This is a genomic window from Pseudomonas vancouverensis (assembly GCF_004348895.1).
Lineage (GTDB): Bacteria > Pseudomonadota > Gammaproteobacteria > Pseudomonadales > Pseudomonadaceae > Aquipseudomonas > Aquipseudomonas vancouverensis.
Genome location: NZ_RRZK01000027.1, coordinates 1 through 55,434, shown reverse-complemented (window position 1 = coordinate 55,434; position 55,434 = coordinate 1). Strand labels below are relative to the sequence as shown.

Genomic DNA, 55,434 nt, shown 5'->3' with positions numbered 1-55,434 from the left:
GATCGGCGCGGGCCGTGGGGCGCTCGACCACGGCGGTCAAGCCGCAGCGATATTGCAGGAGGGTCCGGTCGTTTTCCGCCGCCACTTGCTCTGGGGTAAACCCGGACAAATGCAGCGTGCGCCAGAAGCGGTTGCTGTGCCCGGCAAAGTGGTGGCCCTGGGCGGCGGCCATCAAGCCGGGATTGATCCCGCAAAAGATCACCGCCAGCCGCTCACCCAGAATGTCTTCCAGTCCCGCACTCATCTGAACCTCACTGATTGCAGATCACCTTGACCGCATTGCCGGCCAGGGTGGTCAACTCATCTCGGGATTTGCCCGCTCGTGCTCGAATCGAAATGCTGTGCAGCAGCGAGGAGGCGAGCACCGCCAGGGCGGCAGCGTCGGCGTCGTTGCTCAGTTCTCCAGCGTCAATGGCCACTTGCAGGCGCGTTTGCAGGTCGGCATCGAGCCGGCTCAGGCGATCCGACAACACTTCACGAATCTCAGCGTCTTCCACCGCTTCGGTGGTCGCCGTGCCAATGGCGAAGCAGCCGCGTGGCTGGCCGTCGCCGGAAAAATAGATCGACAACTGTCCCTCGTAGAAACGCATCAGCGCGTCGTTGAGCGGCAGCTGCAGATTTGTCAGCGCCTCGTGCATGGAGGCCGCAGCAACCTCCCAATACTGCTCCAGCGCCTTGATGTAGAGCGCGTGCTTGTCACCGAATGCCGCGTAGAGGCTGGGGCGATTCATGCCGGCCGCGCTGGCGATGCTGTCCAGTGATGCGCCGGAGTAGCCGGTGCTCCAGAACACCCCGAGTGCTTGCTGCAGCGCTGTTTGCGGGTCGTAGGCGCGCGGACGGCCGCGTCCTTTACCCTCTGTCGGTTTATTTTGTGCCATGTCGTACAAAATCCTTGAGCAGGGAGGGGTTGATGGATATTCTTACATCATCGCACAAAAATACGCAGCCCCCAATTTTCGCGCTGAAGGTGTTCTCGATCATGACCAGACCGTTCGATATTCCCGCTTCGCCGGCCCTTGAGCATCCAGGGCCAAACCACCCCGATGCGCCGGTTAAAAAGCCCCTGCGGGAAACCCTGCGGCCGTGGTTGATGGTCGCTGTGCCGCTGCTGGCGGCCATTGCCGGTTACGGCTATCACGTCGCGGGCCAGGCGTTTGTCTCGACCGACAACGCCTACGCGCGGGTGGCGAAAGCTTCGATCAATGCGCGAATTTCCGGGCAGGTGGTGGAGATTGCCGTCCAGGACAATCAGCCAGTGCGCAAGGGGCAGGTGTTGTTCCGCATCGACCCCAGGCCCTTGCAGATCGCCGTCGACCGCGCAGAAGCCCAGCTCAGTGTGACGCGGTTGCGCATCGACGGGCTCAAGGCCGGCTACCACCAGCAGCAGGCTGAATTGCAATCGGCCAGGGAGTCGGCTGATTTTGATCAGAAGGACTTCGCCCGCAAGAAAGCGCTGGTGGCCTCGGAATTCGTTTCGCGCTCCTTGTTCGAACGCGCCGACACTGACCTCAAAGTGTCCCGGCAACGGATCGCAGGCATAGAGCAACAGATCGCCAGCACCGTGGTCGCCCTCAACGGCAACCCGAGCATTGATGTCGACAGCCATCCGGCGGTGCGCGAGGCGCGGGCGCAGCTCGACGAAGCCCGGCTGTATCTGTCCTATGCGACCGTGTATGCGCCGGCCGACGGCATCGTCGCCAGGGTCGATGACCTGCAGGTCGGCAACTACGTGAACAATGGTGCGCCGGCTTTTGCGTTGCTCTCCGATCGCGAGATCTGGATCGAGGCCAATTTCCGCGAAACCGAGGTCACGCACATGCGCGCGGGCCAAACCGCGACCATTCGCATCGACACCTACCCGGACCGGGTGTTCAAGGCTCACATCACCAGCATGAGCCCGGGTTCCGGTTCGGACTTCGCCCTTTTGCCACCGGAGAACGCGACCGGCAATTGGGTCAAGGTGACCCAGCGCGTACCGGTGCGCCTGGAGCTGGATGAACTCGATCCGGCGCTGCCGCTGTACTCCGGCACCAGCGTCACGGTTCGCGTCGATACCCAGTTCAAGACGCCGTGGTGGCATCCGCTCAAAGCTTTGTTGACCGCAGGTAATTTCTGATGAGCACCCCGGCGGATACAGGCCCAGATTGTGCGGGTTCACTGCGCTTTGCCGCCTTGCTGGCGACCTACATGCAGTCGGCCAACCTGCCGTTGCCCAACGCGGTGCTGCGGCATATTCAGGGCAGCCTGTCGATGAGTGACGACCAGGCTGGCTGGATCTTCACTGCCTACCTGGCCGCCAGTGCGATCACCTTGCCGATCGCCCAGTGGTTGGCCGCTCGTTATGGCTTGAAGCGGGTGTACCAGATATCGCTCGCAGTATTTGCCCTCGGTCTGCTGCTGGCCACGGTGGCAACGACGCCGCTGGAATTTGTGGGTGCACGCCTCCTGCAAGGGGCGGCGAGCGGCGTATTGGCGCCGCTGTCGATGGCCATTGCCATGGACACCTTGCCGCTGCAACGCCGCGTGAAGTTCGGTGCAACCTGGACCGCCATCGTGCTGTTCGGCATTGTCAGCGGTCCGGGCATTGGCGGCTTGATCGCCGAGCATTTCGACTGGCGGACCATCTTCTACAGCAGCATTCCACTGACGGCTTACATCTTCCTCGTCATCACGTTGCTGCTTGAACGCAAAAAACCCGGACCCGCTCCAGGGTTTGATTTCTTCGGTTTTGCGACCTTCACGCTGGGCCTGATCGGCCTGCAAATGCTGCTTGATCGTGGGCCGCGGCTGGACTGGTTCGCCTCAAGGGAAATCTGCATCGAGGCACTGGCCAGTGCGCTGGGCCTGTACCTGTTCGGCGTGCATGTGCTGACGAGCAAAGTGCATTTCCTCAGCAAGGCTTTGCTCAGGGATCGCAACTTCGTGTTGTCCTCCCTGATGTTTTTCGCTCTCGGTTTTGTGTTGCTGTCGACCATGGCGCTGACCTCGCCGATGCTCGACGAAATTCTCGGTTATCCACCGGACACCACAGGGGCGTTGACCATTCCACGCGGCGTGGGCCTGGTCGGTGCTTTCCTGCTGATGGGCCGCGTGCCGGAACGCTTCGATCGTCGGCTGTTCGTGGCGGGCGGTGTCGCATGGGTGATTTATGCCAACTGGCTGATGCTCGGCTACTCACCGCTGATGGATGCCTGGCCTGTCGCCGTGGCTGGCGCCATTCAAGGCGCCGGGCTCGGCATCCTGATGCCCGCGCTGAGCAAGACCGCGTTCAGCACCCTCGACCCTGCGCTGCGCGTGGAAGGCACCGGGCTGTTCAACCTGGCGCGTGTCTACGGCAGCACCCTGGGCGTGGCGATTGTGCAGTGGTGGTTCTTCAACAACACCCAGGCGATGCACACGGCTCTGGCCGGCAACCTGACGGCGTATCGCGAGGCGAGCCGGTCACTGACCAGTGCGCCCACGCAAGTGCTGGCTGGCCTCAACGAAATGATCACCGGCCAGGCCGCTTTTATCGGGGTGATCGGCCAGTTCAAGATTTTGCTGATGGTGATGCTGGTGGTCAGTCCGCTGGTGCTGTTCCTTCGCAAGCCCGTTGCGACCAACTGATGTTCGTGGAGTCTGCCCAATGAAACCTGATGCACTCGTCATCAACACTGCTGCTCGTCTGCAGAAATCCGTCTGGCTGTCGACGTTGATGCTGCTGTCGGCCTGCACCGTCGGTCCCGACTTTCAAGCGCCCGGGCGAGGCCACTCGCAGCACTACGACCCGCAGGCCGAGCAGCGTCTGGGGCAGGGGGATGCTTCGCCCATCCTGATGGGTAAAAAGCTCAGCGGTGATTGGTGGACGGCGTTCCATTCGCCCCGGCTGGATCAGGTCGTGCGTCGCGCCATTGCGGGCAACCTTGAGCTGACAGCAGCGGACGCGACGATTCGCCAGGCGGCGTCCTCCGTCGCGGCGGCCGAGGGGGCTTTGTATCCGCAAGTGGATTTCGCCGCTGTGGCCGGTCGAGAAAAAGTACACAACGCCAAGGCACCGAGCATCGTCAATGTCTATGCGATCGGCCCACGGGTCGGCTTCGATCTGGATGTATTCGGTGGCAACAAGCGGCTGGTGGAACAGCAGCAGGCCCTTACCGAGTTGCAGCAGCATCGTTACGAAGCGGCGTACCTGACGCTGACCGGCAATGTGGCCAGTCAGGCGCTGCTGGTGGCCTCCGCCAGTGCGCAGATGCAGGCCGTGGAAGCCTTGCTGGCCGATGACGCGCAGAACCTCGAACTGGTGCGCATGGCCCATCTCAACGGCAGCACCACGCAGATTGACGTATCGCTGGCCGAATCGCGCCTGGCTCAGGACCGCACCTTGTTGCCACCGCTGGCGCAGCAGCGTGATGCCGCGCGTCATGCCCTGTCGATTCTGACCGGTAACGGCCCGGCGGACTGGGTCGCACCGGCCTTCGAAATGAACGAATTCTTCCTGCCGAGCCAGATCCCCGTGAGCCTGCCCTCGGGGATGGCCCACGACCGCCCGGACGTGCTGCAAGCCGAAGCGCAACTGCACATGGCCAGCGCCGCCGTGGGCGTGGCGACGGCCAATCTCTATCCCCATGTCAGCTTGTCCGCGTCACTGGCGCAGGCGGCTTCCGGCAATGGCGGCGCGACGCTTTGGGGATTCGCCGCGGGGATCGCCGGGCCAGTGTTTGACGGCGGCAAACTCAGGGCTGAGCAGCAGGGGGCGCAGGACGGCTACGACGCCACGCTCGCGCTGTATCGGCAAACCGTCATCAGCGCGTTCGGGCAGGTCGCGGACAGTTTGCAGGCACTCAATCACGACGCGGAACAAAGCCAGGCGCAGGCAGATGCCTTGCACTCGGCCGACATCAGTTTGCAACTGAACCGGCAAGCCTACGCCCAGGGCGAGAACAGCCTGCTGCAGGTCCTGGAGGCGCAGCGTGCCTACCAGCAGGCGCTGCTGGGGCACATCCGCGCCAGGACTGCGCAGTACCTCGACACCGTGCAGTTGTATCTCGCCCTGGGCGGAAATTCCGTCGGGGTTGCCGAGCAAAGACTGGTCTCACGCGTTGCACAGAACCCTTCGTTTCAATAGCCCGCACTGGAGTAGAAAACATGTCCTATGAAGCGTTTCACGATGCCCTGCGCGACAGCCGATTCGCGCTCAACCATGGAACGGGGCGGATGCCGGCGGCGGGATTCGGCACCTTGTTCCGCGACCTTGATCTCACCACTCAGGCGGTCGGGCACGCGCTGCAGGCGGGCTTTCGTCACTTCGATTGCGCCGAGCGTTATCGCAATGAGGACAAGGTCGGAGTGGCCATCGCGGAGGCGATCGCGTCCGGCAAGGTTCGCCGCGAAGAACTGTTCATCACCACCAAACTGTGGAACACCAACCACCGTCCTGAACGTGTCGCTCCGGCATTCGAAGCCAGTTGCCGGCGCCTGCAAACGGACTACATCGATTGCTACCTGATCCACACGCCTTTCGCCTTTGAACCCGGTGACAATCAGGACCCGCGCAACGCCCAGGGTGAAGTACTCTACGATGCCGGCGTGACCCTGATCGAGACCTGGCGGGCGCTTGAACGTCTGGTGGATGAAGGCCGGGCGCGTTCGATCGGCCTGTCGGACATCACCTTGCCGGCGTTGCAGGAATTAGTCGCCGAGGCACGGATAAAACCGGCCGTGGTGCAGGTAGAATCCCACCCTTATCTGCCCGAATGGGAGCTGCTGGAGTTCTGCAGGGCCCATGGCATTATCCTCCTGGCCTTCGCCCCGCTCGGGCATGGCATGACGCCGAATGTGCTGGAGGATGCGGTGCTCTCCGGTATTGCCCAGCGTGTGCAGAAAACCCCGGCGCAGGTGGCGCTGGCCTGGTCGGTGCAGCGTGGTGCGGCGTTCCTGACCACCTCGACTTCAGTGGGGCATATCCGCGAGAACTTCGATATTTCGACCTTGCCGGTTCGGGCCATGGTGGAAATTCGCGAGGAGATCACCACCCGCGTGCGCTTCAATTCGGTGGTGGAAACCGGTGTGCCGGGGTTCATTGCACGCAAACCGTAAGCCGCTTTCACGAAGGCGATCCTGTGCAGGGTCGCCTTTTTATCGATCCCTTGAGGCAACATCGATGGATGTTCTACAGACCCTGCGTTATTTCTCCGCCGTTGCCCAAAGCGGAAGTTTCACGGCCGCAGCTGCGCTGCTCAACACCACGACCACCAACGTTTCCAAGGCAGTGACCAGCCTCGAGGCGCGCTTGCAAACCCGCCTGATCAATCGCACCACGCGCCGCCTGGCCCTGACCGAAGCGGGCACGCGCTATTTGCAACGCTGCGAACGCATCCTCGAAGAAATACGCGAGGCCGATGAGGAAGCGGGAACGGCCCAGGTCATGCCGGCGGGGCGATTGAAAATTCATGCGATGTCGGCCATCGGCAATCATTACGTGATCGATGCCATCGCCCGTTACCGGGAGATTCACCCTACGGTGATGTTCGACCTGACCGTGACCAACCGCCTGCCGGATCTGCTGGAGGAGGGCTATGACATGTCGATCGTGCTGGCGCGGGACCTGCCCGATTCAGGTTTTGTCGCCCAGCGCCTGGGCATCACCTACAGCATCCTGTGTGCCTCGCCGACCTACGTGGCCAGACGCGGGATGCCGATTTCTCCGGCCGCGCTGCTGGAGCATGACTGCCTGAAAATCGTCAACACGGTGATGCCGGTCGAGCATTGGGTATTCGAAGGGCCCAGCGGCATAGAAGCAGTCGAGACGCCGTTGTCGCCTTTTCACGTCAATACCGCGGACGCGATGACCGTGGCGATCAGGAACGGGATGGGGATCGGTATCCAGCCGATTGCATCGGCGGTGGAAGGCCTGAGGGCGGGGACACTGGTGCGGGTGTTGCCGGATTATCGTCTGGAGGCCTTGAACATGTTTGCGATCTATCCGTCGCGCAAGTTCGTCGATGCGAAAATAAAGACCTGGGTGGAGTTTTTGAAAACGGCCATTCCGGGTGTGCTGGAAGCGGACGAGAAAGTCGTCGGTGCCTCGATAAAAAACTGACTCGCCAGGGCAGCGCGCATGGAGTGTCGACCCTCCATCGTCTGCACGGTCATCAACCGTTGGAGCAACCGCTGCCCATCACCTGATATTGAAGAATGTGGCGTTGGCCATGGGAGTCTTCATAGGTCATTTGCGCCGGGACCGGGCCGCATTCATCGGCAATGTCCGAGACCGCGATGACCTTGGCAATATCGAGTGTCGAGTCGTAGGTGTAGGTCTCTACGACTGTTGCGTCGCTGCCCTGTGCGAATGCCTGTGTGCCCAGGGTGCCGAACGCCAGCAAGAGTGTTATGCCTGCAAGTTTCATGATGTTCACCGTGTGGTCTGAACGTGGTGCTTCAAGGAGGTTGCCCGCAGGAGCCGGGTGTTGCGTTGGCTTTTTGCTCATCGGGTAGAGGCGATGTTAGGCGCATCGGCAGTCGGCAAAAATCGGCCAAATCGACAAACACTGTTGCCGGATTACGCAGGAATGCGGCGTTGCAGACGCTATTTCGTCATGTCTTGCTGACAGGCTCGGTGGCCGACAAAACTCTCTGGAAGGCTCGATGCAATGATCACGATCCGTGTCATGACGATGGACGATTACCCGGCAGTGATTGACCTGATGCAGCGCACACCGGGCATCTCGCTGCGCGATGCCGACTCCCGCGAAGCGACGGCACGGTACCTGGCGCGCAATCCCGACATGAGTTTTGTGGCTGAAGATAACGAGGTGCTGTGCGCTTGCGTGATGTGCGGGCACGACGGGCGCCGCGGCTATCTGCAGCACCTGATTGTGCTGCCTGACTATCGTCGGCAGGGCATTGCCGGGGCGTTGGTTGAGCGCTGCCTGTCGAGCCTGGAAGCCCAGGGCATCTTCAAGTGCCATCTCGATGTGTTCAAGACCAATGCGGCGGCTGCCCGTTACTGGCAAGGGCAGGGCTGGCAACTCAGGGAGGACATCGACCGCTATTCGTTGACCCGTTCTGGCCATCCGAATGCCTGAAGGAGCAGGGCTTCCAGAGCCGTTTTCTCGATAAACCTTGTTCGTACACGAATTTCCATTCTCTGAAATATATTGACTTAAAAGTCAGCTTCCAGAAATATGCGCGCCGACCAACCTGTTTCGAGCGGGTGTGCAGGGTGCTGCATATCCAGTTTTCGTTTCGCCCATCGCTATATAAAAAAATATACAGCGATGGGGCCGAACACGGCGTCACAGGGGATCCAGGTCCAAGGACACAAAAAAAACAAAAGCCCCCGCAATGGAGTCAACACAATGAAGCTGCAACCTCTGGCCTTGGCCATCACCCTCGGTGGCCTGGCCCACCAGGCCATCGCCGCCGGTTTTATCGAAGACAGCAAGGCCACGCTGAACCTGCGCAATTTCTATTTCAATTCCGACAACCGCGAGAGCCAGGACCGCGTCGGCAATGCTGCCTACACCAGCCAGGCCAAGGAGTGGGGGCAAGGGCTGCAACTCAACGTGGTGTCCGGTTTCACCCAGGGCACTGTCGGTTTTGGTCTGGACGCCATTGCCATGACGGGTTTGAACCTGGACAGCGGTGGCCGGGTCGGCAAGGCCGGTATCGACCGCACGCCCGGGGCGCTGTTTCCGGTGGACAGCGACGGGCATGCCGTCGATGAGTACTCAAAGGGTGGCGTGACCGGCAAGGTGCGCATCTCCAAGACCGAAGCGCGTTTGGGCACCCTGCAGCCCAAGTTGCCGGTGGTCAATTTCAACGACGGGCGCCTGTTGCCACAAACCTTTGAAGGTGGCCAGATCACCTCGAACGAGATCGACGGCCTGACCCTGATCGGCGGTCAGTTGGAAAGCACCAAGACCCGCAGCTCCACCGACGATATCGACCTGCGCATCGCCGGTGCGACTCGACCCAACGGCACCCCGGCGAGCACGCCGCTGGCCGATTCCGACAAGTTTGTCTTCGCCGGTGGTGACTACAAGATCAGCAAAGACCTCACCGCGCAGTACTACTACGGCAGCCTCGAAGACTTTTACCAACAGCACTTCCTTGGCCTGATCCATACCCTGGCCATCGGCCCCGGCAACCTGAAAACCGACCTGCGCTATTTCAACAGCCGCTCCGATGGCAAGAACGGCAGCACCGCCGGCCGCGCCGAAGGCTACAAGAGCAGCGGTTTCTGGCGCGCGGGCGACAGCCATGCCGGCGAAGTCGACAACAACACCTGGAGCGCCATGTTCACCTACAGCTTGAGCGGTCACGCCCTCAGCGCGGGTTATCAGCAGGTGTCGGGCGATAGCGCATTTCCGTTCCTCAATCAGGGCGACGGCGCGACCGCGTATCTGATCACCGACCGCCAGATCGGCAAGTTCCTCGCCGCCGGCGAACGCACCTGGCTGGCCGAGTACGCTTATGACTTCGTGGCAATGGGGGTACCGGGCCTGAAAACCGTGGTCACCTACCTCAGCGGCGACAACATCGACTCGGCTGCCGGTGATCGCAAGGAGTGGGAGCGCGACCTGCGCATCGACTATGCGCTGCAAAGCGGCCCGCTCAAGGGCCTGGGGTTTTCCTGGCGTAACGCAAGCTTGCGCGGCAATGCCAGCAGCGATCTGGATGAAAACCGCTTGATCGTCAGCTACAGCCTGCCGTTGCTGTAAGCTCGGCATATCGGTCGTTGACTGCTTTGCGCGGTCAACGCCCCAAGTTGATCGGCCAACACGACAGGAGTTTCGCCATGGGTTCTCTCAGCCTTCATCGACACCCCACCGTCGAACGGGTGTTGGCCGACCAGTGCTGGCCCCCCGAATTCGAAGTGGCGCTTCAGGACCTGCTGGAGCAGATGGCAAGCGCCGGTCACGACATCACCCTGCACAACCTCGGGCTGTTTCTCGGCGACTTCGTGCCGCGTTACACCCTGGACCGCGCCGAGGAATGGCAGGAGTGGGCCACTCGGCGCTGGGTCTCGCACACCAAGCCGGCGCTGGTGGATCGCCTGGCAGATGTCTTTCTCTGCACCCCGTAACAGGCGTTGGCTTGCGCGTATTCTGGTGAACACGGGGAAACTGGACTAAACCGGGATATCCAACAACGGGAGTGGCGCGGGTGGCAGGTTTTCGATGGATTCGATGATCGCGGCGGCAGCGCAGGCATTGGCGGTGGGTGATCCGCTGGGGGCACTCAACCGCGTGGCCCTGCGTAATGACGCACCGGCGCTGGCCCTGCGTGGCATCGCCATGGCGCAACTGGGTGATCTGGTACGCGCCAGGACGCTGGTGAAAAGTGCACAACGTGCCTTTGGCACAAGAGAAGCGTTATCCCGTGCCCGTTGTGTGGTGGCCGAGGCAGAAATCGCCCTGGCCTCTCGAGAACTTGGCTGGCCGATCAAGGCCCTTGAAGCGGCGCGCATCACCCTTGAGGCTCATGGTGACCGACTCAATGCCGCCCATGGGCGGTATCTGCAAATCCGTCGATTGCTGCTGCTCGGGCAACTCGACCAGGCCCAGCAGATCCTCGCGGCACTCGATCCCGAACCGCTACCGCCGGCTTTGCGTGCCACCCACGAACTGCTGCTCGCCGGCATCGCCATTCGACAATTGCAATCGAGCGCTGCGCGAGCGGCGTTGAACCGGGCGACACAGGCTGCGAATCAGGCGCGGATACCGGCTCTGATGGCCGAAGTCGAACACGCCACCCGGCTGCTCGATGCCCCGGCGGCGCGCTTGATTGGGGGAGGCGAAGAGCGACCCTTGCGGCTGGAGGACGTCGAGGCCTTGCTGGATTCGACCTCCCTGGTGGTGGATGGTTGTCGCTACGTGGTGCGTGGTTGCGGTATGTCGATTTCGCTAGCCTCGCGTCCGGTCCTGTTCACTTTGGCGATGGTGTTGGCCGAAGCCTGGCCGGCGGACGTTGCCCGAGAGTCGCTGATCGCCCGGGCATTCCGCCTGAAGCTCAGCGATGAATCCCATCGCGCCCGACTCCGCGTTGAAATCGGCCGACTGCGTGCGGCACTCAAACCCTTGGCGAGCGTCACCGCCACGGCGCGTGGATTTGCCTTGCAAACTCAAGCGTGCCCGGACGTGGTGGCACTGGCGCAACCGGTCGAAGAAAAATTCGCCGCCCTGTTCGCCTGCCTCGCCGACGGCGAAGCCTGGTCGAGCTCGGCCCTGGCCCTGGCGCTGGGTATTCATCAGCGCACGGTGCAGCGGGCACTTGATGCGCTGGCGGCACAGGGCAAGGTGCAATCGCTGGGAAGTGGCCGCGCTCGCCGCTGGATCACGCCACCGGTGCCCGGTTTCGCGACGACCTTGTTACTCCCGATGCCGCTGCCGGGTGATTAGGATGGCTCCACCAACCCCTAGTTGAGGAATGCCAGGATGAAACACGCAACTGCTGAAATCATTCGTGAATACGGCCCGTTTGCCGACCACGTGTGCGGTGTCACATGGGACGGTGAAAAGGTCTGGTTTGCCACCAACGCCCAGCTCAGCGCCCTGGACCCGGACAGCGGCAAGGTCCTGCAATCGTTCGATGTCGCCGCCAATGCCGGCACCGCGTTCGACGGCCGGTACCTGTTCCAGATCGCCGAGGACCGCATCCACAAGATCGACCCACGGACCGGCGCCATTCTCTCGTCGATCCCGGCCCCGGGTGGCGGTGCCGATTCAGGCATGAGCTGGGCCGAAGGCTCGTTATGGGTGGGGCAATACCGCGAACGCAAGATCCACCAGATCGACCCCGAGAACGGCAAGATTTTGCGCACCCTGGAGTCCAACCGCTTCGTCACGGGCGTGACCTGGGTCGACGGTGCACTGTGGCATGGCACCTGGGAGGGCGACGAAAGCGAGCTGCGACGCATCGACCCGCAATCCGGTGAAGTGCTGCAAAGCCTGACGATGCCTGAAGGTGTCGGCGTCTCGGGGCTGGAGTCCGACGGCGGCGAACGTTTCTTCTGCGGCGGTGGCGGCAGCGGTAAGGTGAGGTTGGTGCGCCGGCCTGCATAAGCTCAAACACGATAAAACCTGTAGGAGCGAGCTCGCTCCTACAGGGGATTCGGGGGGGATAAACACATGGGCCCCAATAGCGGCAAAACGCTTTAGTTTTTTCCCTTCCAGCCCGCGTTTCTGCTGGTCCCAATCGGTCTAACCGCACGGTTGGCAAAGCGCTCCGTTTTGCTATCCTCAAACCTGTAGGTGAAGACGCAGACTGATGCGCAAAAGGATAGCAAGGAGACGTGGGGCGCGTTCCGAAGGGTACACGGTTAGAAAGATCTCCGCGCTGAGATCCAGCCCTTATGCCGTGTGAAGCACGAGAGCACCATTACAAGTTTCATGCTCTGGTGTGGGAGGCCTGATAAACCTTGTAAGCCGGAGACCAGCACCGGCCACCTACTAACATTCACTCGCTAAGCCCGCCTTGTGCGGGCTTTTAATTGCCTGGGTTTTTTCCCGTCACGGTGCGCCGAACAGCATGGTCCAGTAAACGCCCTCGTCGCTGCGGGCATCGGTGGCGTAGGCGGCGCCGACCTGGGTGAACATCGGGTTCATCAGGTTGGCGCAGTGTCCGGGACTGGCGAGCCAGCCGGCCATGGCTTTGCTCGGCGAGCCTTGCCCGGCGGCGATGTTTTCGCCGATTTGCCGGCCACGGTAGCCGGCAGCCCGGGCACGGTCGGCAGGCATTTCGCCGTCAGGGTCCTGGTGGGCAAAGTAATTGCCGTAAGCCATGTCCTTGCTATGGCCTTGCGCCGCCGCACTCAGCGCGGTACTCCAGCTCAAGGGCCGTGCGGCAGCGAAGCGCTGGTGACCGCACATCCGCGATTTGGCCCGTGCGGCATTGACCTGTGCCAGCAGCGCCTGGCCGCTGCTGCGGGGATCGCTCAGTTGTCTGTCGAGCAGCGGCCGCGCCAGCACCACTTGCCATTGATCCCCGGCGCGACTGACGCCGATATCAGCGTATTGCGCGTCGAGCAAGGCGCTGCAATGTTCGTCCTGAAGCAGATCGAAGGCGTCCTCGGCATCCCGCGCACCCACCACGCGAATGGAGCGCACCGCCACGGCCTGATAACCGGATGCCTTCAAACGGTCCCGCAACCCGCCACCGTAGCCGACCGGCAAGGCCAGGCTGGATTTCAGCATCAGTGGCGACAGGCGTTGCGTCGGGCGTGGTGTACAGCCTTGTGGGTGGGCGCGAAATTCATTGATCGCCACCACCAGTTGCCGTTGTGCGTCGGCATGGGCAGAGGTGGCGGCAAAGGGGAGCAGGGAGAACAGGCACAGCGAAGTGAAACGCAAGGCAACGGCGATTTTGCGCATGGAACGGGTAACCCGAACAAGAGGACGGAGACAGGAGAGTGGAAAAACGCTCGGGTATGACTGGCGTCTGCAAACAAGGTTCACGACGCCGGTGAGCCAGTTGTGGGTCGGAACGCGGGTGTCCGACGAAGGGTAGGGTGGTGCCTGTCAGGAGCGCAGTTTGAAGCGACAAACCTGACCGCCACGGACCATGCATTCACCGTGCTCGACTTCAGCACCGCCCAATTCGCCGATCAACGCCAGGTCCAGTTCGCAGACCACCGGGTGGGCGGCGGCGAGTCGGTGAAACACGCAGTTGTGCGCGACGATTTCCGGCTCGCCACTGGATCGGAAGAACACTTCGGCCTCGTAGCCGGCCTGGTTCATGTGCTGCACGATGCGCGCTTCGTCGACGCTGTGTTGTTCGCGATCTTTGGCCAGTTTCCGTCCCATGCTGCGCATCAGCGTTTGCAATGCCTCGGGTCCGATGATCCCCGCCACTTCGTCGATCAGTACGCTGGCCAGCAATTGATAGTGCCGAGGAAACTGTTCCCTGGCGTGGTCGGTGAGCCGATACAACTGCTCCGGCCGACGCCCCGTCGGCCGGGTCTCGCCGCGCAGTACCAGGCCGTCCCGCTCCAGCGCCGCCAGGTGTTGGCGAACGGCAGTACGCGTGACCGCCAGATGGTCAGCCAACTCGTCAATGCTCATGCCGCCCGCGTGGTGCAGCAATGCATTGAGCAGGTCCTGCTGTGTTCGGCCCAATCCTTCCAGCATGGTGTGCCCTCGGGTGACGTCAGAACTTGTCCGGGAATTGCTTGACCAGCGCCGCGGTCAGGGCATCGGCCAACGCCAGGATGTGCGTGCGCATCATCGCCCAGGTGCGCGCTTCACCGGCGTAGTCGTGGGCGGCAAACTCATCGATCTGCGCGACGTGATGACCGCCGTGGGCGGCGAGCAGATTGACCAGGGTCGCTTCCGGCAGATTAGGGTTGGCAGCGGCCAGGAACGCCGCAATCGCCTTGGCGTTGCTGGTCAGTTCCGCGACGGCAGCCTGCTTGCCCTTCGCGTCTTTGGCGACCGTGGCGTCGCTGTAGTGTTTCACCGCGCCCCAGTGACCGGCAAGCAGCTTGAGCAACTGGTCGGCTGCCGGCTGACCATAGAGCGGGGCGATGCTGTTGGCGATTTTTGTGGCGTTGTCGACCACCTGGTCGGCGGCAACCTTGGCTTGCTGCGGGTTGGCGGATTGATTGGCGAACGCGTAAGTCCTGATCCAGAAAACGTGCTCGACCCACAGGTCGCGCAGGGCGAGGCGAGTGGTGAATGCAGGACTGTCGACGGCGGCGGGTGAGGCGGGGGGAGTCTGGCTCCAGGCCGGTTGCGCACATAGCGCGAAGAGGATCAAAGCCCAGGTTTTGATATTCATGACGGCACCCTCAATCAGTGGGAACGGTGACAATATCAATATAGGCATAAAAATATGTTTTTATTGGGCACAGGAAAAGATCCTGACTAATGGTCATCGCCAATACGGTTCACGGGGTAAGCAAAGGCAAGGGGCCGAATACGACCCCCGGTCGATTCAATCGATGCAGGCGTAGACCACCAGTTCCACCAGCATCTCTTCCCGAGCCAGCCCGGCGACAACCACCGCTGCGCGGTTGGGGTAGGGGGCCTGAAAATACTCGGTGTAAAGCGCGTTTACGATCGCCAGGTAACTGCGATCGGTGACGTAGATCAGCACCTGTGTGACTGCGTCCAGTGAACTGTTGGCGGCCTCAAGGGTATGGCGCAGGTTGTCGAGGGTTTGTCGGGCTTGCGCCTCGATCCCGCCGCTGACCACCTGACCCTGGCGGTCGATGGGGATCTGCGCGGTGTACAGCGTACCGTTTCCCACCACCGCCCATTCCAGGGGCGCGCGCGAGGCAAAAAGGTCAGTCTTGATGGCGTGTTTCATCGAAGGTTCCTGAAGCGGGTAAGAAGGGATGATCAGGCGTCGCTGCTTTCGCCGGCACCTCGGCGGCGTGATTCCTCGGTGCTCTCCACCAGCACTTGCTCGCCGAGTTTTTTCAGCCGCGCCCAGGCTTCATCGTCAACCTGCAACTCGCTGACCACTGAGGATGGGTGCACGAGAGCTGCCGTGGCGTCCTCGGCGGTCAGGCGCGGCAGCAGCGCGAAGTGCTGCGAGATCAGCACGTTGACGCTTTGCTCATCGCCTTGCGCCGGTTGAGGCAGGTCATACACCCGCAACGACGGGCCGGCTTGTCCGGCACTTAACGTGGCTACCAGTTCCTGACGTGCATCGCGCCAGTACACGCAAAAATTCAGGCCTTGCCCGGCACAGCGAGCCAGGTAACCCAGCAACAGAATCCGGTTGTGGCAATGCCGGATGCGGATCAGCGCACTGCCGCCGCGCAAGGCTTTGCTGACACCCAGTTCCACCGCTTGGGCGGCGCAGCGCAAGACGCTTTGGCCATGGGCATCGAGGGTCAACTGCGTGGCATCTTCGTAGCAGGTGTCGATGGGCCGATCGATTTCGTCGTGGAGGAAGGCCAGGGCTTTTTTCAGTGCACCGATGCCGTCGAGTCCTTGCCGTTGCAGGCGGGCAATCATTTCGGCGGCATCGTCGCAGTCACCGGCGGCAAAACCCAGACCTTCGAACGCCTTTCGGCAGATCACCTGGATTTCATTGAACGAAACGCGCATATCAGAGCTCTCCAGCAGCGGTGGCCAGGGTGGGCATGACCGCGAAATTCCAGTCATCGGTGAAAGGCTGGCCGATCTCGCGAACCAGCGGTGCGCCCTGGAACAGGGTGATGCGCACCCAGCGGCTGGACTTCGGATCGAACTTGCCGGCACCGAAGAACGCCAGTTTGCAGCGCAGCAGATGGATCGGCAGCATGCCGCGGTCCATCAGGTTGGCGCGGATTTCCCCAAAGGCGCAGCGGGCCATGCCCTGCAAGCGGCAAACGCTGCCCTTGAATGACGGCTGGGCGAGCAGGAAATGCGCTGTCAGTTGTTGGGGGTGCTGTTCGCGATAGGCGAGCAGGGCGCGGTAGCAACGCTGGATGTTGTGCGCGATCCCCAGCTGCATCTCTTTTTCGGCACCCGGCTCGATGGCGCGTTCACCCAGGCGTGGCTCTTCCTTTTCCGCCGAGCGATACCAGAAAAAATGGTTGGCTTCGGTATCCTGCAGGTCGTAGTCGAGCGCCCAGCGGTACTCGGTCTCGATCAGCTTGCACAGGTCCTCCAGCGGCATCTCGGCGTTGAGCCGAAAGCCCTCGTTGACCGACATCTGCCCCGCCAGCGGGTCGACCTGCTCGGGGTACAACTCCAGCAGCAGACTGACCAGCAACTCCTGACAGCCCGTGCCGCTGTTCGATGCAGTCCAGGCTTGCAGGCGCGTCCACAGGTCCGCGCTGATCGATTGTGTAGCGAACCAGTCGGTCAACAGATCGAGATCCCTCAAGGTCTGTTGATCGACTGCACTTTGCCGTTGATCTTCGGTGCTGGTTTGCTGCAGATGCACGAGGGCCCGTTGCAGCAATGCCTGGAAGCGCTGTGCATGGGGCAGGTCTGCCGCTTGTGCGAGGACGGTCGCCAGTGCCGTTTCCCTCGCCCATACCCACTGGTTGACCAGTTGCGGATGGTTGATCAGGAACGGCGCCATGCCCAGTCCCGTTGAGTTACCGACCCCCAGGTAACGTTGCAATTCGACGTCCAGGCCGACCGCCCGTTGCGGGTTGCGTGCCCGGGCCATGTGTTCGATCTGCTCGATGCTGAAATGGCGCAGCAGGTACACGGTGAACATCTGCGCGCTGAACGGCTGGCTGAAATCACTGTTGCCTTGCAGGCAATCGAAATCGGCGATGCCGAACTTGCCGTTGCCATACACCGCGGTGGTGCGATACAGGTAGCCAACCTCGGCGAGTTGCCGAGGGTCCGGTTGACAGCCTTCAGCCAACGCGCCGAGGAAACGTTCGAAGTTGCGCAGGCTGCGGTTGGCCCGCGACAGCACCAGCACCCGCGCATCGAAACGCCCGGCTTCCTGCAAGGGCACATTGCGCTTGAGGTCGGTCAGTTGCGCCTCATCAACATCGCCGGCCAGCAGGACGAAACTGACGTCCCATTGATCGGCAATCACCCGGTCGCTGCGCTTTTCCGGCGGCAGGTACATCGAGAAAATCACGCAGTGATAATGGGCATTGGCGGTGTCGATGCGATAGATCGCGGTGCCGAAACCTTCGCCATCCAGATCGAACACCGTGCGCTGAATGCGCCACTGCTCATTCATCATGCGGCGCATGCTGCTGCGCACGAAACTCAAGCGGCTCTGGAAGTGACTGCCCAACCGTTCCAGGTCCATGACTGTGCCGGCTGGGCGCAAGGCCGATAGCGTGTCTGTGTCGGTGTACGACATCGTTGTGATTCCTGAAGTGTTCATCATCAAACTGCCTGCTCGCGTGCCATCTGCCGGGCGATGCGCCAGGCATCCCAGAGCGACGGCAGGATCAACAGTGACACCGGCACGGCGGTGATCACGATAAAGGATTGCAGCGCAGTCACACCGCCTGAACCAATGGTGATCAGCACGACGGCGGCCAGGCCCATGCCGATGGCCCAGAACGCGCGCAACCAGTGTTTCGGCTTGTCGTTGCTGGACATGGCCATCGCCACGGTGAACGCCATGGCGTCACCATTGGTGGCCACCGAGATAAAGCTGAGGAACAGGAACAGCGCCGAAATCAGCCCGCCCCACGGCAGGTTTTGCGTCACGCCCAGCAGCAGGTCTTCAGGTTGGGTGCCGTGGGCGGTGACGATACCTGGCGTTTGCAGTTCCATGCCGATGCCGGCCCCGCCGACGATGGTGAACCAGAACATGGTCACCAGCGGGGCAATGATCGACAAGGTCATGATCACTTCACGGATGGTCCGGCCGCGGGAGATCTTCGCCACGTACAGCGCCACCATCGGCGCGTAACCGATGAACCAACCCCAGTAGAACACCGTCCACCAATCGAGCCATTTCGGATCGGCGCGGAACAGGGTCATCGGGATGAACTGCTCGATGTGCAAGGCAAACGCCGTGGGGAATCCACCGAGAATGAATGCAGTCGGCCCGAGCAGGACCATGAACACCGCGAGGCCGATCATCAGCCAGACGTTGATGCCGCTGACAAAGCGAATCCCTTCGAGCCCGACCAGGCAGGAAACGGTGTACATCACCGTGACCAGAACGATGGTGATGGACTGCACCATAAGGTCATTGGGAATGCCCCACACCGAATGCAATGCACTGCTGATCTGCAGGCCGAGAAAACCGATGGGGCCGATGGTGCCGGCGACCACGGCGATGATCGAGGTGGCGTCCGCCAGGGTCCCGATCGGGCCTTTGAGCGCGCGCTCGCCGAACAGTGGATAGAGCAGGGTGCGCGGTGCCAGCGGCAGGCCTTTGTCGTAATGCAGGTGCATCAACACGATGGCCAGCAGGCTGCCCAGCACCGCCCAGGCAAGGAAGCCCCAGTGGATGAAGGATTGCGCCAGGGCAATGTGAGCGGCCGCTTCCGTGTGCGCTTGCACACCAGCAAACAGTGGCGGTGGGCTGGCGAAATGCATCATCGGTTCCGCCGCCGCCCAGAAGGCGCCACCGCCAGCGAGCAGGGCACACATGATCACGGCGATCCAGTTGAAGGTGCTGGTGTCGGGTCGTTGCTCGACACCGCCCAGGCGAACGCGTCCGCACTTGCTGAAGCAGATGATCAGGCTCACGGCAAAGGTCGCGAGCATCAGGATCTGCCAGTAGAACCCGAAGAAGCGGGTCGACCACGCGAACAGTGTGTTGACCAGTGACGATACGCCATCGATGTCGACCAGCGCGGCAATCAGGAAGACGGCGAGAAAGCCGCCGCTGATCAGGAACAACGGCCAGTCAATGTCTTTTCTCGGCGGTGAAAGCTCCAGCGTCTGGAGGTCGGCTTGCAGGGTATCGGATGTTTTCATGATGCCTCCAAAATACGCGCCTGGGGCTGTGCATCGCCGGTTGGGGAGATGAACGGGAGGCTATTGTTTTTATTTTTCATGCTGTCCTCACGGTGTCGAGCAAAGGTCAGTGTTGTGCGCTGGTCGCGCGTTCCAGCAGGCGCAGCCAGTTGAGTCCCATGATGTTGCGTACCTCGTCCTCGGCGAAGCCGCGCGCGCGCAGGCCTTGGGCGATGACCGGGAAATCCCGGCTGTCGCGGAACCATTGCAGCGGTGATGGCCAGTTGGCGTTGTCCCTGGAGCCTTCGCCGTAATCCTTGTCCTTGCTCCAGCGCCCGTTGCGCATCCATTCGAGCACTTGCAGCGGTTGCTGCTGGCACAGGTCGGTGCCAATGCCGATGTGTTCGACGCCCATCAATTCCGCAGTGTTGGCAACCATGTCGCAGAACGATTCCAGGGTGCAGTCCGACGCGCCCTTGAGATGGAACGGGTAGGTGCTGAAACCGAGCAGCCCGCCGGATTCGGCGATGCCACGCAGCACGGCATTGGATTTGTTGCGTTTGGCTGCGTGGAAACTTGACGGGTTGGCGTGGGATACGATCACCGGCCGGCTCGATAATTCGATGGCTTCCAGGGTGCTGCGCTCGGCACTGTGGGACATGTCGATCAGCATGCCGACGCGGTTCATCTCGCGGATCACCTGGCGCCCGAAGCGGCTGATGCCGTTGTCTTCGGTCTCGTAGCAACCGCTGGCGAGCAGGCTCTGGTTGTTGTAGGTGAGCTGCATGATCAGCACGCCGAGTTGGCGGAAGACCTCGACCAGGCTGATGTCGTCTTCGATGGGCGAGCAGTTCTGGAAGCCGAAGAAGATTCCCACACGGCCTTCTTCATGGGCGCGGCGAATGTCCGAGGCCTGGTGAACCGGGCGAATGAGTTCGGGCCAGGTTTCGAAGCGACGGTTCCATTCGCCGATTCGCGACAGGGTTTCCCGGGCGTTTTCGTGGTAGGCGATAGTGGCGTGAACGGCGCTCAGGCCACCTTCCTGCATCTGGCGAAAGATCTCTTCGCTCCAGTTGGAATATTGCAGGCCATCGATCATCAATAAGTCGTGCATGGCAATCTCTCGCTCAAGGACGCACGTAGGTGGTCTTGACCACGGTGTAGAACTCGCGGGCGTACTGGCCTTGCTCGCGGGGACCGAAACTGGAAGCTTTGCGTCCGCCGAAGGGCACGTGGTAATCGGTGCCGGCGGTGGGCAGGTTGACCATCACGCAACCGGTGCGGGCGCGGCGCTTGAAGTCGCTGGCATGACGCAGCGATTGGGTGATGATTCCGGCGGTCAGGCCATATTCGGTGTCGTTGAGCATGCTCAACGCTTGCTCGTAGTCGCTGACACGGATGACGCAGGCAATTGGCCCGAACACTTCTTCGCGGTTGATGCGCATGGCGTTGTGCGTGTTGATGAACAGGGCGGGGCGCATGTAGTGCCCGGACGGTACCAGGTCGAGCAACTCACCGCCCTCGACCAGGGTCGCGCCTTCGGCCTTGGCCAGGTTCAGGTATTCAAGGTTCTGTTCCAATTGGCGGGCTTCGGCCACCGGGCCGATCTGCGTGCCTTCGGCAAGGGCATGGCCCACTTTCAGCTGACGCATGCGCGCCACCAGTGCCTCGACAAAACGGTCATGAATGCCGTCGCTGACGATCAGTCGCGAGGAGGCCGTGCATTTTTGCCCGGTGCCGAAAAACGCCCCGTTCAGCGCACATTCGACGGCAGTCTCGAGGTCGGCGTCATCGAGCACCACCAGGGCATTCTTGCTGCCCATTTCCAACTGGCAGCGCACCAGGTTGCCGGCGGTGGCGACGGCCACGCGACGTCCGGTTTGCAGGGAACCGGTGAAGGTCAGCGCGTCGATGTCGGCTGACTGGATCAGGCTTTCGCCGACCTCCGCGCCGCTGCCCATCACCAGGTTGAAGGTGCCAGCTGGCAGAGCCTGGCGACTGATGATCTCAGTCAGGGCCCAGGCACTGGCTGGTACCAGGTTGGCCGGCTTGAACACCACGGCGTTGCCGAAGGCCAGGGCCGGGGCGATCTTCCACGCGGCGGTGGCCATCGGGAAGTTCCACGGGGTGATGATGCCGACCACGCCGACCGGTTCACGATGGACTTCGATGTCGATTCCCGGGCGCACCGAGGCGGCCGTTTCGCCCATCTGGCGCAGCACTTCGGCGGCGTAGTAATGGAAGAACTGGGCGGAACGAGCGACTTCGCCGATGCCTTCGGCCAGTGGCTTGCCTTCCTCGCGGGAGAGCAGTTTGCCGAGCTCCTCCTTGCGCGCTATCAACTCGTTGCCGATGGCCATCAGCACGTGCTGGCGTTGCTCCAGGCCTGTGGCGGCCCACTGCGGCTGCGCTTCACGGGCAGCGGCGATAGCGTCAAGGGTCTGTTCGGTGCCGGCCTGCTGGTAATGGCCAATAAGGTCTTCAACGTCCGAAGGGCTGTGGTTGGCGATGACGCCTTGACCGTCGCACCAGTTGCCGCCGATGTAGTTTTTGTAGGGTTGCAGTGACATGGGAACCTCCGATTGCGTTGGCCCCATCTTGAGAGTATTAGTCTGCAAATAAAAATTAATAATAAATATGAAATGATAAGGAAAACTTACCGTGCTTCCAGAGCTGAAGATCACCCAACTGCGTTACTTCGTGCTGGTCGCTCAGCTGAAGAGCTTTCATGGTGCGGCCAGACAGGCCTATCGCACGCAACCGGCGGTGTCCCTGGCGGTGCGCGAACTGGAACAGAAACTCGGCCAGCCTCTTTTCGAAAAGGGCGGTAAAACCGAGTTGACGCCGTTTGGCGAGCATTGCCTGCCGCTGTTCCAGGATCTGCTGGCGCACCACGACCGTATCGCCCGCGAGGTCAGTTTGCTGGCTCGCCATGAAATCGGTCAGGTGAGCATTGCTACCGTGCCGTCGGTGGCCAGTCGATTGTTGCCGCACCTGCTCGCGCGTTTTGTCGCAGACCATCCGAAAATGCAGATCAGCATGCAGGACGGCAATGCCGACAGCGTTCAGCAATTGCTGGTGCAGGGACAGGTGGATTTCGCCATCAGCAGCGTCTGGGTGGCGGATGACAACATCGAGTTCACGCCGATCCTGAGTGATCAGGTGGGCGTGGTCTGTCGTCATGACCATCCGCTGGTCAAGCAGGGTGGGGCGCTGCACTGGTCCAGCCTGCAAGACTACCCATTGGTGCGCAACGGTACGTCGCGGCTGCTCGTGGGCACCGAGGCCGAGGGCTTGCTCGAGCGCAGCCTGTTGTTTGTGTCCAACATGATTTCCTTGATCGCCATGCTGGAAGAAGGCATTGGCATCACCACTTTGCCGTCGCTGGCATTTCCCCAGGGCAACGAGCAACTGGCGTTCCTGCCGCTGTCGGAGCCTCGGGTCGAGCGGCAAATCGGCATCCTCTGCCGCAAAGGGCACAGCCTGTCACCGGCGGCATCCGAACTGATGGGGTTCCTGACGGCGAACATGCAATTGACCGGTCATTGAGCACAGGCCCGACTAAAGACCCTGCTTGAGTTGTTGCAGATACTCAGGGATTTCACCAATAGAGTTATGACCGGTGCCCGGAAGGACCTGCAGCGTCGCCACGCCTGGCTTGAAATGACTGAGCAGGCGTTCGCTACTGACACGCGGCACTACCTCGTCATGCTCGGCGACGATCAGCCGCGTCGGCACGGTGATGAGGGGCGCGTAACGCCAGGATTGAAACCGATCCTTGAGCAACCAGTGCACCGGGAACAGACGAAATTGCCGAACGGCCAGTTCTTCAAGGCTGTCGTAGGGCGTGATCAACACCAGCCGTGCCACCGCTCGCTGGCTGGCCAGACGCACGGCAACCCCTGAACCGAGGCTGCGTCCGACTACCGCTACATGGGTATGAGTGGCCCGCACCTGGTCGAACAACGCCATTGCATCACCGACAATCGCTTCTTCCGAAGGCGAGCCGGAACTGCCGCCATAGCTGCGGTAGTGCATCAGATAAAGCGCGTAGTCGGGAAAGGCCTGGGAGAACCCCGGCAAGTTGCGCGACACGTCCTCGGCATTGCCGCCGAAGTAAATCAGCGCATTGGGCCCCTCGTGAGGCCTGACCGTGATGTTCAGCTGGGCATCGGCGACCGTCAGCGTCAGCAGCGAGCCGGGGCTGTCGATATGACGCGGTTGCGGGTAGTAGATCAGCGCCCGTTGAAAGACCAGCAGCGCAAGACAGAGCGCCAGGTAAAAGGCGGCGACGATGACGACGAGTAACACCAGAGTGCGTGACATTCGACTAACGTTAGGGGGCGGCATTGAATGCTCGGGGTTGCCAGGCCAATTGCCCGGTGCCGTCTGAGTGTAGTCAATCGAGTGGGGACGTTTCATGCGCCATCCCGCGGGTTGCACCCGCAGAGAAATACTTACGCTGGCTGCCGGTGCTTCGGCGGTCTTCACGTTCGGTCCGGCCTGTGCGCAAGTCATGCCGTCGACGGGAACAGGAGGCAAGACCATGCAGACCCGCGTCATTCCTTCCAGCAACGAGTCCTTGCCGATTGTCGGCCTGGGCACCTATCGCGGTTTTGATGTGGCGCCCTCGGACCCGCCCTACAGGGACCTGCCGGCGGTGCTGGATGCCTTGTTCGACAAGGGTGGCACGCTGATCGACAGCTCACCGATGTACGGCCGCGCCGAGCAGACCACCGGCGAGCTGCTGTCGATCCATGAGCCGCGTTCACCGGCCTTCCTCGCCACCAAGGTGTGGACACGGGGCCGCGAGGAGGGCATCGCGCAGATGGAGCGCTCTTTTGCCTTGTTGCAGACCGACCGCATCGACCTGATGCAGATCCACAACCTGCTCGACTGGCAAACCCACCTGCCGACCCTGCGCCACTGGAAAGAACAGGGACGGATTCGCTACATCGGCATCACCCATTACACGGCGTCGGCCTATGACGAGGTGGAAGCGGTGCTCAGGGCCGAGCCACTGGATTTCCTGCAGATCAACTATGCCCTGGACGATCGTGGCGTCGAGCAGCGCATCCTGCCGTTGTGTCGCGAGCGTGGTGTGGCAGTGATCTGCAACAGGCCGTTTGGTGGCGGCGGCTTGCTCGCGCGGCTCAAAGGCAAGCCGCTGCCTGGCTGGGCGGCGCAGGTCGGGGTCAAGAGCTGGCCGCAACTGGCGCTGAAATTCCTGCTGGCGCATTCGGCGGTGACCTGCGTCATCCCGGGCACCGGCAACCCGCGCTACATGGCGGAAAACGCCGGCGCAGGCTTTGGTCCGATGCTCACCGACGCCCAGCGCCAGCAGTTGATCGCCTTGCTCGGCTAACGTCCGGCAAGGTCTGCAAGCTCTCCTATACTGTTCGCGTCCCTGCCGTCGGCATCGCCTCCGGTGCGCCGAGGGTGTCCCTGTCCATTACTGCGAGGAGATCGAACATGGCAATCCGTATTGGCGACGAAGCACCGAACTTCACCGCCGACACCACCGAAGGCACCGTCAATTTTCATGAATGGATCGGCGATGGCTGGGCCATCCTGTTTTCCCATCCGAAGGATTTCACCCCGGTGTGCACCACCGAGCTGGGGTATCTGGCCAAGCTCAAACCGGAATTCGACAAGCGCAACACCAAGGTCATCGGCCTGAGTGTCGACCCGGTCAGCGACCACAATCGCTGGGTCGGTGACATCGCCGAAACCCAGGGTACGGCGGTCAATTACCCGTTGATCGGCGATGAAAACCTGGTGGTGGCCAAGCTCTACGACATGATCCACCCCAACGCCAGCGGCGGTTCGCGCACGGCGGTGGACAACGCCACGGTGCGTTCGGTGTTCATCGTTGGCCCGGACAAGAAGGTCAAGGCCATGCTGATCTACCCGATGAGCGCCGGGCGCAACTTCGATGAAGTGCTGCGTCTGCTCGATTCCCTGCAACTGAACGCCAAACACACCGTGGCGACGCCGGTGAACTGGCGTCCGGGCGAGGATGTGATCATCCCGACCTCGGTGTCCGATGAAGACGCGAAGAAGAAATACCCGGATGGTTTCAAGACCTTGAAACCGTATCTGCGCACTGTGGCTCAGCCGAAATAGTCATCGCCGACTTGCCGCCATCGCGAGCAAGCTCGCTCCCACATTAGATCGATGTCAGACACAAATCTTGTGCCCACCTCCGATCCCTGTGGGAACGAGCTTGCTCGTGATGAGGCCAGCCCGGCTGGCCTTGACCTCCGGTCAAACCAGGTACTTGCGAAACCACCCCAACGTCCGCTCCCACGCCAGCTTCGCCGCCGCCTCGTCATAACGCGGCGTCGAGTCGTTGTGAAAGCCGTGATTGCATCCCGGATAAACATAGGCCTCGTACACCTTGCCAGCGGCCTTCAAGGCCTTTTCGAACGCCGGCCAGCCTTCATTGATCCGCGTATCCAGCTCACCGTAATGCAGCATCAGCGGCGCCTTGATCCGCGCCACTTCTTCGCTCGTCGGCTGCCGGCCATAAAACGACACCGCCGCCCCCAGTTCCGGATAAGCCACCGCCGCCGCATTGGCCACGCCACCGCCATAACAAAACCCGGTGATGCCGACTTTTCCGCTGGCCGAGGGGTGTTTCATCATCCATTCGACGGCGGCGAAAAAGTCGTTCATGAGTTTTTCCGGGTCGACCGTGGCCTGCAGTTCGCGGCCCTTGTCGTCATTGCCGGGATAGCCGCCCACCGAGGTCAAGCCGTCCGGGGCGAGGGCGACGAAACCGGCCTTGGCCAGGCGCCGGGCGACGTCCTCGATGTACGGATTGAGCCCACGGTTCTCGTGCACAACCACCACCGCCGGGACCTTGCCGCTGGCCTTGGCCGGTCGCACCAGATAACCGCGCACCTGGCCGTGGCCCTTGGGTGAAGGGTAGGTGACGTACTCGGCGAGGATGTCCGGGTCGGTGAACTCGACCTGTTCGGCCAGCGCGTAGTCGGGGCTGAGGGCCGCGAGCAGGGCACCGGCGGTCAACCCGCCAAAGGTGAACAGTGCCGCACGGTCGAGAAACTCCCGGCGATTGATCTTGCCGTGGGCGTAGTAGTCGTACAGCTCCAGCAGTTGCGGGGAAAAATCCTTGGCGGTGAGGCGGGTCATTGCACAGTTCCTCTCGGCTCCCACAGGGGGGAATAGTGATGCCAACCTCTCATGGCTGGACAGTTTTGCAGTTCATGGCAGCCTCCAGGACTCTCAAGGAAGCGCCGCCTCGACCAGTTCGATCCAGTGCCGCACCGGCGTGCGCCCTGCGCCGTCGAGGTGTACCTGGCAACCGATGTTGGCCGTGACAATCACCTCGGGGTGGCCGCTTTCCAGGGCGTTGAGTTTGTTATCGCGCAATTGCCGCGACAGTTCCGGCTGGGTCAACGAATAGGTGCCCGCCGAACCACAACACAGGTGCGCATCGGCTACAACGGTCAGGTTGAATCCGAGTTCAGTGAGCAGCGCTTCCACGGCACCGCCGAGTTTCTGTGCGTGCTGCAACGTGCAAGGGCAATGAAAAGCCACGCGCTGGGCAGCGTGAATGCCGAGGCGCTCCAGCGGTTCGTCGCGCAACACTTCGACCAGGTCGCGGGCCAGCGCACTGACCTTTTTCGCCTTGTCGGCATAGGCCGGATCGCTGGCGAGCAGATGCCCGTAATCCTTGATGAAGGCCCCGCAACCGCTGGCCGTCTGCACAATCGCCTCGGCGCCTTTTTCGATGCTCGGCCACCAGGCATCGATGTTGTGCCGGGCGCGATTCAGGCCGGCCGCCTGGGCGTCGAGATGATAATCGACGGCACCGCAGCAACCGGCTTCGGGGATCGGCAGAACGCCGATCCCCAGGCGGTCCAGCACGCGCGCTGCAGCGGCATTGGTATTAGGCGACAGACCCGGCTGTACGCAACCTTCCAGCATCAGGACCTGGCGCTCACGGTGGGTCATCGGGCGCGGCTTGGCTGGCAGGGCCGTGCGCGGCAATTTGCTTTGCAGCGGGCCGGGCAAGAGCGCGCGGAACACCTGACCCCCACTGACCAATGCCTTGAACAGTTGCGGATGCGGCACGGTCTGTCGCAAGCCCTCGCGCAACAAACGCTGACCGAGCGGACGCGGCACCGCCGCATCGACCACTGCCCGACCGATGTCCAGCAGGTTGTGATAATCGACGCCTGACGGGCAGGTGGTCTCGCAGTTGCGGCACGACAGGCAGCGATCCAGATGTTGCTGGGTTTTCTGCGTGACCTCGTTGCCTTCCAGCACTTGTTTGATCAGGTAGATGCGCCCGCGCGGCCCGTCCAGTTCATCGCCGAGCAACTGATAGGTCGGGCAGGTGGCATTGCAGAAACCACAGTGCACGCAGCTGCGCAAAATGCTCTCGGCCTCCGCGGCACGGGGCAGGGCGCTGGCGCGTTCGCTCAATGTCGTCTGCATGGTGTCAAAGCTCCGCGTACAGGCGTCCGGGGTTGAATATCCGTTGTGGATCGAGCTGTTGTTTGAGGTTGCGGTGATAACGCATCAAGGCAGCGGGCAGCGGCTGGAACGGTTCGTCGGTCAAACCGTGGCTGAAGCAAGTGACATGGCCGCCAGCTTCTTCGACCACCTGGCGAATGAACGCCGCTTCGGCATCGGACTTCAGCCAGCGCTGGGCGCCGCCCCAGTCGATCAACTGGCGACCGGGCAGAGCCAGGCGCGGTGTGTTGTTGGGCAGCGACAGACGCCAGAGCGGCTGATCCTCGTCGAAGAAGCTCAAGCGCTGTTCGTTGAGATCGTCCCAGTACGCAGCGTCCAGCCGTTCTCCACCGAGGCGGTCGTGGGCCACTGTCACCGAGCCTTCGCCGCCCTCAAGTCGCAAGTGCAGGCGTGAGCCGTCGTGACAGGCCGCGCTGATCGGCAAGGGTTGTTGACCCCATTCGCCCAGGCGCAGCAAGGCGCGTTCAACGTCCAGTTCCAGGCTGATACTCAAGCACTGCCGGGGTTTGGGCAGTACTTTCAGCGAGACTTCGGTGATCAGCCCCAGGCAACCATGACTGCCCGCCATCAGTCGCGACAGGTCGTAGCCGGCGACGTTTTTCATCACCTCGCCACCGAACCGCAGCAGCTTGCCTTGCCCGCTGATGACCCGCGTGCCGAGCACGAAATCCCGTACCGAGCCGGACCACGGACGCCGCGGCCCCGACAATCCGCAGGCAATCATGCCGCCGACGGTGGCGCCTTCGCCGAACGAGGGCGGTTCGCAAGGCAGCATCTGCTGCGCCGCATCCAGCACTTGCTTCAGTTCCGCCAACGGTGTGCCGCAACGGGCGCTGATCACCAACTCGGTCGGGTCATAACTGACAATGCCCCGGTGCGAGCGGGTGTCGAGAATTTCCCCGGCGGTGCTGCGGCCGAGAAAGGCTTTGCTGTTGGCGCCTTGAATACGCAACGGCGTGGCGTTTTGCAGCGCCGCATTGACCTGTTCCAGCAAGGTCGCGCTGTCGTCGAAATCCTCCGGGTGGGCCATCAGAAACGCTCAAGCTCAGGGAAGGGCAGCTGACCGCCGTGTATGTGCATTGCGCCAAACTCGGCGCAACGGTGCAGGGTCGGAATGTTCTTGCCGGGGTTGAGCAGGCCACTCGGATCAAAGGCGGCCTTGACCCCATGGAACAGGGTCAACTCGTCGCTGTTGAACTGCGCGCACATCTGGTTGATCTTCTCGCGACCGACACCGTGTTCCCCGGTGATGCTGCCGCCGACTTTTACGCACAGCTCGAGAATCTTGCCGCCCAGGGCTTCGGCGCGGGCCAGTTCCCCCGGTTGATTGGCATCGAACAGGATCAACGGATGCATGTTGCCGTCACCGGCATGGAAGACGTTGGCCACCCGCAGGCCGTACTCATTCGACAGCTCGGCGATGGCGTGCAATACACCGGGCAACTCGCGCCGAGGGATGGTCCCGTCCATGCAGTAATAGTCCGGCGAGAGGCGGCCGACTGCCGGAAACGCGTTCTTGCGCCCGGCCCAGAAACGCACGCGTTCGGCCTCATCCCGGGCTTGACGCAACTCGATGGCGCCGGCCTGTTGCAGCACCTGGCGGACGCGCGCGCAGTCGTCGTGAACGTCGGCTTCGACACCGTCGAGTTCACAGAGCAGGATGGCCTGGGCATCGACCGGGTAACCGGCATGGATAAAGTCCTCGGCGGCGCGGATAGCCAGGTTGTCCATCATCTCCAGGCCGCCGGGGATGATGCCGGCGGCAATGATATCGCCCACGGCGCGCCCGGCTTTCTCCACCGAATCGAACGCCGCCAGCATTACTTTGGCGGTTTGCGGTTTGGGCAGCAGCTTGACGGTGACCTCGGTGATCACCCCCAGCAAGCCTTCGGAACCGGTGAACAGTGCCAGCAAGTCGAAGCCGGGTGAGTCCAGAGCGTTGGAGCCCAGGCTCAAGTGCTCGCCCTCAACGGTGAGGATGTCGACCTTGAGCACGTTGTGCACGGTCAGGCCGTACTTCAGGCAGTGCACGCCGCCGGCGTTTTCCGCGACATTGCCGCCGATGGAGCAGGCAATCTGCGATGACGGGTCCGGCGCGTAGTACAGGCCGAAGGGCGCCGCCGCCTGGGATATTGCCAGGTTGCGTACACCGGGCTGAACCCGCGCCGTGCGCGCAACGGCGTCGATGTGCAGGATGTTGTTGAAGCGCGCCATCACCAGCAGCACGCCTTTTTCCAGCGGCAGCGCGCCGCCGGACAAGCCGGTGCCCGCACCCCGGGCAATCACCGGCACCTGCATCTCATGGCAAATACGCAAGACCCCTTGCACTTCGTCGATGTGCCGGGGCAGCACTACCAGCATGGGCGTGGTGCGATAAGCCGACAGCCCGTCGCATTCGTAGGGCCTGAGTTCCTCCTGCTGATGCAAGACCTCCAGCGCCGGCAAGCGGCTTTGCAATGCCTGCAAAAGTGCGTGTTTGTCGACGTCGGGCAAGGCGCCGTCAACTCGTTCGTCGTAGAGGATGTTCATCGGTTCGCTCATCGGCTCAGTGTCCACCCACCACCATGTGGCTGAACGGGGCGACATAGGCCTGCAAGGTCACCAGGCCGCCGACCAGTATCGCCAGCACAATCGAATGGAAGAACACATAGCGCAGGATCTCCCCTTCATGCCCGTACCAGCGCGTGGCGGTGGAGGCGACCACGATCGACTGGGCATCGACCATCTTGCCCATGACCCCACCGGAACTGTTGGCCGCGGCCATCAATATCGGGCTGATGCCCAACTGTTCCGAGGTCACCCGTTGCAAGCCGCCGAACAGCACGTTGGACGCGGTGTCCGAACCGGTCAGGGCTACGCCGAGCCAGCCAAGCAGGGTGCCGAACATCGGGTAGAAGATCCCCGTCGCGGCGAAGGCCAGGCCCATGGTCGCGTCCAGTCCCGAGTAGCGCGTGAGGAAACCCAGCGCGAGCATCGCGGCGATGGTGATCAGCGAGAAACGCACCACCCAAAGCGTACGCAGGTATTGGCGTATCAGTTGCGGGATCGAATAGCCCATCAACAGGCCGCCGACAATCGCGGCCAGGAGGATGCCGCTGCCGGTGGCGGTGAACCAGGTGAACTTGTAGACCGCTTCCTCGGGTTTGGGCGCCGACACCACGGGCGGGACTTTCACCACCTGCAAGTGCAGGGTGCTGAAGGTCACGACTGGCGCGAACACCGGGCTGCCTTCGAACATCGGCTTGCCCTGGGGGTCGAGCTTGGCCGTGCTGGTTTGCGGGTCTATCACCGGGCGCACGTCAAAGTTGTTCTTGAAACTCTGGGTGCCCCAGATGAACACGAAGATGGTCAGGATGATCCACGGCATCCACGCGCGCATCACCGCCGGTTTCGCCTCGTTGGCAAACACGGCGGTCGCTACAGGCTTTTCATCGTGCTCGGCGTCGATCCGCGAGTTGTCGACCCGCCCGGACAGGGCGGCGGAGGTGTGCACGCTGGCCGGTTTCCACACCTTGAGGAAACCGGTCAGGCAGGCCATGGAAATCAGCGCGGCGATCACGTCCACCAGCATCGGCCCGTGATAGTTGGACACGAGGAACTGTGGCACGGCAAAACTGACCCCGGCCACCAGGATCGCCGGCCAGATTTCCAGCATCTTGCGCCAGCCGGCAAAGGCCCAGATCAACCAGAAAGGCACCAGTACGGAAAAGAATGGCAGCTGGCGACCGACCATCATCGACAGCTCCATTTCATCCAGTCCGGTGACCTTGGCCAGGGTGATGATCGGTGTGCCGAGGGCGCCGAAGGCCACGGGCGCGGTGTTGGCGATCAGCGCCAGCCCGGACGCGGCAAGCGGCGAGAAGCCCAGGCCGATGAGAATCGCCCCGGTCACGGCCACCGGCGTGCCGAAGCCGGCCGCGCCTTCGAAAAACGCGCCGAAGCAGAAGGCGATCAGCAGCAATTGCAGGCGGCGGTCATCGGTGATCCGCGCCAGGGAATCCTGAAGTACCTTGAACGAGCCGTTCTCGGTGGTCAGGCGGTGCAGGAAAATGATGTTCAACACGATCCAGCCAATCGGCAGCAAGCCGTTGGCCGCACCATAGAGCGCTGCGGAGCCGGCCATGTTCGCCGGCATGCCGAAGGCGAAGATGGCAATCAGCAGGGCCGAGGCCAGGGCGAGCAAGGCCGCCAGGTGCGCCTTGACATGAAAAAACGCGAGGGAGGCGAGCATCACCACCACCGGAGTGGCGGCCATGAGCGTTGAAAGCACCGGGTTGCCGAACGGATCGTAGACTTGCTGCCAGACCATGTTCCACCTCTGCTGTTCTTGTTGGACGTGCAGAGCCCCTGGGGGCGGTGGCAATGAGTATAGGTGGCATTATTACACTGTAAGGCTCGGCCTTCGGTCCTGCCAGACGGCGCGTTGCACAGGGCTGAGCTAGCATGGCCAGTAGGGTTTGCAACCATTGCGGGGAGGAGCGCCGTCATGACCGAGCGCCATCTGGAGCATAAGGAAACGTTGTCGAACGGATGCAATATCAGGGTCAAGGCCGAGATCTTGAAAGACGGTTCGCTGGGGATGTTCATCGGCGTCTATCGGCCCGATGGCACGGTCATCGATGAAAACCACGACCCACGGCCGCACATGCTGGACATGGAAGCGGCCATGGATTGGGGCATTGATATTGCGAAGGGGATTGGCAACAGCCAGAGATCGCTGTGACGCCAATGTTTTGCTTGCGGGTTCTGCTGGTGCGTACTGCCGGTTTTTGCCTTGAAACCGCGGTGGCTCATTCGCGAGCAAGCTCGCTCCCACAGGGGAACGCGGTCAAATGTGGGAGCGGGCTTGCTCGCGAAGCTTTTAACGCTGTTAGTGTTTGAACATCACATGGCGAACTACGGTGCAATCCTCCAGCCCGTAGGGCGGCGAGCTGATGATGGTCGCCGTCAGAATCCGAAGCTGCGGGCGGCGTTCCTCGCCACTTCAACATCCAGCAAATGTTCGGCCAGTACATCGTTCAAGAAACGGAACTGATCGGTGAGGCCGACCACTTCGTTGCTGAAATGATGCTCGGCGGCGGGGATCAGCAAGGCCTCGAACTTCTCGTTGAACGCCAGGGTCAACACTTTGCGGGACTCATACTGCTGCGAGTAGAAGTTGCTGCCGAAAAGCGGAAAGTGCACGGCGAGGGTGACGGTGTGGATCATGATGATGGGCCCTCTGGATCGAAGTTTCGGTATGGCTTGAGATTGATCCTACGCTGACGCCCGGCGGGCGGAAGGCAATCGTGGCGATGGTGGATATCGATAGAAGTGATGGTGGGATCTTCGGTGTCTTTGCCGGCCTCATCGCGAGCCTCAGTGAACGCGGCCCCTGTGGGAGCGAGCTTGCTCGCGATGAGGCCCTGAGAGCACCGCCACCTATACTTGAAACAGGAACCTTGCCTGCCGGACCACCCACCCGGCGCACATTTTCAGGAAGCCACGATCTTGAACCTGCGTTCGCTGATCGTCGTCATGCTGGTGACCCTGGCCGGTTGCGCCACGACCGCGCATGCGCCACCGCCCGCGCCCCCCGTGGTTGTTTCAGCCGCAACCTGGCAACAAGTGGACCGGGAAATCGTCGAGGCGTCGCGATCGGCCACCGAGCAAACCCGCATCTATTCACGCGGCGCCATGGATTATTGGCGCACGCGGGTTTATGAGCTGACCGAGCAGAACTTCATTCCCTGGTTCAGTAGCTATTGGACCCAGGAATGGCTGTCGATGAAAGTCAGCTGGTACACCATCAGCGCCAAGGGCGAGCAGGATGCCGCGGAGCAGCGCCTGGCCGATTACCTGCTGGAGGCGTATCAGGAAAAAGTGCTGGCCCCGGCTGCGCTGGAGGTCGATCCGGATTTGATTCTCACCCAGTCGGCGGCGTTCTATGTCGACATCCTCAAGGAAGAACTGCAAAAGATCAGCCAGCGCCATGGCGTGCCGATGGAGCAACTCAACGGGCGTATCCAGAAAATTCCTGCCATCGCCCTCGGTCCGCCGCCGGCGCGCAACGCCTCGCTGTATCAGGTCGTGCGTACCGAGCCGTTGACCACGCTGCCAGCGTATTCCGCGCTGGTGGACAAGGTGCACAAGGCCGGTGGCAGCAAGGGCGTCGATTCGACGGAAAACGCCATGGCGCCGGTGGCCAAGCGCGCCAGTCGACGGATGGAGGCCGAGATGGCTCCGCGCGGGGCGGCCAGCGCCGTCGCGGCAGCGGCCGGAAAACTCGCCGGCGGCCTGATCACGGTGGGTGTGGCGGGCATCCGCGCGTTGATCGAGGCCAGTGACCGCCCGGACAGTGAAGCGCTGATTCGCAGCAGCCTGGGCAACACTTTCGACAAAGCGTGGATGAAACTGGTGCAGAACCCGACCAGTGGCGTCATGGCCAGCACCTTGTACATGGCGGGGCAGATCGAGGGCAGTCTGGCGGCCAGCACGGAACCGTCGGTCGGTTTGAGCACAGGTTCTGTCGAATGGACGCCGCCGCAAACGACTACCCCGCAGAACACCCCATGATCCAAGGAGAGTACCCATGTCTTACGTTGATGGATTCATCGCTGCCGTACCCACCGCCAAGCGCGGGCAATACCTCGAACACGCAAAAGTCGCCGCCAAGGTCTTCAAGGAAAACGGCGCCCTGAGCGTGGTCGAATGCTGGGGCGAAGACGTGCCGCCGGGCAAGGTCACCTCGTTCCCGCTGGCGGTCAAGCTCAAGGAAGACGAGACCGTGGCCTTTGGCTGGATCATCTGGCCGGACAAGGCGACCCGCAACGCCGGGATGGAAAAAATGATGCAGGACACGCGCATGAAACCGGACGTCAACCCGATGCCGTTCGACGGCCAGCGCATGGTTTTTGGCGGGTTCGATCTGCTGCTGCAGTCCTGACCCGGTGGCAGGGTCACTCCGGCGACGGGGTGATCCTGCAACTCTTGCGCCGCTGTATCTCGTCGTCCGTCGGCCGCTCGCGAATGAACTCGAAGCGCGGCTCGCCTTCGCTGTAATGCACCAGCCAGCCCCATTCCAGCTTGAGTTCGTCCTGGCCGGGCTCGGGCGGTCTGGCCCACCATGGCTCTTTGCTGATGATCTGTCGCATGGCCCCCTCCGCTTGATCGGGATGCTAGAACTATAACGTGCATGCTGCCGGGTGCCAGAAAGGTGCCGGGCGGCGCTGTGGCGTTGGTTACACTGGAGGCTGTTTCCCGACGAGGTGCCCGGCATGAATGACGAATCCCGTGAGCCGTTCAAGCGCCTGTTTTTTGCCTTGGGCTGCGGCGCCGAACTGCGCCGTGACATCGGGCAATGGCGAGGCGCGCTGCGATTGCGCAGCGGACGACCGGTGCCGGCGGAGAATTTTCACCTGACCCTGATGTTTCTCGGCGCGGTCGATATCGCCCGGATCGCTGACCTCTGCACCGCTGCGGGCAACGTGCGGACGCCAGGCAAGCGCGTGACGGTGGTACTGGATCGACTGGATGTCTGGCGCAGGGCCGGGGTGTTGGTGTTGGGGGCTGAGGAGGCGCCCGCGGCGCTGCTGCGTCTGGTGTATGAGTTGGAGCAGGCCATGTTGCCCTTCGGCGTGCAGGACAAGCCGAAAGAGTACCGCCCGCACCTGACCCTGGCCCGAGACTACTGGGCGCCGGTGCCGGAGTCGCCGACCGCGCCGGAGTTTTTCCTGCGGGCCGAGCGCTTCACCCTGTTCGAATCCCACAAGGGGCGCTATCGGGCGTTGGCCGAGTGGCCATTGATTGCCGCCCAATAAAAAAGGCGCCCGAGGGCGCCAAACGTCACCTGAACCGAGGGAGCCAGGTGAGGCCGTTCTACAGAGAGGGTGCAGCGGTGGTAAGGCGCTGCATGAACGGAAATCGAGATTGCTGAAATCTGTGCTGGATGTCAGGGCCTCATCGCGAGCAAGCTCGCTCCCACATTGAAATGCAGACTGCTGCAGGAAGTGGCTTGCTCGCCAATAGAGTCCCGGGCTCATCCGATTGCTTAGGTGAGTGACTTACTCAGCTCCCACATTGAAATGCAGCCTCCTGTGGGAGCGAGCTTGCTCGCGAAAGCGGTCTCAGGCTCACCCTATTACTTGAGTGAATTATTTGCCCAACTTCACCCGCGTCCAGCCGCGGGTCATGATCCGCTGGGTGTTGATCGGCTGGTCCGGCACCGCATAGAGCGTTGCCATCACTGCTTCCGGCGGGTAGGAGCCCGGATCGTTGCGAATGGCTTCGTCGACCAGCGGCGTGGCGGCCGCGTTGGCGTTGCTGTAGCCGATGCTGTTGGTGATCTCGGCGATCACGTCCGCACGCATCAGGAAGTTCATGAACAGATAAGCGTTGTCGACGTTCGCCGCATCACGGGGAATCGCGAGCATGTCGTAGAAACTGCCGGCGCCTTCTTTCGGGATGCTGTAGTCGATCTTCACCTTGTCGCCGGCTTCCTGGGCGCGGGCCTTGGCCTGCAACACGTCGCCGGAGTAACCCACGGCCACGCAGATGTTGCCGTTGGCCAGGTCCGAGATGTATTTCGAGGAGTGGAAGTACGCCACGTTCGGGCGGATCTTCATAAACAGCGCTTCGGCTTCGGCGATGTGATCCTTGTCCTGATCGTTCACCGGGTAGCCCAGGTAGTGCAGGGCGGCCGGGATCATCTCGGTCGGCGAGTCGAGAAAGCTGATGCCGCAGGCTTTCAGTTTCTCGGCATTCTCCGGCTTGAACAGCAGGTCCCAGGAGTTGGTCGGGGCATTGGCGCCGAGCACTTCCTTGACCTTGGCCGGGTTGAAGCCGATGCCGATCGAGCCCCACATGTACGGGATCGCGTGGGCGTTGTCGGGATCGCTGGCCGAGGCGTTTTTCAGCAGCACCGTATTGAGGTTCTTCCAGTTCGGCAGCTTCGACTTGTCCAGCGGCTGATAGACGCCGGCCTTGATCTGCTTGGCCAGAAAACTGTTGGACGGCACGACGATGTCGTAGCCGGATTTGCCCGCCAGCAGGCGAGCCTCAAGGGTTTCATTACTGTCGAACACATCGTAGGTCACGCGGATGCCGGTCTCGTCTTCGAACTTCTTGACGGTGTCCGGGCCGATGTAGTCCGACCAGTTGTAGACGCGCAGTACCTTTTCATTGGCGTGGGCGCCGGTAACCATCGCGCCCAATAAGGACAGTGTCAGCAGAGTCCTGCCAAGCATTTTCATCGGTACAACTCCATTTCTTTTCTTATTCAAAATCACAAAACAGTGAACATAAAAACGGCGGTAAAACGGTAAGACTGTTGGCCAGGGAGCCTTTTGCTGCAAGGCCACTCTTTGGTCAGGGAGCCTTTTGCTGCAAGGCCACTCTGTGGTCAGAGAGCCTTTTGTTGCAAGGCCACTCTGTGGTCAGAGAGCCTTTTGTTGCAAGGCCACTCTGTGGTCAGAGAGCCTTTTGCTGCAAGGCCACTCTGTGGTCAGAGAGCCTTTTGCTGCAAGGCCACTCTGTGGTCAGAGAGCCTTTTGTTGCAAAGCCACTTCTGTGGCGAGGGAGCTTGCTCCCGTCCGGCTGCGAAGCAGTCGTAAAACCGTGCCACCCGGTGTATCTGAAACACCTTGCTCGCAGGTTTTGGGGCCGCTTCGCAGCCCAACGGGAGCAAGCTCCCTCGCCACAGTTAATCAGGCAGTACCTCAGGCAGTGGCTTCTGCCATTTGCTTTTTGGCAGGTTGCCACGACTCATTCGCGGTCTGGTCCATGGCTTCCTGGATCGCACGCTTGCGGCTGGCTTCGGCACGGCGGCTGAAGTACCAGACCATGAAGGTGACGATGGACACCGCCAACAGGATCAGGCTGGCCACGGCATTGATCTCAGGCTTCACGCCTAGGCGTACCGCCGAGAACACTTCCATCGGCAGGGTCGTCGAACCCGGACCGGAGACGAAGCTGGCCAACACCAGGTCGTCCAGCGACAGGGCGAAGGACATCATGCCGCCCGCTGCCAGCGACGGCGCGATCATCGGGATGGTGATCAGGAAGAACACCTTGAACGGTTTCGCACCCAGATCCATGGCGGCTTCTTCAATGGACAGGTCCAGCTCGCGAAGGCGCGCGGAGACTACCACTGCAACGTAGGCAGCACAAAACGTGGTGTGCGCGATCCAGATGGTGACGATCCCACGCTCCATCGGCCAGCCGATCAACTGCGCCATGGCCACGAACAGCAGCAACAGCGACAGACCGGTGATCACTTCAGGCATCACCAGCGGCGCGGTGACCAGGCCACCGAACAGCGTACGGCCCTTGAAGCGGGTAACACGGGTCAATACAAACGCGGCCAATGTACCCAGAGCCACTGCAGCCACCGCCGTGTAGCAGGCGATTTCCAGCGAGCGCACCACCGAACCCATCAGTTGGGTGTTGTCGAGCAGACCGGCGTACCACTTGAACGACCAGCCACCCCACACCGTCACCAGCTTGGAGGCGTTGAACGAGTAGATCACCAGGATCAGCATCGGCAGGTAGATGAACGACAGGCCGAGCACCAACATCATTTTTGAAAAACCGAAACGCTTCATCCCCGTGCCTCCATCTCTTTGGCCTGGCTGCGGTTGAACAGCAGAATCGGCACAATCAGGATCAACAGCATCACCACCGCCAGGGCAGACGCCACCGGCCAGTCGCGGTTGTTGAAGAACTCTTGCCACAACACACGGCCGATCATCAGGGTTTCCGGGCCGCCGAGCAGTTCCGGAATCACGAACTCACCGACCACCGGAATGAACACCAGCATGCAACCGGCGATGATGCCGTTCTTGGCCAGCGGCACGGTGATTTTCCAGAAGCTGTTGAAGGTGCTCGAACCCAGGTCCGAAGCGGCTTCCAGCAGGCTCTGGTCGTGCTTGACCAGGTTGGCGTACAGCGGCAGCACCATGAACGGCAGATACGCATACACCACACCGATATACACAGCGGTGTTGGTGTTGAGGATCTCGATCGGGTGCGAGGTCAGGCCGGTCCACATCAGGAACGCGTTGAGCAGGCCGTTGTTGCTGAGGATGCCCATCCACGCGTAGACGCGGATCAGGATCGCGGTCCAGGTCGGCATCATGATCAGCAGCATCAGCACGTTCTGTGCTTCCTTGCTCGCCTTGGTAATGGCGTAGGCCATCGGGAAACCGATCACCAGGCACATCATGGTGCTGAGCAGCGCCACCTTGAGCGAACCCAGGTAGGCGGACAGGTACAGCTCATCCTCGCCCAGCATGGTGTAGTTGCCGATGTTGAGCATCAGCTGGAATTTCTGCTCGGCGTAGGTGTAGATCTCCGAGTAGGGTGGAATCGACAGGGCGGCTTCCGAGAAGCTGATCTTCATCACCAGGAAGAACGGCAGCATGAAGAACAGGAACAGCCAGATGAACGGAATCCCGATGACGAACTTGCGTCCGCTGGGGACCCACCTCAGGAATTGCTGATTGAGAGTTTTCATCCGCGCAGTACCACGCCGCTGTCATCTTCCCACCACACGTAGACCTGATCGTCCCAGGTCGGACGTGCCCCACGGCGTTCGGCGTTGGCCATGAACGACTGCACGATCTTGCCGCCAGGCAGCTCGACGTAGAACACCGAGTGGCCGCCGAGGTAGGCGATGTCGTGGACTTTACCGGCGGACCAGTTGTAGCGGTTTTCCGGCTTGATGGTGCTGACCAGCAGTTTTTCCGGACGGATCGCGTAGGTGATCGACTTGTCCTGCACCGAGGTGCTGACGCCGTGGCCGACGTAGATCTTCTGCTCCAGGTCCGGGCTGTGAATGATCGCGTAGCCTTCCAGGTCTTCGACGACGGTGCCTTCGAAGGCGTTCACGTTGCCGATGAATTCGCAGACCATGCGGCTGACCGGCGCTTCATAGATGTCCACCGGGCTGCCGATCTGGGCAATCCAGCCCAGGTGCATGATCGCGATGCGCTGGGCCATGGTCATGGCCTCTTCCTGGTCGTGGGTCACCATCACGCAGGTCACACCGACGCGCTCGATGATTTCCACCAGCTCCAACTGCATTTGCGAACGCAGCTTTTTATCCAGTGCGCCCATCGGTTCGTCGAGCAGCAGCAACTTCGGACGCTTGGCCAGGGAACGGGCCAGGGCCACACGCTGGCGCTGACCGCCGGACAGTTGGTGCGGCTTGCGCTTGGCGTATTGGGTCATGTGCACCAGGCGCAGCATCTCTTGCACCCGGGCTTCGATTTCGGCGGCCGGCAAACGGTCCTGCTTGAGGCCGAAGGCGATGTTCTGCGCCACGGTCATGTGCGGGAACAGGGCGTAGGACTGGAACATCATGTTGATCGGACGTTCGTATGGCGGCATGTCGGTGATGTCGACGCCGTCGAGCAGGATTCGCCCTTCGGTCGGACGCTCGAAACCGGCAAGCATGCGCAGCAGGGTCGATTTGCCCGAGCCGGAGCCACCGAGCAGGGCGAAGATTTCGCCCTGATGGATCTCCAGGGACACATCGTCCACCGCCGTGGTTTCGTCGAATTTCTTGGTGACGCGATCGACTTTCACCAACACCTTTTTCGGTGCCTGGTGACCTTCAAGAGCCTTCCTGTAGATGCTGGAGGCGTTTGCCATGTGAAACTCCCAACAGGTTTCAGTCGTCGGGCCAACGCGGCCCGACTTAATAGTGGATTGCAAACCCGGGTTGGATATCGCCGGCCGATTCAACGGTGATCCCCTGTGGGAGCGAGCTTGCTCGCGAATGCGGTGTGTCAGGCACCGATGACGTCGACTGACACGCTGTCTTCGCGAGCAAGCTCGCTCCCACATGGATCGCGTTTTCCTGGCGATACCCTTCGGGTTTATTCGGCGCCGCCGTCCTGGCTGCCTGGTAGTACTTGTTGTTATCGCAGTGTGTTGTTGTCGCGAACGGCACGCGCCAAGGCGCCTGCCCGCTCGCGGGGGCAGTAAAAGGGTTGAATTCGGGTGTTTGGGTTCGTCAGCTCGAGTGACGCAGTGCCGCCCGTTGCCGGCAAGCTTCGCCGAACGCCTGGAAAATCTTCAGGTAAGGCGGGTTGTCCAGCACCTGCCATTCCGGGTGCCATTGCACGCCGAGGGCGAAGCTCTTGCTGTTTTCCACCGAGACCGCTTCGATCAAGCCATCGGGTGCAATGGCTTCGGCACGCAGGCCGGGTGCCAGGCGGTCGATGCCCTGGCTGTGAATCGAATTGACCTGGAACACAGCAGGCAGGTCCAGCGCCTGGAACACGCCACCGGGCTGTACGTCGACTGCATGAGCAGGTGCGTACTGCACGGCGAGTTCCGGGTGGTCAGCTTCGCGATGATCGAGGAAGCCCGGCAGCTCGTGGACTTTCTGATGCAGGCTGCCACCGAACGCCACGTTCATTTCCTGGAAACCACGGCAGATGCCGAGGACCGGAACGCCAGCGGCAATGGCGGCGCGGATGAGCGGCAGGGTGGTGCGGTCCCGTTGCGGATCGTGCTCGGTACCGGGGGCACTGGCGGGGCCTTGATAGTGGAAGGGTTCCACGTTCGACGGCGAGCCGGTCAGCAACAGACCGTCGAGCTGCGGCAGCAGGTCCTCGATGTCGGTCAGGTCGCCCAGGGAAGGAATAACGACAGGCAGCCCCAGCGCCGCAACGCTGACAGCACGCAAGTACTTGTCACCGCTGATGTGGTAGGGGTGCAGGCCAATCTGTTTGACGCATGCAGTAACGCCGATCAATGGCTTGAATGCCATTTTTATCACCTCGAAGTTTCACACTTGAACGAGCTTTTCCGCAGCTTAGCCGCGTTGATTTTAATTAACAACTCTAATGTCAAAAATTCTAAACGCCAAACGTCTGAAGCTCAGGATTTACGTGTGTTTCAGCACGTTTCTGGTTTCTTCGCTGCTCTGAGAGGCCCGAAAATAAACGCTCAACGGCCAGGTGTTCGCTATTGACTTCACTTTGCCTTTCGGATTGACTGGGCTCGTGAAAGGGCAGTGAACATAATAATTAACAGCTAAATAGGTGCATCATGTCGGTCCCTCTGCGTACCGTTCAACTCAACGAAGCAAACGCATTCCTTAAGAAATATCCTGAGGTTTTGTACGTCGACCTTCTGATTGCGGATATGAACGGTGTGGTGCGCGGTAAGCGCATCGAGCGCACCAGTCTTCATAAGGTGTACGAGAAAGGCATCAACCTGCCGGCGTCTCTGTTTGCTCTGGACATCAATGGCTCCACGGTGGAAAGCACCGGCCTGGGTCTGGACATCGGCGACTCCGACCGGATCTGCTACCCGATCCCTGGAACCCTGAGCATCGAGCCTTGGCAGAAGCGCCCGACCGCTCAACTGCTGATGACCATGCACGAACTCGAAGGCGAGCCGTTCTTCGCCGACCCGCGGGAAGTTCTCGCCAATATCGTGCGCAAGTTCGACGACATGGGCCTGACCATCTGCGCCGCGTTCGAGCTGGAGTTCTACCTGATCGACCAGGACAACGTGAACGGTCGTCCGCAATCGCCACGTTCGCCGGTGTCCGGCAAGCGTCCGATGTCGACCCAGGTCTACCTGATCGACGACCTCGACGAATACGTCGACTGCCTCCAGGACATTCTGGAAGGCGCCAAAGAGCAAGGCATCCCGGCTGACGCCATCGTCAAGGAAAGTGCCCCGGCGCAGTTCGAAGTAAACCTGCACCACGTGGCCGACCCGATCAAGGCGTGCGACTACGCGGTCCTGCTCAAGCGTCTGGTGAAGAACATCGCCTACGACCACGAGATGGACACCACCTTCATGGCCAAGCCGTACCCAGGCCAGGCGGGTAACGGTCTGCACGTGCACATTTCGATCCTTGATAAAGAAGGCAACAACATCTTTGCCAGCGAGGATCCCGAGCAGAACGCCGCGCTGCGTCACGCGATCGGCGGTGTGCTCGAGACCCTGCCGGCGCAGATGGCTTTCCTCTGCCCGAACGTCAACTCCTACCGTCGTTTCGGTGCACAGTTCTACGTGCCGAACTCGCCGAGCTGGGGCATCGACAACCGCACCGTGGCCGTCCGCGTGCCGACCGGTTCGCCGGACGCCGTGCGCATTGAGCACCGCGTGGCCGGTGCCGACGCCAACCCGTACCTGCTGATGGCTTCGGTGCTGGCCGGCGTACACCACGGCCTGACCAACCAGATCGAGCCGGGCGCGCCGGTGGAAGGCAACAGCTACGAGCAGAACGAGCAGAGCCTGCCGAACAACCTGCGTGATGCACTGCGCGAGCTGGACGACAGCGAAGTCATGGCCAAATACATCGACCCGATGTACATCGACGTGTTCGTGGCGTGCAAGGAAAGCGAGCTGGCCGAGTTCGAGAACTCCATCTCGGACCTCGAGTACAACTGGTACCTGCACACCGTCTGACAAGCACACCTGTGGCGAGGGAGCTTGCTCCCGTTGGGCCGCGTAGCGGCCCCGCTCTTTTATCTGAAAAGCGAGGACTGCTGCGCAGTCCAACGGGAGCAAGCTCCCTCGCCACGGGTTATTCACCTTTTTGTGCCGTCACCTATTCCCCTGCGTCGAGTCACAACCATGACAATTACTCGCAGCGATTGGGAGCAACGCTTCCAGTCCCTCACTATCGAAGGCCGCGCGTTCATCGACGGTCAATACTGCGCAGCCGCCAGCGGCGCCACGTTTGAATGCGTGAGCCCGGTGGACGGTCGCTTCCTGGCCAACGTCGCCAGCACTGACGAAGCCGATGCCAACGCCGCCGTTGCCGTCGCCCGCCGCACCTTCGAGTCCGGCGTCTGGGCCAACCTGGCCCCGGCCGAGCGCAAGCGCATCCTGATCCGTTTCGCCGACCTGATCCTGGCAAACAAAGAAGAACTGGCCCTGCTCGAAACCCTCGACATGGGCAAGCCGATCAGCGACTCGTTGAGCATCGACATTCCGGCGACCGCCAACGCGATCCGCTGGACCGCCGAAGCCATCGACAAGGTCTATGACGAAGTGGCTGCCACGCCTCACGACCAGCTCGGTCTGGTCACGCGCGAAGCGGCCGGCGTAGTTGCCGCCATCGTGCCGTGGAACTTCCCGCTGATCATGGCCAGCTGGAAATTCGCCCCGGCCCTGGCGATGGGCAACTCGTTCATCCTCAAGCCGTCGGAAAAGTCGCCGCTGACCGCGATCCGCATCGCCCAGTTGGCGCTGGATGCCGGTATCCCCAAAGGCGTGTTCAACGTGCTGCCAGGCTACGGTCACACCGTCGGCAAGGCGCTGGCGTTGCACATGGACGTCGACGTGCTGGCCTTCACCGGTTCCACGGCGATTGCCAAGCAACTGATGATCTACGCCGGCCAGAGCAACATGAAACGCGTGTGGGCCGAAGCCGGTGGCAAAAGCGCCAACGTGGTGTTCGCCGACGCACCGGATCTGCGCGCCGCCGCACAGGCCGCAGCGGGCGCCATCGCCTTCAACCAGGGCGAAGTCTGCACCGCCGGTTCGCGTCTGCTGATCGAGCGTTCGGTTCGCGAGCAGTTCATGCCACTGCTGGTCGAAGCGCTGCAAGCGTGGAAACCGGGGCACGCACTCGATCCTGCCACCACCGTGGGCGCGGTCGTCGATCAGCGTCAACTGGACAACGTGCTGCGCTACATCGGCATCGGCAAGGAGCAGGGCGCCCAGCTGATCGCTGGCGGCAGCCGCACCCTCGAAGACACCGGTGGCCAGTACGTCGAGCCAACGATCTTCGACGGTGTGACCAACGCCATGACCATCGCCCAGGAAGAAATCTTCGGCCCGGTGCTGTCGGTCATCACCTTCGACAGCGCCGAAGAAGCCCTGGCGATTGCCAACGACAGCATCTACGGCCTGGCCGCCGGTGTCTGGACCGCCAACCTGAGCAAGGCCCACACCTTCGCCCGTGGCTTGCGTGCCGGCAGCGTCTGGGTCAACCAGTACGACGGCGGCGACATGACCGCGCCGTTCGGCGGGTTCAAGCAATCGGGCAATGGCCGGGACAAATCGCTGCATGCGTTCGACAAGTACACCGAACTCAAAGCGACCTGGATCAAGCTCTGACACCTTATTCAAGCGACGGCCGCCTGCAGATTGCTCGCGGCCCTCGGAGAAACCTATGAATCACAGCGCCTCCAAGCAACCCTATGTAAACAGCTACTACGCGGCGACCCGCAACTTCACCGGCGACTTCCCGGTGCTGGAAGAACTGGTCGAATGCGACGTCTGCGTGATCGGCGCCGGCTACACCGGTCTGTCTTCGGCCTTGTTCCTCGCCGAAGCGGGCTACAGCGTGACCGTGCTCGAAGCCGCCAAAGTCGGTTTCGGTGCCAGCGGTCGCAACGGCGGTCAACTGGTCAACTCCTACAGCCGCGACGTTGACGTCATCGAAGAGCGCTACGGCGACAAGACCGCCGAAGTGCTGGGCAGCATGATTTTCGAAGGCGCCGACATCATTCGTCAGCGCATACAGCACTACGACATCCAGTGCGATTACCGTCCTGGCGGCATTTTCGCGGCCATGAACAAGAAGCAGTTCAAAGGCCTGGCCGAGCAGAAGAAGAGCTGGGAACGCTACGGCAACAAAAACCTGACGCTGCTCAGCGAAGCCGATATCCAGCGCGAAGTTGGTTCCGATGCCTACGTCGGCGGTCTGCTCGACATGCAGGGCGGCCACATTCACCCGCTGAACCTGGCCCTAGGTGAGGCGTCGGCTATCATCGGCCTGGGCGGCAAGATCTTCGAACAGTCGGCGGCGGTGGAGATCACCTACGGCGAACCGATTACCGTGCGCACCGCCAAAGGCGTGGTCCGTGCCAAGTACCTGCTGATCGCCGGTAACGCCTACCTGCCGCAAGGCCTCGACAACCGCGTGACCAGCAAGAGCATGCCGTGCGGCTCGCAGATCGTGGTCACCGAGCCGTTGTCGGAGCAGCAGGCGCGCAGCCTGATCAAGAACAACTACTGCGTCGAAGACTGTAACTACCTGCTCGACTACTACCGCCTGACCGCGGACAACCGCCTGCTCTACGGCGGTGGCGTGGTCTACGGTGCGCGCGAGCCGGATGACATCGAACAACTGATCCGCCCGAAGATCCTCAAGACCTTCCCGCAACTGAAGGACGTGAAGATCGACTACCGCTGGACCGGCAACTTCCTGCTGACCATGTCGCGCATGCCGCAATTCGGCCGTATCGAGAAGAACGCCTACTACATGCAGGGCTACAGCGGCCACGGCGTGACCTGCTCGCACCTGGCCGGCAAGCTGATCTCGGAAATGATCCGTGGCGACGCCGAGCGTTTCGACGCCTTTGCCTCGCTGCCGCACATGCCGATGATCGGTGGCCGTACCTTCTCGGCACCGCTGACCGCACTGGGCGCCGTGTACTACTCGCTGCGTGACCGTTTCGGCATCTGAGGCTTTACCTCCCCGGTGACTCCCGGTAGAGGGCGTCACCGGTTTTTTATCTGAAACACCGCTGTACCCTGTGGCAGCCAGCCTGCCGGCGATGAGGCCATATCAGCCAAAATCGATGTCGCCTGACACAGCGTTTTCGCGAGCAGGCCCGCGTCCACAGGTCATGTTACTTCATGGCAAATGGCTATTTTTCCAGCCGTCCATCGAAGCTGCTGAGCATTACGAACAAACGTGATTTAATAGCCGCCTTTCACGTTTCCGGGACCGGAAAAACGGCGCGATCCGTGCTGTTTTCCACCCCCCATTACCCTTAAGCGGTACGCACATAAGGCTGTCATGGACACGGGCTCACGACTCAAATTAGTACGCGAAAGCTACAAACTGTCCCAGCGCGAGCTGGCCCGGCGTAGCGGCGTCACCAATGCCACCATCTCCCTGATCGAACAGAATCGGGTGAGTCCTTCCGTCAGCTCCCTGAAGAAACTGCTGGAAGGCATCCCCATGTCCCTGGCCGACTTCTTCACCTTCGACCAGCCGCCCCGCGAACACCAGTACGTCTTTCGCGCCAACGAACAGCCAGACCTGGGCCGCCACGGCCTGCGCCTGCTGCTGATCGGCGCCTCGGTGCCAAGCCGGCAGATGCGTCTGCTGCGCGAGCAATACGCGCCAGGCGCCAGCTCCGGTGAAGAGCCAATTGTCCACGCCGAAGGCGAGGAGTGCGGTCTGGTGACCCGTGGTACGGTGGAGTTGACCGTGGACGGGCAGGTGAGCGTATTGAGCGCCGGCGATGGCTACTACTTCCCGACCACCTTGCCGCACCGCTTTCGCAATATCGGCGCGGATGAGGCCGAGATCATCAGCGCCAACACTCCGGCGAACTTCTGATGTGAACGCGTGACGTGTGGGAGCCGGCAGGTTCCCGCAGGCCTGACCGTTTGTCCGTTGCACTGCACCTTCCCACCCATCCTTCTTCCAACGCTTATCACCCCCAAGCAGGAAGAATCAGCATGTTCAATCAAAAAGTAGTGGTGCTGGCACTCGCGGCGATCCTCTCGAGTGCTTCGTTGCAGGCCATGGCGGCCAACAGTGCGGGCGGGTCCACCGCCGATGATGGCAGCAGTCAGACCCGTGAACCGGCGCAGCCGGCAACCAACGCGGACCCGGATGCGGCGTCGTTGCCTCAGGGTGCGGACGGTGGCAAGACCGATAACGGGCCGGTGCCGGCCGGGTCCAAGCCTGCGGCCGGTGGGCAGACGGGTAACAGCAGTGGCGGCAGCAAGGGTGGCGGTTAGTTTTTGCCATTGATACAGAGAAGCCCGGCCAATGGCCGGGCTTGTTCCTGAAGAGTCCCGTTTCCTGAAGCCCCCCTGTTTCTTGGAACGCTCTGTGGCGAGGGAGCTTGCTCCCGTTGGGGTGCGCAGCAGCCCCAAGATCGGTCGTCTCCATTTCAAGGGTTTCCACAATGACCAGATTGCGGTGGCAAGCCGCCGAACGGGAGCAAGCTTCCTCGCCACAGGATGTGATTTTCTATAGCTCCGAGAGATCAGTGCCGCGCCTGCGCCGATTGCGCGTTGTGCGTCACATGCTTGGGCCCCGCGAATGCCCACAGAATTAGCCCCAGCAACGGCACAAACACAATCACCACCATCCACACGCCCTTGGTGCTGGCCGTGCCTTCGCTCTTGCGCACCCGGTTGATCGCCCACAATTCAACCAGTATCAGTACAGCCGCCAGCACGATCCACATCGTTTCATATTGCATTCGCCACCTCCTGAATAGTCAGTCAATTAGGCGGATGCTCGCGGGCAGGGTTCATTAAATTTGCGCCGGATCACTGCGCAATGAATGACCGAACCGCCGCAATGGTCGGCGCCGGTGCTTCTTCCATCAGCCAATGCCCGGCGCCAGGTACCACCAGTTCGGTGACCTTGTCGGCGGCATTGCGCATGACGATGGCTTCGTTGGCGCCGAAGGATTTTTCGCCGCCGATGGCCAGCACCGGCATGCTCAGTTTGGTCGCCAACCCGGCTTCGTTGTCCACGGCGTCCTGGCGAATGCTGCGGAACTGGGCGAACGCGGCATGCATGGCGCCGGGGCGGGCGTAGAGTTTGGCGTAGTGCTGGCGGGTGCCTTCGTCGACCTTGGCCGGGGTGCCGGCGAACTCGTTCCAGAAACGGTCGAGGTAGATGCGTTCGCGCCCGGCCACCAGGCGTTCCATGTCCGGCCCGCCGAAGTCGAAGTGCCACAGCATCGGTGAGCGCACGATGTCATTCCATGGCGGGATGCCCGGCACCGGCGCGTCCATCACCACCAGGCGTTCGGTGCGATCCGGATAGCGCGAGGCGTAGGCGAAGGCGACCATGGTGCCGATGTCATGGCCGATGACCACCGAATGTTCGATTTTCAGCGCATCGAGAACGCCGCGAATGTCCGCCGCCTGGGTCTTTTTCTCGTAGCCGGCAGCCGGGATCGAGGACAGGCCCATGCCGCGCAAGTCCGGCACGACCACGGTGTGGTCCCGGGCCAGGTCTGCCGCCAGTGGCGCCCACATGTCGCCGGTGTCGCCGAAGCCGTGCAGCAGTACCACCGCCGGGCCTTTGCCGCCGACGCGCACGTGCATCGTGACCCCATCGAGCTTGATGTCCTGGGTCTTGAATGTAGCGGGGAAGGGCGTGACATCGGCGTGAGCCGCAAGGCTTAGGGTGAGGGCGGTGAGTGCGGTCAGCAACAGTCGGGTCATGTCGAGGCTCCAGGGCGGATCGTTGGAAGCACTGAAGCGCATGTCCTCCGGTGGCTCAACAGCGTGCAGGCATGGCTTCGATCGAATGAGCGTAGACGCTTTGCACACTCACCTACGGTGAGTTGTCGTTATTGCTGGGCCTCGCTGCTCGCCAGTGTCCGGTCAACCAGGCGAATACTGTTGCGCCCGCCACGCTTGGACGCATAAAGCGCCGCGTCGCCTTGTTCGATCAAAGCCGCCAGGCTGGCCGGTGGCTGGTCGAACAGGCTGGCGCCGATGCTCAGGGTCACCGCTTGTGGGGTGGCGAAGGTCTGTGCCGCGCTGTGATGAAATTGCTCACGCAGGGCGCTGCCCAGGGCGGCGATGTGCTCGCTGGAGGTGTTGCTCAGCAGAATGACGAACTCGTCGCCGCCCAGCCTGGCCGCCAGCGCACCGTCGGGCAGCAATGAGCGGATCATTTCACTCAAGGTCACCAGCAGGCGGTCGCCTGCGGTGTGTCCGTACAGGTCGTTGACCAGTTTGAAATTGTCGATGTCGATCAGCAGCAAGGCCGCGGGGCGCGCGGGTGATACGTCCTCCAACAGGCGCGGAGCGCGCACGTCGAGGGCGCGGCGGTTGTACAGGGTGGTCAATGGGTCGCGGGCGGCCAGGCGCTCGATGCGTTTTTCCCGGCGATAGCGTTCGGTGCCGGTCATCGACAGCGCGATCAGCATGATCGCCATCACGCCCTCGACCAGGGAAATCTGGATGATCTCACCGCGAAATGCGGCCAGATCGATCAGGGTGCCTGGAATGACCGCGGTCAGCGCCTTGATCAGATAAAACACGCCATGGATCAACAGCACATAGCGCAGTTGTACGGCGCCGACACTCAATGACCTGCCATGGGGGCGCAGAAGAAAACTCGCCCGCAGTGTCAGCAGCGCAACCAGCAGGGAGTTGGCCAGCAGCATGATTTTCGACCAGGACGGCTCGTCCGGTAGCAGCAGCAGGGCCAGCCAAATGACGATTATCAGAAGCCAGGCGCGGGACAGTCTTGCATTGGTGAAGCGCGCCACACCCAGCAGGAAACAGCCGTGGGCGATCACCAGCAAGCCGTTGGCGAACCAGATGCCGACCAGCAACAGACCGCTGCTGCGCAGCAAGGCGAGGGTCGACCCCACGGCAATGGTGGCAAAACCCGCGCTCCAGAACGCCAGTGAAGGTTCGCGGATGCTGCGCCATTCGATCGCCAGATACAGCGCAGCGGCCGCGGCGAGGGCGATCGAAAGGGTCAACATCGTGGGAGGGTCGAGCGCCATAGCCTTGTTGCCTGTAATTAGTGCAATGAAAGGGCATGATTGTAAGCGTTCGGACTGGGTTTTCGCAGCGTCCCGATGATGGCAATTGGCCCTTTACTTCGGCGTTAACAGCCAATAACGTCTACCACGCAGGCACCGACCTGCTCATTCAAGGAAAAAAGGCACGTCACAGCTACCGGCACCGACCGGCGAATGTGGACATGCATGCCTGTAGAGGTTTAATGATGAGCGAAGTCGCTGATCACGGCGTCCGCTTCGGACGCATCGCAGTCATGGTTCCGGTCAAGGACATGGACAAGGCCCATGACTTTTATACAAAGGTCCTCGGCTTTACCAAGACCTTTGAAAACGGTAACCCGGTGGGTTTCATGATTCTCAAGCGCGATCAGGGCGAACTGCACCTGACGTTGCAGCCCGATCACCCAACCCCGAACTTCAACGTTGCGCATATGATGGTCGACGATGTCGACCGCTTGTACCGGATTTGCCAGCAACATGGCGCCAGGATCATCAAGCGCATCAAGGATCAGGAATACGGTCTGCGTGCGTTTGTGTTCGAAGACCCGGATGGCAACCGTATCGATGTAGGCCAGCCGATCTAAGCGTTCAACAACAGGGCGAGTCTGTTCGCCCTGTTGTCCAAGGAGGTGCGGTATGGATCGATTCACCGGTGGTTGCCTGTGTGGCAACGTTCGTCTGGTCGCTTCGGGCCGACCCTATCGAGTGGGCCTGTGCCACTGCCTCGATTGCCGCAAGCATCACGGCGCCTTGTTCCATGCGTCGGCAATCTTCCCTGGGGATGCAGTGACGATCGAAGGCGAGACCCGCGACTATGCCGGGCGGTATTTCTGCCCGCGCTGTGGCTCGTCGGTGTTCGCCCGCAGCGGCGACGAAATCGAAGTCAACCTCGGCTCGCTGGACGCCCCGGACCAACTGACCCCCACCTATGAAAGCTGGACCGTGCGCCGTGAGTCCTGGCTGCCGGCGTTTGCGCTCGCCAGGCATTACAGGGGCGACCGTGAGGGCACCGGGCGCAGCGAAGACTGAGTGACTACTGAACCTTGGCCGCCTGCTTGATGTTGCCGCAGAAAAGATCGGCGCTGCCGTCGGTCGCGGCGCTACGCACGACGATGGAGTAGTCGCCGCCCATCAGGGTGGCTATCGGCACCGGCGCACTGCGCGAGAAGGTCCAGCCGCGAATCGGTTGGCGTTCGGTGATGACCTTGTCGTTCAGGTCATAGGCCACGGTACCCGGCTGTTCGCAACTGCCCTTGTAGATGAAGGAATACAGACGCAAGGGCAACGCCGCGCCGTTGGGAACGCCACTGACAATGAAGTTCAGGCCGGTCTGATGGCCCCAGTCCGTCAGCGTGACGTTGGCGATCTGCCCGGGGTTCTGCCGGGTGGCCTGCAAATTCAGATTGACGCTCGAGTTTGATGATGTAGTGCAGCCAGCCAGACTGGCGGTGATCATCAGCGCTGCAAGGGAATGTCTGCGATTCATGAGCCATCTCCTGTGAAGAGGTGCCGAACTAGAAGATTAGCGCGTATGGCCCATTAATCGAGAACGTGGCGCCAGGAAAATTCTTTCGCAGCCATAGCCAAACATTCATTTCATCGATAGCTATCATTAAAGAATGCAAGTTCTGTTTTTCGTCCAGAAGAGGACGATAGCGCTGTACCGATCTCGCTTTCATAAGGAACCTGCGCGATGAGAATTTCGACTCTGTTGGCTTTCGTCGCAGTCTTGACCGGCAGCCTTGCTGCCACCCTCCCGGCCTATGCGGATGATCCGGCCTGCCATTTCCTGCCCATGGCCGACAGCACGGCCAGCCTGCAGCACGCGCAATCCGTAGCGGTGCTCTACAGCGAAAACACCCTGAGTACCCTGCAATACCTGGAGAACTACCACCAGGTGGCGGTCAACGGCGCGAAGAATCCGCAACTGGACCCACGGATCAGCGGCGCCTTTGTCGACAGCTCCGATCCGCAGCGGGCGATCAACTGGTTGATGGCTTCGTTGCAAAAGCAATTCAAGACGGTGACGGTCTACGACAACCTCGATGCGGCCTTGCAGGCGCATCCGGATGCGGTGGTGATGCTCGACACCTACAGTCGTCTGGTGTCGCGGCGTAACAACCAGGTCGAGGCACGGTTTGTCGCCAAGTTCTACGATGCCAACCTGCAATACATCGGTCAGGCCGAAGGCTCCCGTGCCGCGACATTGCCGTCGGTCTGGGTGCATGGCAAGGCGGCGCCGCAGATCGCCGCGCAAATCAATCAGCAGACCGAACTGCAAGTCAATGCGCTGAAACAGTTCGACGCCTCGCTCAAGTCGTTGATGTCCACAGGTGCCGGCAACGTGGCTTCGGTGGCGACCAATTGATCCGCATCTGACCCTCGCAACACTCAACAGGCGGCTTTCGGGCCGCCTTTTTTATTGTTGTACGCGCGCGCTGCGTTTTCCTTCCTGATTGCACAAACCGGCTACATTTGTACGTTACCGAGGATGTCGATCAGGAGTCATTCATGAGTCAGCAAGGCAGCCATCCGCCACAACGTGCTCCCGGTACAGACGGCCAGAGCGTGGCGCGGGGTGTGCTGATTCCCGAATGGCTGAGCAACTATCAACCGGGCTGGCTCAGGAGCGATGTGATCGCCGGACTGACGGCCTCGGCCGTGGTGATTCCCAAGGCACTGGCCTACGCCACCATCGCCGGCTTGCCGGTGCAGGTCGGTCTGTACACCGCGCTGGTGCCAATGGTGATTTATGCCGTGCTCGGCACCTCGCGCCCGCTGAGCGTCAGTACCACCACCACCCTGGCAATCCTGGCCGGATCGGCGCTGGGGCAGATCAGCCCGGAAGGGGATACGGCGACTCTGCTGGCCGCTTCCGCGACCCTGGCGTTGATGGTCGGCGCCATCCTGATTGTCGCCGGGCTGCTGCGCCTGGGTTTCGTCGCCAACTTCATTTCCGAACCGGTACTGGTGGGTTTCAAGGCCGGGATAGGCGTGGTCATCGTGCTGGATCAGTTGCCGAAGCTGCTCGGCACCCATATCGACAAAGGCAGTTTCGCCCATAACGTCCTGGCCACCTTGCAGAGCATCGGCCACGCCTCGTTGCCGACGGTCGCGGTGAGTGTGTTCACCGTGTTGCTGCTGGTGGGCATGAAGCATTTTTCCCCGCGTCTGCCGGCGCCTTTGATTGCCGTGGCGCTCGGTATCCTCGGCATGAGCCTGCTGAATCTGCAGCAGCTGGGGGTCACGGCTGTCGGTCTGGTGCCCACCGGGCTGCCGTCGCTGACGCTGCCGGTCTGGTCGCTGAGCGAAACCCTGTGGCCTTCGGCATTGGGTATCGCCTTGATGAGTTTCACCGAAACCATCGCTGCGGGACGCGCGTTTGCCGGCAACGACGAACCCACACCGCAACCGAACCGGGAACTGTGGGCCACGGGTGTGGCCAATATCGGCGGCGCCTTTCTCGGCGCCATGGTGGCCGGTGGCGGCACCACGCAAACCGCGGTCAACAGCCTGGCCGGTGCCCGCTCGCAAGTGGCGGCGCTGGTGACGGCCGCACTGGCGCTGGGCACCTGTCTGCTGCTGGCGCCCTTCATTGGCATGATGCCCAACGCCACGCTTGCCGCCGTGGTGATCGTCTATTCGGTGGGCCTGATCGAGCCGGCGGAGTTTCGCGAGATCCTGGCGATTCGCCGCACCGAATTTGTCTGGGCCGTGGTCGCGATGATCGGGGTGATGTTGCTCGGCACCTTGCAAGGCATCGTGGTCGCCATCGTCGTTTCGCTGCTGGCCCTGGCGTACCAGGTGTCCGATCCGCCCGTGCATGTGCTGGGCCGCAAACCCGGGACCAATGTCTTCCGTCCGCAGCCTTCGGGTAGCGCCGACGACGAACAATTTGCCGGCATGTTGTTGCTCAGGCCCGAAGGCCGGGTGTTCTTCGCCAATGCCGAGCGCATCGCGGAAAAGATCCGCCCGCTGATCGACCAGTACCGGCCGCAGGTGGTGGTGCTCGATCTGCGCAGCGTGTTCGACCTCGAATACACCGCATTGAAGATGCTCACCCAGGCCGAGCAGCGCATGGTTGAGAAGGGCGTCGAGCTGTGGCTGGTGGGCATGAGCCCCAGCGTGTCGGCCATGGTGGTCAAGGCACCCTTGGGGCACACGCTGGGCAAGGCGCGCATATTCCACAACCTGGAACTGGCGGTTGAGCATTACCGGCTCAGTCGTCCGTGAATAACCGTTGTTTGACCCATTGAACGAGGTTTGGGTGATGGCGAAGAAAAAGGCTGCAGCGCAGGGCAAACCGCAGGAAAAAGAAAAGCTCAAGAACAAGGACTATCTCAATGAACTGGCCCGGCTGCATGTCGAGCTGGTGAAGTTGCAGCAGTGGGTGCAGCACAAGGGACTCAAGGTCTGCATCCTGTTCGAGGGCCGCGACGGCGCGGGCAAGGGTGGGACGATCAAGGCGCTCACCGAGCGGGTCAGCCCGCGTGTGTTCCGCGTAGTGGCATTGCCGGCACCGACCGAACGGGAAAAAAGCCAGATGTACCTGCAGCGTTACCTGCCGCACTTGCCGGCGGCCGGCGAAATCGTGATTTTCGATCGCAGCTGGTACAACCGCGCCGGTGTGGAACGGGTCATGGGTTTTTGCACCGAAGCGCAGACCGACACCTTCCTCAACATGGTCGCGCCACGTGTCGAACAGGCGCTGGTGGAGTCGGGGATCATTCTGCTCAAGTACTGGCTGGAAGTCAGCGAGGAGGAGCAGACCCGACGCCTCAAGGGGCGCATCACCGACGGTCGCAAGATCTGGAAGTTGTCGCCGATGGACCTCAAGTCCTATAGCCGCTGGTACGACTATTCCCGGGCCCGCGACGCCATGTTCGCGGCGACCGATACCGAGTTCGCGCCTTGGCGGGTGGCCGTTTCAGATGACAAGCGACGGGCGCGGCTGAACATCATCAGCGACGTGCTGACACGTATTCCTTATGAGGAAGTGCCGCGCTCGAAAGTGAAATTGCCCAAGCGCCAGGCGCGGGGTGATTACCGGGAGCCGAACTACCCCTTCAAGTTCATCCCGCAGAAATTCTGAATTTCAGATGGGGAAGGCCGCAGGAGCGAGGCTCCTGCGG

General features: G+C 61.6%; 56 protein-coding genes (1 of these 56 only partly in view). 27 read left to right on the top strand and 29 right to left on the bottom strand.

Features of this window, described 5'->3' with window-relative positions; genetic code table 11:
- Positions 1-244, bottom strand: the 5' end (the start) of a protein-coding gene (gene mug / locus EIY72_RS18645; RefSeq protein ID WP_093223209.1) for a G/U mismatch-specific DNA glycosylase. 308 nt of this gene lie to the left of the window's left edge; the window shows 244 of its 552 coding nt (coding positions 1-244); it begins with the start codon at positions 242-244; the stop codon falls past the left edge of the window.
- Between the two features lie 7 nt (positions 245-251).
- Positions 252-878: a TetR/AcrR family transcriptional regulator gene (locus EIY72_RS18640; RefSeq protein WP_093223207.1), complete on the bottom strand. Its 627-nt coding sequence runs from the start codon at positions 876-878 to the stop codon at positions 252-254.
- A gap of 101 nt (positions 879-979) precedes the next feature.
- Here EIY72_RS18640 and EIY72_RS18635 point away from each other — a divergent pair, with 101 nt between their 5' ends.
- The 5 genes from EIY72_RS18635 (at position 980) to EIY72_RS18615 (ending at position 7,078) form a co-directional block, all read left to right on the top strand.
- Positions 980-2,116: an HlyD family secretion protein gene (locus EIY72_RS18635; RefSeq protein WP_093223205.1), complete on the top strand. Its 1,137-nt coding sequence runs from the start codon at positions 980-982 to the stop codon at positions 2,114-2,116.
- Complete coding sequence (locus EIY72_RS18630) at positions 2,116-3,606, top strand: DHA2 family efflux MFS transporter permease subunit (RefSeq protein ID WP_093223203.1); 1,491 nt, start codon at positions 2,116-2,118, stop codon at positions 3,604-3,606. Before EIY72_RS18635 ends, EIY72_RS18630 begins: the two co-directional genes overlap by 1 nt.
- Positions 3,607-3,625: 19 nt before the next feature.
- Positions 3,626-5,104: an efflux transporter outer membrane subunit gene (locus EIY72_RS18625; protein ID WP_093223201.1), complete on the top strand. Its 1,479-nt coding sequence runs from the start codon at positions 3,626-3,628 to the stop codon at positions 5,102-5,104.
- 20 nt (positions 5,105-5,124) lie between these two features.
- A complete protein-coding gene (locus EIY72_RS18620; RefSeq protein ID WP_093223198.1) occupies positions 5,125-6,075 on the top strand; it encodes an aldo/keto reductase in 951 nt (316 codons plus the stop codon).
- Positions 6,076-6,139: 64 nt separating this feature from the next.
- Positions 6,140-7,078, top strand: coding sequence for a LysR family transcriptional regulator (locus tag EIY72_RS18615; protein ID WP_093223196.1), 939 nt, complete (start codon positions 6,140-6,142; stop codon positions 7,076-7,078).
- A 52-nt stretch (positions 7,079-7,130) separates the two neighbouring features.
- Here the strand turns inward: EIY72_RS18615 and EIY72_RS18610 are convergent, their stop codons facing one another.
- Positions 7,131-7,385: a DUF2790 domain-containing protein gene (locus EIY72_RS18610; RefSeq protein WP_093223194.1), complete on the bottom strand. Its 255-nt coding sequence runs from the start codon at positions 7,383-7,385 to the stop codon at positions 7,131-7,133.
- Between the two features lie 243 nt (positions 7,386-7,628).
- Between EIY72_RS18610 and EIY72_RS18605 the strand changes: the two genes are divergently transcribed.
- The 5 genes from EIY72_RS18605 to EIY72_RS18585 all read left to right on the top strand — a co-directional run bounded on the left by EIY72_RS18605 (position 7,629) and on the right by EIY72_RS18585 (position 12,044).
- Positions 7,629-8,063, top strand: coding sequence for a GNAT family N-acetyltransferase (locus tag EIY72_RS18605; RefSeq protein ID WP_093223192.1), 435 nt, complete (start codon positions 7,629-7,631; stop codon positions 8,061-8,063).
- Between the two features lie 273 nt (positions 8,064-8,336).
- Positions 8,337-9,701 (top strand): OprD family porin, encoded by a 1,365-nt coding sequence (locus tag EIY72_RS18600; protein WP_093223187.1) that lies wholly within the window; start codon positions 8,337-8,339, stop codon positions 9,699-9,701.
- 77 nt (positions 9,702-9,778) lie between these two features.
- Positions 9,779-10,066, top strand: a complete 288-nt coding sequence (locus EIY72_RS18595; RefSeq protein ID WP_093223185.1) for a hypothetical protein — start codon at positions 9,779-9,781, stop codon at positions 10,064-10,066.
- Positions 10,067-10,160: 94 nt separating this feature from the next.
- A complete protein-coding gene (locus EIY72_RS18590) occupies positions 10,161-11,381 on the top strand; it encodes a helix-turn-helix domain-containing protein (RefSeq protein WP_093223182.1) in 1,221 nt (406 codons plus the stop codon).
- Between the two features lie 36 nt (positions 11,382-11,417).
- A complete protein-coding gene (locus tag EIY72_RS18585) occupies positions 11,418-12,044 on the top strand; it encodes a Vgb family protein (protein ID WP_093223180.1) in 627 nt (208 codons plus the stop codon).
- Between the two features lie 447 nt (positions 12,045-12,491).
- Here EIY72_RS18585 and EIY72_RS18580 read toward each other — a convergent pair whose 3' ends face one another.
- The 9 genes from EIY72_RS18580 to EIY72_RS18540 form a co-directional block, all read right to left on the bottom strand.
- The gene (locus EIY72_RS18580) at positions 12,492-13,352 is read right to left on the bottom strand and encodes a CAP domain-containing protein (protein WP_093223178.1); all 861 of its coding nucleotides are present in this window, start codon (positions 13,350-13,352) and stop codon (positions 12,492-12,494) included.
- Positions 13,353-13,499: 147 nt separating this feature from the next.
- Entirely contained in the window at positions 13,500-14,108 is a 609-nt protein-coding gene (locus tag EIY72_RS18575) for a helix-turn-helix transcriptional regulator (RefSeq protein WP_093223176.1), read from the bottom strand.
- Positions 14,109-14,127: 19 nt separating this feature from the next.
- Complete coding sequence (locus EIY72_RS18570; RefSeq protein ID WP_093223174.1) at positions 14,128-14,757, bottom strand: hypothetical protein; 630 nt, start codon at positions 14,755-14,757, stop codon at positions 14,128-14,130.
- A 156-nt stretch (positions 14,758-14,913) separates the two neighbouring features.
- A complete protein-coding gene (locus EIY72_RS18565; protein ID WP_093223172.1) occupies positions 14,914-15,288 on the bottom strand; it encodes a RidA family protein in 375 nt (124 codons plus the stop codon).
- A gap of 32 nt (positions 15,289-15,320) precedes the next feature.
- Positions 15,321-16,037: a DUF3726 domain-containing protein gene (locus EIY72_RS18560; protein WP_093223170.1), complete on the bottom strand. Its 717-nt coding sequence runs from the start codon at positions 16,035-16,037 to the stop codon at positions 15,321-15,323.
- 1 nt (position 16,038) lies between these two features.
- Positions 16,039-17,751 (bottom strand): hypothetical protein, encoded by a 1,713-nt coding sequence (locus tag EIY72_RS18555; RefSeq protein ID WP_093223168.1) that lies wholly within the window; start codon positions 17,749-17,751, stop codon positions 16,039-16,041.
- Positions 17,752-17,777: 26 nt separating this feature from the next.
- Positions 17,778-19,331, bottom strand: a complete 1,554-nt coding sequence (locus tag EIY72_RS18550) for a BCCT family transporter (protein ID WP_093223166.1) — start codon at positions 19,329-19,331, stop codon at positions 17,778-17,780.
- A gap of 106 nt (positions 19,332-19,437) precedes the next feature.
- Positions 19,438-20,424, bottom strand: coding sequence for a dipeptidase (locus EIY72_RS18545; RefSeq protein WP_093223164.1), 987 nt, complete (start codon positions 20,422-20,424; stop codon positions 19,438-19,440).
- Positions 20,425-20,437: 13 nt separating this feature from the next.
- Positions 20,438-21,880, bottom strand: a complete 1,443-nt coding sequence (locus EIY72_RS18540; protein WP_093223161.1) for an aldehyde dehydrogenase family protein — start codon at positions 21,878-21,880, stop codon at positions 20,438-20,440.
- 91 nt (positions 21,881-21,971) lie between these two features.
- Between EIY72_RS18540 and EIY72_RS18535 the strand changes: the two genes are divergently transcribed.
- A complete protein-coding gene (locus tag EIY72_RS18535) occupies positions 21,972-22,859 on the top strand; it encodes a LysR family transcriptional regulator (RefSeq protein WP_093223158.1) in 888 nt (295 codons plus the stop codon).
- Between the two features lie 12 nt (positions 22,860-22,871).
- On the opposite strand, the gene EIY72_RS18530 is transcribed toward EIY72_RS18535, so the two are convergent.
- Positions 22,872-23,660: an alpha/beta hydrolase gene (locus EIY72_RS18530; protein ID WP_093223156.1), complete on the bottom strand. Its 789-nt coding sequence runs from the start codon at positions 23,658-23,660 to the stop codon at positions 22,872-22,874.
- Between the two features lie 70 nt (positions 23,661-23,730).
- Here EIY72_RS18530 and EIY72_RS18525 point away from each other — a divergent pair, with 70 nt between their 5' ends.
- Together EIY72_RS18525 and EIY72_RS18520 are read left to right on the top strand one after the other, a co-directional pair.
- Positions 23,731-24,675 (top strand): aldo/keto reductase, encoded by a 945-nt coding sequence (locus EIY72_RS18525; protein ID WP_197678840.1) that lies wholly within the window; start codon positions 23,731-23,733, stop codon positions 24,673-24,675.
- Positions 24,676-24,782: 107 nt separating this feature from the next.
- Entirely contained in the window at positions 24,783-25,436 is a 654-nt protein-coding gene (locus tag EIY72_RS18520; RefSeq protein WP_093223152.1) for a peroxiredoxin, read from the top strand.
- Positions 25,437-25,577: 141 nt separating this feature from the next.
- Here the strand turns inward: EIY72_RS18520 and yghX are convergent, their stop codons facing one another.
- The 5 genes from yghX to EIY72_RS18495 all read right to left on the bottom strand — a co-directional run bounded on the left by yghX (position 25,578) and on the right by EIY72_RS18495 (position 32,124).
- A complete protein-coding gene (gene yghX / locus EIY72_RS18515; protein ID WP_093223151.1) occupies positions 25,578-26,465 on the bottom strand; it encodes a YghX family hydrolase in 888 nt (295 codons plus the stop codon).
- 93 nt (positions 26,466-26,558) lie between these two features.
- On the bottom strand, positions 26,559-27,776 hold the full coding sequence (gene glcF, locus EIY72_RS18510; RefSeq protein ID WP_093223150.1) for a glycolate oxidase subunit GlcF: 1,218 nt from the start codon (positions 27,774-27,776) through the stop codon (positions 26,559-26,561).
- Between the two features lie 4 nt (positions 27,777-27,780).
- A complete protein-coding gene (gene glcE, locus EIY72_RS18505; RefSeq protein ID WP_093223147.1) occupies positions 27,781-28,845 on the bottom strand; it encodes a glycolate oxidase subunit GlcE in 1,065 nt (354 codons plus the stop codon).
- On the bottom strand, positions 28,845-30,344 hold the full coding sequence (gene glcD / locus EIY72_RS18500) for a glycolate oxidase subunit GlcD (RefSeq protein WP_093230614.1): 1,500 nt from the start codon (positions 30,342-30,344) through the stop codon (positions 28,845-28,847). The genes glcE and glcD overlap by 1 nt, the downstream gene beginning before the upstream one ends.
- Positions 30,345-30,360: 16 nt before the next feature.
- Positions 30,361-32,124, bottom strand: coding sequence for an L-lactate permease (locus EIY72_RS18495; protein ID WP_093223145.1), 1,764 nt, complete (start codon positions 32,122-32,124; stop codon positions 30,361-30,363).
- A gap of 177 nt (positions 32,125-32,301) precedes the next feature.
- On the opposite strand from EIY72_RS18495, the gene EIY72_RS18490 reads away from it, so the two are divergent.
- Positions 32,302-32,538 (top strand): hypothetical protein, encoded by a 237-nt coding sequence (locus tag EIY72_RS18490; protein WP_093223143.1) that lies wholly within the window; start codon positions 32,302-32,304, stop codon positions 32,536-32,538.
- Between the two features lie 224 nt (positions 32,539-32,762).
- Here EIY72_RS18490 and EIY72_RS18485 read toward each other — a convergent pair whose 3' ends face one another.
- A complete protein-coding gene (locus tag EIY72_RS18485; RefSeq protein WP_093223141.1) occupies positions 32,763-33,023 on the bottom strand; it encodes a hypothetical protein in 261 nt (86 codons plus the stop codon).
- A 282-nt stretch (positions 33,024-33,305) separates the two neighbouring features.
- On the opposite strand from EIY72_RS18485, the gene EIY72_RS18480 reads away from it, so the two are divergent.
- Both EIY72_RS18480 and EIY72_RS18475 read left to right on the top strand, forming a co-directional pair.
- Positions 33,306-34,370, top strand: a complete 1,065-nt coding sequence (locus EIY72_RS18480; RefSeq protein ID WP_093223139.1) for a hypothetical protein — start codon at positions 33,306-33,308, stop codon at positions 34,368-34,370.
- 16 nt (positions 34,371-34,386) lie between these two features.
- Positions 34,387-34,740, top strand: a complete 354-nt coding sequence (locus EIY72_RS18475) for a DUF1428 domain-containing protein (protein ID WP_093223137.1) — start codon at positions 34,387-34,389, stop codon at positions 34,738-34,740.
- A 13-nt stretch (positions 34,741-34,753) separates the two neighbouring features.
- Here the strand turns inward: EIY72_RS18475 and EIY72_RS18470 are convergent, their stop codons facing one another.
- On the bottom strand, positions 34,754-34,948 hold the full coding sequence (locus EIY72_RS18470; protein ID WP_093223134.1) for a hypothetical protein: 195 nt from the start codon (positions 34,946-34,948) through the stop codon (positions 34,754-34,756).
- Between the two features lie 123 nt (positions 34,949-35,071).
- Here EIY72_RS18470 and thpR point away from each other — a divergent pair, with 123 nt between their 5' ends.
- Positions 35,072-35,614, top strand: coding sequence for an RNA 2',3'-cyclic phosphodiesterase (thpR, locus tag EIY72_RS18465; protein WP_093223131.1), 543 nt, complete (start codon positions 35,072-35,074; stop codon positions 35,612-35,614).
- Between the two features lie 333 nt (positions 35,615-35,947).
- On the opposite strand, the gene EIY72_RS18460 is transcribed toward thpR, so the two are convergent.
- The 5 genes from EIY72_RS18460 to EIY72_RS18435 form a co-directional block, all read right to left on the bottom strand.
- A complete protein-coding gene (locus EIY72_RS18460) occupies positions 35,948-37,045 on the bottom strand; it encodes a polyamine ABC transporter substrate-binding protein (RefSeq protein WP_093223129.1) in 1,098 nt (365 codons plus the stop codon).
- Positions 37,046-37,510: 465 nt separating this feature from the next.
- Positions 37,511-38,395, bottom strand: a complete 885-nt coding sequence (locus EIY72_RS18455) for an ABC transporter permease subunit (protein ID WP_093223126.1) — start codon at positions 38,393-38,395, stop codon at positions 37,511-37,513.
- Positions 38,392-39,306 carry an ABC transporter permease subunit gene (locus EIY72_RS18450; protein WP_093223124.1) on the bottom strand — a complete coding sequence of 305 codons (915 nt, stop codon included), beginning with the start codon at positions 39,304-39,306 and terminating at the stop codon, positions 38,392-38,394. The genes EIY72_RS18455 and EIY72_RS18450 overlap by 4 nt, the downstream gene beginning before the upstream one ends.
- On the bottom strand, positions 39,303-40,445 hold the full coding sequence (potA, locus tag EIY72_RS18445) for a polyamine ABC transporter ATP-binding protein (RefSeq protein ID WP_093223122.1): 1,143 nt from the start codon (positions 40,443-40,445) through the stop codon (positions 39,303-39,305). The genes EIY72_RS18450 and potA overlap by 4 nt, the downstream gene beginning before the upstream one ends.
- A gap of 364 nt (positions 40,446-40,809) precedes the next feature.
- The gene (locus EIY72_RS18435; RefSeq protein ID WP_093223120.1) at positions 40,810-41,571 is read right to left on the bottom strand and encodes a gamma-glutamyl-gamma-aminobutyrate hydrolase family protein; all 762 of its coding nucleotides are present in this window, start codon (positions 41,569-41,571) and stop codon (positions 40,810-40,812) included.
- Positions 41,572-41,852: 281 nt separating this feature from the next.
- Here EIY72_RS18435 and EIY72_RS18430 point away from each other — a divergent pair, with 281 nt between their 5' ends.
- From EIY72_RS18430 to EIY72_RS18405, 5 genes are all read left to right on the top strand, one after another.
- Complete coding sequence (locus EIY72_RS18430) at positions 41,853-43,229, top strand: glutamine synthetase family protein (RefSeq protein ID WP_093223118.1); 1,377 nt, start codon at positions 41,853-41,855, stop codon at positions 43,227-43,229.
- Between the two features lie 168 nt (positions 43,230-43,397).
- Positions 43,398-44,888, top strand: coding sequence for an aldehyde dehydrogenase (locus tag EIY72_RS18420; protein WP_093223116.1), 1,491 nt, complete (start codon positions 43,398-43,400; stop codon positions 44,886-44,888).
- Positions 44,889-44,943: 55 nt separating this feature from the next.
- The gene (locus EIY72_RS18415; RefSeq protein WP_093223114.1) at positions 44,944-46,242 is read left to right on the top strand and encodes an NAD(P)/FAD-dependent oxidoreductase; all 1,299 of its coding nucleotides are present in this window, start codon (positions 44,944-44,946) and stop codon (positions 46,240-46,242) included.
- Positions 46,243-46,578: 336 nt separating this feature from the next.
- Positions 46,579-47,127 (top strand): cupin domain-containing protein, encoded by a 549-nt coding sequence (locus tag EIY72_RS18410; RefSeq protein WP_093223112.1) that lies wholly within the window; start codon positions 46,579-46,581, stop codon positions 47,125-47,127.
- Between the two features lie 122 nt (positions 47,128-47,249).
- Positions 47,250-47,534 carry a hypothetical protein gene (locus EIY72_RS18405; protein ID WP_093223110.1) on the top strand — a complete coding sequence of 95 codons (285 nt, stop codon included), beginning with the start codon at positions 47,250-47,252 and terminating at the stop codon, positions 47,532-47,534.
- A gap of 251 nt (positions 47,535-47,785) precedes the next feature.
- Here EIY72_RS18405 and EIY72_RS18400 read toward each other — a convergent pair whose 3' ends face one another.
- The 3 genes from EIY72_RS18400 to EIY72_RS18390 all read right to left on the bottom strand — a co-directional run bounded on the left by EIY72_RS18400 (position 47,786) and on the right by EIY72_RS18390 (position 50,284).
- Positions 47,786-48,004 carry a PLD nuclease N-terminal domain-containing protein gene (locus EIY72_RS18400; protein ID WP_093223108.1) on the bottom strand — a complete coding sequence of 73 codons (219 nt, stop codon included), beginning with the start codon at positions 48,002-48,004 and terminating at the stop codon, positions 47,786-47,788.
- Positions 48,005-48,074: 70 nt separating this feature from the next.
- Entirely contained in the window at positions 48,075-48,983 is a 909-nt protein-coding gene (locus EIY72_RS18395) for an alpha/beta fold hydrolase (protein WP_093230611.1), read from the bottom strand.
- A 128-nt stretch (positions 48,984-49,111) separates the two neighbouring features.
- Positions 49,112-50,284 (bottom strand): GGDEF domain-containing protein, encoded by a 1,173-nt coding sequence (locus EIY72_RS18390; protein WP_093223106.1) that lies wholly within the window; start codon positions 50,282-50,284, stop codon positions 49,112-49,114.
- Between the two features lie 224 nt (positions 50,285-50,508).
- Between EIY72_RS18390 and EIY72_RS18385 the strand changes: the two genes are divergently transcribed.
- Together EIY72_RS18385 and EIY72_RS18380 are read left to right on the top strand one after the other, a co-directional pair.
- Positions 50,509-50,886: a glyoxalase superfamily protein gene (locus tag EIY72_RS18385; protein WP_093223105.1), complete on the top strand. Its 378-nt coding sequence runs from the start codon at positions 50,509-50,511 to the stop codon at positions 50,884-50,886.
- 52 nt (positions 50,887-50,938) lie between these two features.
- Entirely contained in the window at positions 50,939-51,331 is a 393-nt protein-coding gene (locus tag EIY72_RS18380; protein ID WP_093223103.1) for a GFA family protein, read from the top strand.
- A gap of 4 nt (positions 51,332-51,335) precedes the next feature.
- On the opposite strand, the gene EIY72_RS18375 is transcribed toward EIY72_RS18380, so the two are convergent.
- Positions 51,336-51,788, bottom strand: a complete 453-nt coding sequence (locus tag EIY72_RS18375) for a hypothetical protein (RefSeq protein WP_093223101.1) — start codon at positions 51,786-51,788, stop codon at positions 51,336-51,338.
- A 207-nt stretch (positions 51,789-51,995) separates the two neighbouring features.
- On the opposite strand from EIY72_RS18375, the gene EIY72_RS18370 reads away from it, so the two are divergent.
- The 3 genes from EIY72_RS18370 (at position 51,996) to ppk2 (ending at position 55,394) form a co-directional block, all read left to right on the top strand.
- Positions 51,996-52,670 carry an ATPase gene (locus EIY72_RS18370; RefSeq protein WP_093223098.1) on the top strand — a complete coding sequence of 225 codons (675 nt, stop codon included), beginning with the start codon at positions 51,996-51,998 and terminating at the stop codon, positions 52,668-52,670.
- Positions 52,671-52,813: 143 nt separating this feature from the next.
- Positions 52,814-54,535, top strand: a complete 1,722-nt coding sequence (locus EIY72_RS18365) for a SulP family inorganic anion transporter (protein WP_093223096.1) — start codon at positions 52,814-52,816, stop codon at positions 54,533-54,535.
- A 37-nt stretch (positions 54,536-54,572) separates the two neighbouring features.
- Positions 54,573-55,394 (top strand): polyphosphate kinase 2, encoded by an 822-nt coding sequence (gene ppk2 / locus EIY72_RS18360; protein WP_093223094.1) that lies wholly within the window; start codon positions 54,573-54,575, stop codon positions 55,392-55,394.
- Positions 55,395-55,434 lie beyond the last annotated feature (40 nt).

What these genes read in the sequence shown, in the direction of transcription:
- EIY72_RS18640 (WP_093223207.1), bottom strand. Translation starts at nt 878, where the DNA reads ATGGCACAAAATAAACCGACAGAGGGTAAAGGACGCGGCCGTCCGCGC.
- EIY72_RS18635 (WP_093223205.1), top strand. Translation starts at nt 980, where the DNA reads ATGACCAGACCGTTCGATATTCCCGCTTCGCCGGCCCTTGAGCATCCA.
- EIY72_RS18630 (WP_093223203.1), top strand. Translation starts at nt 2,116, where the DNA reads ATGAGCACCCCGGCGGATACAGGCCCAGATTGTGCGGGTTCACTGCGC.
- EIY72_RS18625 (WP_093223201.1), top strand. Translation starts at nt 3,626, where the DNA reads ATGAAACCTGATGCACTCGTCATCAACACTGCTGCTCGTCTGCAGAAA.
- EIY72_RS18620 (WP_093223198.1), top strand. Translation starts at nt 5,125, where the DNA reads ATGTCCTATGAAGCGTTTCACGATGCCCTGCGCGACAGCCGATTCGCG.
- EIY72_RS18615 (WP_093223196.1), top strand. Translation starts at nt 6,140, where the DNA reads ATGGATGTTCTACAGACCCTGCGTTATTTCTCCGCCGTTGCCCAAAGC.
- EIY72_RS18610 (WP_093223194.1), bottom strand. Translation starts at nt 7,385, where the DNA reads ATGAAACTTGCAGGCATAACACTCTTGCTGGCGTTCGGCACCCTGGGC.
- EIY72_RS18605 (WP_093223192.1), top strand. Translation starts at nt 7,629, where the DNA reads ATGATCACGATCCGTGTCATGACGATGGACGATTACCCGGCAGTGATT.
- EIY72_RS18600 (WP_093223187.1), top strand. Translation starts at nt 8,337, where the DNA reads ATGAAGCTGCAACCTCTGGCCTTGGCCATCACCCTCGGTGGCCTGGCC.
- EIY72_RS18595 (WP_093223185.1), top strand. Translation starts at nt 9,779, where the DNA reads ATGGGTTCTCTCAGCCTTCATCGACACCCCACCGTCGAACGGGTGTTG.
- EIY72_RS18590 (WP_093223182.1), top strand. Translation starts at nt 10,161, where the DNA reads ATGGATTCGATGATCGCGGCGGCAGCGCAGGCATTGGCGGTGGGTGAT.
- EIY72_RS18585 (WP_093223180.1), top strand. Translation starts at nt 11,418, where the DNA reads ATGAAACACGCAACTGCTGAAATCATTCGTGAATACGGCCCGTTTGCC.
- EIY72_RS18580 (WP_093223178.1), bottom strand. Translation starts at nt 13,352, where the DNA reads ATGCGCAAAATCGCCGTTGCCTTGCGTTTCACTTCGCTGTGCCTGTTC.
- EIY72_RS18575 (WP_093223176.1), bottom strand. Translation starts at nt 14,108, where the DNA reads ATGCTGGAAGGATTGGGCCGAACACAGCAGGACCTGCTCAATGCATTG.
- EIY72_RS18570 (WP_093223174.1), bottom strand. Translation starts at nt 14,757, where the DNA reads ATGAATATCAAAACCTGGGCTTTGATCCTCTTCGCGCTATGTGCGCAA.
- EIY72_RS18565 (WP_093223172.1), bottom strand. Translation starts at nt 15,288, where the DNA reads ATGAAACACGCCATCAAGACTGACCTTTTTGCCTCGCGCGCGCCCCTG.
- EIY72_RS18560 (WP_093223170.1), bottom strand. Translation starts at nt 16,037, where the DNA reads ATGCGCGTTTCGTTCAATGAAATCCAGGTGATCTGCCGAAAGGCGTTC.
- EIY72_RS18555 (WP_093223168.1), bottom strand. Translation starts at nt 17,751, where the DNA reads ATGTCGTACACCGACACAGACACGCTATCGGCCTTGCGCCCAGCCGGC.
- EIY72_RS18550 (WP_093223166.1), bottom strand. Translation starts at nt 19,331, where the DNA reads ATGAAAACATCCGATACCCTGCAAGCCGACCTCCAGACGCTGGAGCTT.
- EIY72_RS18545 (WP_093223164.1), bottom strand. Translation starts at nt 20,424, where the DNA reads ATGCACGACTTATTGATGATCGATGGCCTGCAATATTCCAACTGGAGC.
- EIY72_RS18540 (WP_093223161.1), bottom strand. Translation starts at nt 21,880, where the DNA reads ATGTCACTGCAACCCTACAAAAACTACATCGGCGGCAACTGGTGCGAC.
- EIY72_RS18530 (WP_093223156.1), bottom strand. Translation starts at nt 23,660, where the DNA reads ATGCCGCCCCCTAACGTTAGTCGAATGTCACGCACTCTGGTGTTACTC.
- EIY72_RS18525 (WP_197678840.1), top strand. Translation starts at nt 23,731, where the DNA reads ATGCGCCATCCCGCGGGTTGCACCCGCAGAGAAATACTTACGCTGGCT.
- EIY72_RS18520 (WP_093223152.1), top strand. Translation starts at nt 24,783, where the DNA reads ATGGCAATCCGTATTGGCGACGAAGCACCGAACTTCACCGCCGACACC.
- yghX (WP_093223151.1), bottom strand. Translation starts at nt 26,465, where the DNA reads ATGACCCGCCTCACCGCCAAGGATTTTTCCCCGCAACTGCTGGAGCTG.
- glcF (WP_093223150.1), bottom strand. Translation starts at nt 27,776, where the DNA reads ATGCAGACGACATTGAGCGAACGCGCCAGCGCCCTGCCCCGTGCCGCG.
- glcE (WP_093223147.1), bottom strand. Translation starts at nt 28,845, where the DNA reads ATGGCCCACCCGGAGGATTTCGACGACAGCGCGACCTTGCTGGAACAG.
- glcD (WP_093230614.1), bottom strand. Translation starts at nt 30,344, where the DNA reads ATGAACATCCTCTACGACGAACGAGTTGACGGCGCCTTGCCCGACGTC.
- EIY72_RS18495 (WP_093223145.1), bottom strand. Translation starts at nt 32,124, where the DNA reads ATGGTCTGGCAGCAAGTCTACGATCCGTTCGGCAACCCGGTGCTTTCA.
- EIY72_RS18490 (WP_093223143.1), top strand. Translation starts at nt 32,302, where the DNA reads ATGACCGAGCGCCATCTGGAGCATAAGGAAACGTTGTCGAACGGATGC.
- EIY72_RS18485 (WP_093223141.1), bottom strand. Translation starts at nt 33,023, where the DNA reads ATGATCCACACCGTCACCCTCGCCGTGCACTTTCCGCTTTTCGGCAGC.
- EIY72_RS18475 (WP_093223137.1), top strand. Translation starts at nt 34,387, where the DNA reads ATGTCTTACGTTGATGGATTCATCGCTGCCGTACCCACCGCCAAGCGC.
- EIY72_RS18470 (WP_093223134.1), bottom strand. Translation starts at nt 34,948, where the DNA reads ATGCGACAGATCATCAGCAAAGAGCCATGGTGGGCCAGACCGCCCGAG.
- thpR (WP_093223131.1), top strand. Translation starts at nt 35,072, where the DNA reads ATGAATGACGAATCCCGTGAGCCGTTCAAGCGCCTGTTTTTTGCCTTG.
- EIY72_RS18460 (WP_093223129.1), bottom strand. Translation starts at nt 37,045, where the DNA reads ATGAAAATGCTTGGCAGGACTCTGCTGACACTGTCCTTATTGGGCGCG.
- EIY72_RS18455 (WP_093223126.1), bottom strand. Translation starts at nt 38,395, where the DNA reads ATGAAGCGTTTCGGTTTTTCAAAAATGATGTTGGTGCTCGGCCTGTCG.
- EIY72_RS18450 (WP_093223124.1), bottom strand. Translation starts at nt 39,306, where the DNA reads ATGAAAACTCTCAATCAGCAATTCCTGAGGTGGGTCCCCAGCGGACGC.
- potA (WP_093223122.1), bottom strand. Translation starts at nt 40,445, where the DNA reads ATGGCAAACGCCTCCAGCATCTACAGGAAGGCTCTTGAAGGTCACCAG.
- EIY72_RS18435 (WP_093223120.1), bottom strand. Translation starts at nt 41,571, where the DNA reads ATGGCATTCAAGCCATTGATCGGCGTTACTGCATGCGTCAAACAGATT.
- EIY72_RS18430 (WP_093223118.1), top strand. Translation starts at nt 41,853, where the DNA reads ATGTCGGTCCCTCTGCGTACCGTTCAACTCAACGAAGCAAACGCATTC.
- EIY72_RS18420 (WP_093223116.1), top strand. Translation starts at nt 43,398, where the DNA reads ATGACAATTACTCGCAGCGATTGGGAGCAACGCTTCCAGTCCCTCACT.
- EIY72_RS18415 (WP_093223114.1), top strand. Translation starts at nt 44,944, where the DNA reads ATGAATCACAGCGCCTCCAAGCAACCCTATGTAAACAGCTACTACGCG.
- EIY72_RS18410 (WP_093223112.1), top strand. Translation starts at nt 46,579, where the DNA reads ATGGACACGGGCTCACGACTCAAATTAGTACGCGAAAGCTACAAACTG.
- EIY72_RS18405 (WP_093223110.1), top strand. Translation starts at nt 47,250, where the DNA reads ATGTTCAATCAAAAAGTAGTGGTGCTGGCACTCGCGGCGATCCTCTCG.
- EIY72_RS18400 (WP_093223108.1), bottom strand. Translation starts at nt 48,004, where the DNA reads ATGCAATATGAAACGATGTGGATCGTGCTGGCGGCTGTACTGATACTG.
- EIY72_RS18395 (WP_093230611.1), bottom strand. Translation starts at nt 48,983, where the DNA reads ATGACCCGACTGTTGCTGACCGCACTCACCGCCCTCACCCTAAGCCTT.
- EIY72_RS18390 (WP_093223106.1), bottom strand. Translation starts at nt 50,284, where the DNA reads ATGGCGCTCGACCCTCCCACGATGTTGACCCTTTCGATCGCCCTCGCC.
- EIY72_RS18385 (WP_093223105.1), top strand. Translation starts at nt 50,509, where the DNA reads ATGAGCGAAGTCGCTGATCACGGCGTCCGCTTCGGACGCATCGCAGTC.
- EIY72_RS18380 (WP_093223103.1), top strand. Translation starts at nt 50,939, where the DNA reads ATGGATCGATTCACCGGTGGTTGCCTGTGTGGCAACGTTCGTCTGGTC.
- EIY72_RS18375 (WP_093223101.1), bottom strand. Translation starts at nt 51,788, where the DNA reads ATGAATCGCAGACATTCCCTTGCAGCGCTGATGATCACCGCCAGTCTG.
- EIY72_RS18370 (WP_093223098.1), top strand. Translation starts at nt 51,996, where the DNA reads ATGAGAATTTCGACTCTGTTGGCTTTCGTCGCAGTCTTGACCGGCAGC.
- EIY72_RS18365 (WP_093223096.1), top strand. Translation starts at nt 52,814, where the DNA reads ATGAGTCAGCAAGGCAGCCATCCGCCACAACGTGCTCCCGGTACAGAC.
- ppk2 (WP_093223094.1), top strand. Translation starts at nt 54,573, where the DNA reads ATGGCGAAGAAAAAGGCTGCAGCGCAGGGCAAACCGCAGGAAAAAGAA.